Origin of the sequence: Bifidobacterium sp. B4111 (assembly GCF_026537235.1) — a bacterium.
Taxonomy (GTDB): Bacteria; Actinomycetota; Actinomycetes; order Actinomycetales; family Bifidobacteriaceae; genus Bombiscardovia.
Map to the genome: position 1 here is coordinate 115343 of NZ_JAFNMO010000004.1, position 57671 is coordinate 173013.

At 60.0% G+C, this 57671-nt stretch carries 50 protein-coding genes, 3 tRNA genes and 1 pseudogene (2 of these 54 running past the window's edge); 47 read left to right on the top strand and 7 right to left on the bottom strand.

All coding sequences use genetic code 11. The features are described from left to right. From J3T93_RS07595 to J3T93_RS07640, 10 genes are all read left to right on the top strand, one after another. Window positions 1-4, top strand: the 3' end of a protein-coding gene (locus J3T93_RS07595; protein ID WP_267400093.1) for an HRDC domain-containing protein. The gene continues 1283 nt to the left of window position 1, outside the view; 4 of the gene's 1287 nt are visible here — the last part of the coding sequence; the start codon falls outside the window, past its left edge; it ends in the stop codon at window positions 2-4. Between the two features lie 49 nt (window positions 5-53). Further along, window positions 54-1430 (top strand): trigger factor, encoded by a 1377-nt coding sequence (gene tig, locus J3T93_RS07600; protein WP_254477100.1) that lies wholly within the window; start codon window positions 54-56, stop codon window positions 1428-1430. Window positions 1431-1609: 179 nt separating this feature from the next. Beyond that, complete coding sequence (locus J3T93_RS07605) at window positions 1610-2197, top strand: ATP-dependent Clp protease proteolytic subunit (protein ID WP_029676324.1); 588 nt, start codon at window positions 1610-1612, stop codon at window positions 2195-2197. 9 nt (window positions 2198-2206) lie between these two features. Next, the gene (locus J3T93_RS07610) at window positions 2207-2875 is read left to right on the top strand and encodes an ATP-dependent Clp protease proteolytic subunit (RefSeq protein ID WP_121914578.1); all 669 of its coding nucleotides are present in this window, start codon (window positions 2207-2209) and stop codon (window positions 2873-2875) included. Between the two features lie 144 nt (window positions 2876-3019). Next, window positions 3020-4333 (top strand): ATP-dependent Clp protease ATP-binding subunit ClpX, encoded by a 1314-nt coding sequence (gene clpX / locus J3T93_RS07615; RefSeq protein ID WP_267400090.1) that lies wholly within the window; start codon window positions 3020-3022, stop codon window positions 4331-4333. Window positions 4334-4402: 69 nt separating this feature from the next. Next, window positions 4403-5341, top strand: a complete 939-nt coding sequence (locus J3T93_RS07620) for an NAD kinase (protein WP_267431170.1) — start codon at window positions 4403-4405, stop codon at window positions 5339-5341. Continuing rightward, window positions 5341-7113 (top strand): DNA repair protein RecN, encoded by a 1773-nt coding sequence (locus tag J3T93_RS07625; protein WP_267431171.1) that lies wholly within the window; start codon window positions 5341-5343, stop codon window positions 7111-7113. The genes J3T93_RS07620 and J3T93_RS07625 overlap by 1 nt, the downstream gene beginning before the upstream one ends. Window positions 7114-7555: 442 nt before the next feature. Then, a complete protein-coding gene (locus tag J3T93_RS07630) occupies window positions 7556-7963 on the top strand; it encodes a GntR family transcriptional regulator (RefSeq protein WP_267400086.1) in 408 nt (135 codons plus the stop codon). 22 nt (window positions 7964-7985) lie between these two features. Next, window positions 7986-8942 carry an ABC transporter ATP-binding protein gene (locus J3T93_RS07635; protein WP_416378841.1) on the top strand — a complete coding sequence of 319 codons (957 nt, stop codon included), beginning with the start codon at window positions 7986-7988 and terminating at the stop codon, window positions 8940-8942. Further along, on the top strand, window positions 8939-9655 hold the full coding sequence (locus J3T93_RS07640; RefSeq protein ID WP_267431173.1) for an ABC-2 transporter permease: 717 nt from the start codon (window positions 8939-8941) through the stop codon (window positions 9653-9655). Before J3T93_RS07635 ends, J3T93_RS07640 begins: the two co-directional genes overlap by 4 nt. A gap of 17 nt (window positions 9656-9672) precedes the next feature. Here J3T93_RS07640 and thrC read toward each other — a convergent pair whose 3' ends face one another. Beyond that, window positions 9673-11154 (bottom strand): threonine synthase, encoded by a 1482-nt coding sequence (thrC, locus tag J3T93_RS07645; protein ID WP_267431174.1) that lies wholly within the window; start codon window positions 11152-11154, stop codon window positions 9673-9675. Between the two features lie 202 nt (window positions 11155-11356). Between thrC and glyA the strand changes: the two genes are divergently transcribed. The 12 genes from glyA to J3T93_RS07705 all read left to right on the top strand — a co-directional run bounded on the left by glyA (window position 11357) and on the right by J3T93_RS07705 (window position 22353). Beyond that, entirely contained in the window at window positions 11357-12664 is a 1308-nt protein-coding gene (gene glyA / locus J3T93_RS07650; RefSeq protein WP_267431175.1) for a serine hydroxymethyltransferase, read from the top strand. 119 nt (window positions 12665-12783) lie between these two features. After that, the gene (locus J3T93_RS07655; RefSeq protein WP_416378840.1) at window positions 12784-14097 is read left to right on the top strand and encodes a glutamate-5-semialdehyde dehydrogenase; all 1314 of its coding nucleotides are present in this window, start codon (window positions 12784-12786) and stop codon (window positions 14095-14097) included. Next, window positions 14094-14651: a phosphoribosylglycinamide synthetase gene (locus J3T93_RS07660; protein ID WP_121914587.1), complete on the top strand. Its 558-nt coding sequence runs from the start codon at window positions 14094-14096 to the stop codon at window positions 14649-14651. The genes J3T93_RS07655 and J3T93_RS07660 overlap by 4 nt, the downstream gene beginning before the upstream one ends. Before the next feature lie 5 nt (window positions 14652-14656). Continuing rightward, window positions 14657-15337 (top strand): nicotinate-nucleotide adenylyltransferase, encoded by a 681-nt coding sequence (gene nadD / locus J3T93_RS07665; protein ID WP_229133146.1) that lies wholly within the window; start codon window positions 14657-14659, stop codon window positions 15335-15337. A gap of 103 nt (window positions 15338-15440) precedes the next feature. Further along, entirely contained in the window at window positions 15441-16457 is a 1017-nt protein-coding gene (locus J3T93_RS07670; RefSeq protein WP_029676331.1) for a ribose-phosphate diphosphokinase, read from the top strand. A gap of 82 nt (window positions 16458-16539) precedes the next feature. Continuing rightward, a tRNA-Gln gene (locus J3T93_RS07675) sits at window positions 16540-16610 on the top strand. A gap of 67 nt (window positions 16611-16677) precedes the next feature. Further along, a complete protein-coding gene (locus tag J3T93_RS07680) occupies window positions 16678-17475 on the top strand; it encodes an HAD-IIA family hydrolase (RefSeq protein WP_024627950.1) in 798 nt (265 codons plus the stop codon). 14 nt (window positions 17476-17489) lie between these two features. Then, a complete protein-coding gene (gene glmU / locus J3T93_RS07685) occupies window positions 17490-18866 on the top strand; it encodes a bifunctional UDP-N-acetylglucosamine diphosphorylase/glucosamine-1-phosphate N-acetyltransferase GlmU (RefSeq protein WP_267400263.1) in 1377 nt (458 codons plus the stop codon). 41 nt (window positions 18867-18907) lie between these two features. Beyond that, complete coding sequence (rsfS, locus tag J3T93_RS07690; protein WP_267431177.1) at window positions 18908-19384, top strand: ribosome silencing factor; 477 nt, start codon at window positions 18908-18910, stop codon at window positions 19382-19384. Beyond that, window positions 19377-20117, top strand: a complete 741-nt coding sequence (locus J3T93_RS07695; RefSeq protein ID WP_267431178.1) for a histidine phosphatase family protein — start codon at window positions 19377-19379, stop codon at window positions 20115-20117. Before rsfS ends, J3T93_RS07695 begins: the two co-directional genes overlap by 8 nt. 95 nt (window positions 20118-20212) lie before the next feature. After that, a complete protein-coding gene (locus tag J3T93_RS07700; RefSeq protein ID WP_267431179.1) occupies window positions 20213-21139 on the top strand; it encodes a hypothetical protein in 927 nt (308 codons plus the stop codon). Between the two features lie 128 nt (window positions 21140-21267). Continuing rightward, window positions 21268-22353 carry a glycerol dehydrogenase gene (locus tag J3T93_RS07705; protein ID WP_267400071.1) on the top strand — a complete coding sequence of 362 codons (1086 nt, stop codon included), beginning with the start codon at window positions 21268-21270 and terminating at the stop codon, window positions 22351-22353. An 89-nt stretch (window positions 22354-22442) separates the two neighbouring features. Here J3T93_RS07705 and J3T93_RS07710 read toward each other — a convergent pair whose 3' ends face one another. From J3T93_RS07710 to J3T93_RS07725, 4 genes are all read right to left on the bottom strand, one after another. Beyond that, complete coding sequence (locus tag J3T93_RS07710; RefSeq protein ID WP_267431180.1) at window positions 22443-23411, bottom strand: PfkB family carbohydrate kinase; 969 nt, start codon at window positions 23409-23411, stop codon at window positions 22443-22445. Further along, the gene (locus J3T93_RS07715) at window positions 23404-24870 is read right to left on the bottom strand and encodes a purine-cytosine permease family protein (RefSeq protein ID WP_267431181.1); all 1467 of its coding nucleotides are present in this window, start codon (window positions 24868-24870) and stop codon (window positions 23404-23406) included. Before J3T93_RS07715 ends, J3T93_RS07710 begins: the two co-directional genes overlap by 8 nt. A gap of 155 nt (window positions 24871-25025) precedes the next feature. Continuing rightward, on the bottom strand, window positions 25026-26021 hold the full coding sequence (locus J3T93_RS07720) for an ADP-ribosylglycohydrolase family protein (RefSeq protein WP_267431182.1): 996 nt from the start codon (window positions 26019-26021) through the stop codon (window positions 25026-25028). 375 nt (window positions 26022-26396) lie between these two features. Beyond that, window positions 26397-26469, bottom strand: a tRNA-Ala gene (locus J3T93_RS07725). Between the two features lie 213 nt (window positions 26470-26682). On the opposite strand from J3T93_RS07725, the pseudogene J3T93_RS07730 reads away from it, so the two are divergent. From J3T93_RS07730 to J3T93_RS07825, 20 genes and pseudogenes are all read left to right on the top strand, one after another. Then, window positions 26683-27709: pseudogene (locus tag J3T93_RS07730) on the top strand (D-2-hydroxyacid dehydrogenase). Between the two features lie 5 nt (window positions 27710-27714). Then, window positions 27715-28530, top strand: a complete 816-nt coding sequence (locus J3T93_RS07735; protein WP_267400066.1) for a DUF1287 domain-containing protein — start codon at window positions 27715-27717, stop codon at window positions 28528-28530. Window positions 28531-28636: 106 nt separating this feature from the next. Next, the gene (locus tag J3T93_RS07740; protein ID WP_024627661.1) at window positions 28637-29587 is read left to right on the top strand and encodes a magnesium transporter CorA family protein; all 951 of its coding nucleotides are present in this window, start codon (window positions 28637-28639) and stop codon (window positions 29585-29587) included. A 9-nt stretch (window positions 29588-29596) separates the two neighbouring features. After that, window positions 29597-30427, top strand: coding sequence for a glutamate ABC transporter substrate-binding protein (locus J3T93_RS07745; RefSeq protein ID WP_267400065.1), 831 nt, complete (start codon window positions 29597-29599; stop codon window positions 30425-30427). A 75-nt stretch (window positions 30428-30502) separates the two neighbouring features. Next, window positions 30503-33472, top strand: coding sequence for a leucine--tRNA ligase (gene leuS, locus J3T93_RS07750; RefSeq protein ID WP_267431184.1), 2970 nt, complete (start codon window positions 30503-30505; stop codon window positions 33470-33472). A gap of 100 nt (window positions 33473-33572) precedes the next feature. Continuing rightward, window positions 33573-34238, top strand: a complete 666-nt coding sequence (locus J3T93_RS07755; RefSeq protein ID WP_267400063.1) for a ComEA family DNA-binding protein — start codon at window positions 33573-33575, stop codon at window positions 34236-34238. A 425-nt stretch (window positions 34239-34663) separates the two neighbouring features. Further along, on the top strand, window positions 34664-36148 hold the full coding sequence (locus J3T93_RS07760) for a ComEC/Rec2 family competence protein (protein ID WP_267431185.1): 1485 nt from the start codon (window positions 34664-34666) through the stop codon (window positions 36146-36148). 28 nt (window positions 36149-36176) lie between these two features. Continuing rightward, complete coding sequence (holA, locus tag J3T93_RS07765) at window positions 36177-37154, top strand: DNA polymerase III subunit delta (RefSeq protein WP_267431186.1); 978 nt, start codon at window positions 36177-36179, stop codon at window positions 37152-37154. Next, entirely contained in the window at window positions 37151-37735 is a 585-nt protein-coding gene (gene tsaE, locus J3T93_RS07770) for a tRNA (adenosine(37)-N6)-threonylcarbamoyltransferase complex ATPase subunit type 1 TsaE (protein ID WP_267431188.1), read from the top strand. Before holA ends, tsaE begins: the two co-directional genes overlap by 4 nt. Continuing rightward, window positions 37732-38520 carry a tRNA (adenosine(37)-N6)-threonylcarbamoyltransferase complex dimerization subunit type 1 TsaB gene (tsaB, locus tag J3T93_RS07775; RefSeq protein WP_267431190.1) on the top strand — a complete coding sequence of 263 codons (789 nt, stop codon included), beginning with the start codon at window positions 37732-37734 and terminating at the stop codon, window positions 38518-38520. The genes tsaE and tsaB overlap by 4 nt, the downstream gene beginning before the upstream one ends. Continuing rightward, entirely contained in the window at window positions 38517-39029 is a 513-nt protein-coding gene (gene rimI, locus J3T93_RS07780; protein WP_267431192.1) for a ribosomal protein S18-alanine N-acetyltransferase, read from the top strand. Before tsaB ends, rimI begins: the two co-directional genes overlap by 4 nt. Beyond that, the gene (gene tsaD / locus J3T93_RS07785; RefSeq protein ID WP_267431193.1) at window positions 39022-40065 is read left to right on the top strand and encodes a tRNA (adenosine(37)-N6)-threonylcarbamoyltransferase complex transferase subunit TsaD; all 1044 of its coding nucleotides are present in this window, start codon (window positions 39022-39024) and stop codon (window positions 40063-40065) included. Before rimI ends, tsaD begins: the two co-directional genes overlap by 8 nt. A 78-nt stretch (window positions 40066-40143) precedes the next feature. After that, window positions 40144-40216: transfer RNA gene (locus J3T93_RS07790), tRNA-Asn, on the top strand. A 489-nt stretch (window positions 40217-40705) separates the two neighbouring features. Beyond that, window positions 40706-42241: an alpha-N-arabinofuranosidase gene (locus J3T93_RS07795; RefSeq protein WP_267431194.1), complete on the top strand. Its 1536-nt coding sequence runs from the start codon at window positions 40706-40708 to the stop codon at window positions 42239-42241. Between the two features lie 56 nt (window positions 42242-42297). Further along, entirely contained in the window at window positions 42298-43668 is a 1371-nt protein-coding gene (locus tag J3T93_RS07800) for an ABC transporter substrate-binding protein (protein ID WP_267431195.1), read from the top strand. A 61-nt stretch (window positions 43669-43729) separates the two neighbouring features. Continuing rightward, window positions 43730-44656 (top strand): carbohydrate ABC transporter permease, encoded by a 927-nt coding sequence (locus J3T93_RS07805; protein ID WP_267400053.1) that lies wholly within the window; start codon window positions 43730-43732, stop codon window positions 44654-44656. Between the two features lies 1 nt (window position 44657). After that, window positions 44658-45557, top strand: a complete 900-nt coding sequence (locus J3T93_RS07810; RefSeq protein WP_267431196.1) for a carbohydrate ABC transporter permease — start codon at window positions 44658-44660, stop codon at window positions 45555-45557. Window positions 45558-45710: 153 nt separating this feature from the next. Then, entirely contained in the window at window positions 45711-46790 is a 1080-nt protein-coding gene (locus J3T93_RS07815; protein ID WP_324123870.1) for a LacI family DNA-binding transcriptional regulator, read from the top strand. A gap of 774 nt (window positions 46791-47564) precedes the next feature. Continuing rightward, entirely contained in the window at window positions 47565-47930 is a 366-nt protein-coding gene (locus tag J3T93_RS07820; protein WP_267431198.1) for a M23 family metallopeptidase, read from the top strand. Between the two features lie 119 nt (window positions 47931-48049). Then, a complete protein-coding gene (locus J3T93_RS07825) occupies window positions 48050-49876 on the top strand; it encodes an AMP-dependent synthetase/ligase (protein ID WP_267431226.1) in 1827 nt (608 codons plus the stop codon). Here J3T93_RS07825 and J3T93_RS07830 read toward each other — a convergent pair. Both J3T93_RS07830 and J3T93_RS07835 read right to left on the bottom strand, forming a co-directional pair. Beyond that, the gene (locus J3T93_RS07830; protein WP_267431201.1) at window positions 49846-51429 is read right to left on the bottom strand and encodes a hypothetical protein; all 1584 of its coding nucleotides are present in this window, start codon (window positions 51427-51429) and stop codon (window positions 49846-49848) included. The genes J3T93_RS07825 and J3T93_RS07830 overlap by 31 nt on opposite strands. 207 nt (window positions 51430-51636) lie before the next feature. Then, window positions 51637-52896 carry an NADP-dependent isocitrate dehydrogenase gene (locus tag J3T93_RS07835; RefSeq protein WP_267400042.1) on the bottom strand — a complete coding sequence of 420 codons (1260 nt, stop codon included), beginning with the start codon at window positions 52894-52896 and terminating at the stop codon, window positions 51637-51639. Window positions 52897-53059: 163 nt separating this feature from the next. On the opposite strand from J3T93_RS07835, the gene J3T93_RS07840 reads away from it, so the two are divergent. From J3T93_RS07840 to rpsB, 5 genes are all read left to right on the top strand, one after another. After that, complete coding sequence (locus J3T93_RS07840) at window positions 53060-54184, top strand: GuaB3 family IMP dehydrogenase-related protein (protein ID WP_267431202.1); 1125 nt, start codon at window positions 53060-53062, stop codon at window positions 54182-54184. Between the two features lie 199 nt (window positions 54185-54383). Next, complete coding sequence (locus J3T93_RS07845; protein ID WP_034524942.1) at window positions 54384-54938, top strand: hypothetical protein; 555 nt, start codon at window positions 54384-54386, stop codon at window positions 54936-54938. A 38-nt stretch (window positions 54939-54976) separates the two neighbouring features. Next, on the top strand, window positions 54977-56929 hold the full coding sequence (locus J3T93_RS07850) for an AMP-dependent synthetase/ligase (protein ID WP_267431203.1): 1953 nt from the start codon (window positions 54977-54979) through the stop codon (window positions 56927-56929). A gap of 3 nt (window positions 56930-56932) precedes the next feature. Further along, window positions 56933-57415, top strand: coding sequence for a peptide deformylase (locus J3T93_RS07855; protein ID WP_267400039.1), 483 nt, complete (start codon window positions 56933-56935; stop codon window positions 57413-57415). A gap of 225 nt (window positions 57416-57640) precedes the next feature. Further along, window positions 57641-57671 carry the 5' portion of a 30S ribosomal protein S2 gene (rpsB, locus tag J3T93_RS07860; protein WP_267431204.1) on the top strand. Its footprint extends 839 nt past the window's final position, so 31 of the gene's 870 nt are visible here — the first part of the coding sequence; its start codon is at window positions 57641-57643; the stop codon falls past the right edge of the window.

The following is a 57671-nucleotide window of genomic DNA, read 5'->3' on the forward strand; positions in this document are numbered from 1 at the left end:
GTAACGGTTGCCTTACTGGCAGATCAAACGGTTTGGATGAATTGGAGCGCAGCGTGAAAATCAGCGTCAGAAACCTCGAGCCCACCAAGGTCAGGCTCACCATCACCGTCGATCCCGATGAGCTGAACCCCTACCTGGATCAGGCCCGTAAGGAGATCGGCAAGCAGGTGACCATCCCAGGCTTCCGCAAGGGGCATGTACCCGGACCCATCATCGATCAGCGCGTGGGCTTTGCCAGCGTGGCGGGCGAGGCCGTCAACGCCGGCGTGCCCGAGCTCTACTCCAATGCCCTGGAGGAGAAGCAGCTGCACGCCATGGCGCAGCCGCAGATCGACGTCAAGGACATCCCCTCCTCCGCCAAGGACGACACCAAGCTCAAGTTCACCGCCGAGGTGGAGATTCGTCCCAAGTTCGAGCTGCCCGACATCGAGGGCATGGAGATCGAGGTTCCCAAGCCCGCCGTCACCGACGAGGACGTGGACAAGCGCCTGGACAATCTGCGTCAGCGTTTCGGCACCCTGGTCAGTGTGGATCGTCCCGCTTCCAAAGGCGATTACGCCAACATCGACCTGGATGCCGTCATCGACGGCGAGTCCGTGGACTCCCAGCAGGGGGTCAGCTACGAGTTGGGCTCCAACACCATGCTGGATGGCCTAGATGAGGCCCTGGATGGGCTGTCCGCCGGAGAAGAGACCACCTTCGAGGGCACTCTGGAGGCCGGTGAGCACCAAGGCGAGAAGGCCCAGATCAAGGTCAAGGTCAACTCGGTCAAGGCTGAGGAGCTGCCCGACCTGGACGACGAGTTCGCCAAGGAGGCCTCGGAGTTCGAGACCCTGAAGGAGCTGCGCGAGGACGTGCGCAAGCAGTGCCAGGTGGATGCCGAGGGTCGGCAGGCCACTGACGCCCGCGACGCTTTCATTGCCAAGCTCCAGGACGGCCTGGACATCCCGGTGCCCAAGGGCATCAAGCAGTCCATGGTAACCGATCAGCTCAAGAACACCGGTAAGGATCCCGACAAGGCCAGCAAGGACGAGAAGGCCGAGGCCGAGAAGAGTGTGGAGAAGGAGTTGCGCGACCAGATGACCCTGGACGCTCTGGCTGAGAAGCTGGGTATCACGGTCAGCCAGGCCGACGTGACCAACTTCCTGGCCTCCATAGCCCAGCAGTATGGTATGGATCCCAGCGCCTTCATCAACGGCATCGTCCGCAACGGACAGCTGGGTTCTGCTGTGCAGGAGGTCGGCCGCTCCAAGGGCATGCTGGCCGGCATGCGGGCCGTCACCTTCAAGGATCCCGATGGCCAAGAGGTGGACCTGAGCCGCTTCCTGGGCGAGGATGAGCCCGAGGCCCATGAGGAGCAGGACGAGAGCGTCCAGGCTGCCTCCGCCGCAGCTGAAGTGGCTGACCAGCTCTCCCAGGATCAGGAGTAGCTTACAAAGTAGCGAACAGGGCCGCACCCAGTGGCGAAACAGCCTGGGTGCGGCCCTGTCGTAGCGGTTGCGCAAAGAGCGGAAAGGCTGTGGCTGCGTCGATTGCGGGGGCTACTCTCAATACAGATACGTTTATCGAAGGAGACAGGGTGAACAACTCATTGGCAACCAGTCCCGTGATGGAGGAGGGGGAGGCCCCTGCGCCGACCGATCCCATCTTCAACCGACTGCTCAAGGACAGGATCATCTGGCTGGGGGACGAGGTCAAGGACGCCAACGCCAACGTCATCTGCGCACAGATGCTGATGCTGGCGGCCGAGGATCCAAAGAAGGATATCTGGCTCTATATCAACTCGCCTGGCGGCTCCATTACGGCCGGCATGGCCATCTACGACACCATGCAGCTGATCGAGCCTGACGTGGCCACGGTTGCGGTTGGCATGGCGGCCTCCATGGGCCAGTTCCTGCTTTCCAGCGGGGCCAAGGGCAAGCGCTTCGTCACCTCTCATGCGCGGGTGCTTATGCATCAGCCCTCGGGCGGCGTCGGAGGCACGGCCACTGATGTCAGGATCAACGCCGAGCTGATCATGGACATGAAGCGCACGCTCTCCCAGCTGACGGCCGAGCAGACCGGCCACACCCTGGAAGAGATCTACCGGGACAACGAATACGATCACTGGTTCACGGCCCAGCAGGCCCTGGAGTACGGCTTCGTCGACCGGATCGTGACCACCCACGGCACTATGACCGCGGATCAAGGGAAGTGAGCACTCCACATGGCATCTGAAGAAGCGCAATTCGTAGCACGGGCCCGTCGACTGGCCGGCCCTCGTGGCCTGGCCGCCATGCCCACCGACCGCTATGTGCTGCCGCAGTTCGAGGAGCGCACCCCATACGGCTACAAGCGTCAGGACCCCTACACCAGGCTCTTCGACGACAGGATCATCTTCATGGGCGTCCAGGTGGATGACACCTCCTCGGACGACATCATGGCCCAGCTCCTGGTTCTGGAGAGCCAGGATCCCAACCGCGATGTGATCATCTACATCAATTCGCCGGGGGGATCCATGACGGCCATGACCGCCATCTATGACACCATGCAGTACATCAAGCCCGATGTGCAGACCGTCTGCCTGGGCCAGGCCGCCTCGGCTGCTGCCGTTCTTCTGGCCGCTGGGACCAAGGGCAAGCGTCTGATCCTGCCCAACGCCCGTGTGCTGATTCACCAGCCGGCCATGGAGCAGGACTTCGGCAAGGCCACCGAGATCGAGATCCAGGCCAAGGAGATGCTTCGCATGCGCACCTGGCTGGAGGAGACCCTGGCCAAGCACACCGGCCAGGATGTGGAGAAGATCCGCAAGGACATCGAGGTGGACACCATTCTGACCGCCCAGCAGGCCAAGGAATACGGGATGGTGGACGAGGTCCTGGAGCACCGCAATTAGCTCTGGTGACTGCACGCATGATTGATCGTCCGGATGGCGGCGGGCCCCTGGGACCCACGGCCTCCGGACGTTTTTGGCATCATGGACGATGCCGGTCATATATGATTTCGCCGATCCTTGCGGATGCTCCGGGAAGGGAGAGCCATGGGCCGTGTGGTCAGCTACAATGACGGACTGAATCGCTGCGAGTTCTGCGGCAAGGACGAGCATCAGGTGCGCCGCCTGGTCAAGGGGCCTTCCTGCGCCATCTGCGACGAATGCATACGTCTCTGCGCCCAGATCATCCAGGAGGATATGGCCAAGGATGCTGCCGACCAGCGGGTGACCCTGCCTGCACCCTCGAAGATATTCGCCTATCTGAACAGGTATGTCATAGGCCAGGAGGCCGCCAAGCGCACCCTGTCGGTGGCGGTCTATAACCACTACAAGCGCGTCAATATGGACCTGGGCGACCGTGGCCGTGCTGCTGACATCGCATTGGAAGGCAAGGATGCGGTCCCACGCGTCCAGGTGGACAAGTCCAACATCCTGCTCATGGGGCCCACCGGCGTGGGCAAGACCTACCTGGCGAGAACCCTGTCCACCATCATGAACGTCCCCTTCGTCATTATGGATGCCACCAGCCTGACCGAGGCGGGGTATGTGGGCGAGGATGTGGAGTCCGTCCTGCAGGGGCTGCTCCAGGCTGCCGACGGCAACATGGACCTGGCCCAGCGGGGGATCATCTACATCGACGAGATCGATAAGATCGCCAGGAAGTCTGGCGAGAACACCTCCATTACCCGGGACGTGTCCGGCGAGGGGGTCCAGCAGGCTCTGCTCAAGATCATCGAGGGCACCCAGGCCCGAGTGCCGGTCCAGGGTTCCCGGCGGCATGGGGATGTCCGCACGGTCGTCATGGACACAGCCAACATCCTCTTCATCTGCGGTGGCGCCTTTGTCGGTCTTGAGGAGATCGTCCGTCGGCGGCTGGGCCTGCGGGAGAGCGGATTCTCGGCTACTCAAGGGAATGACAAAGTGCCCGACGACCGGGTCATGAGCCAGGTCAGGGCCGAGGATCTGGAACAGTTTGGCCTGCTTCCTGAGTTCGTGGGGCGTCTGCCGGTCATATCCACTCTGGAGCCGCTGGGTGCCGATGAGCTGCGGCGGGTGCTGACCGAACCGGACAATGCCCTGGTTAACCAGTACCGGCGCATGTTCCTGGATGACGGGGCCGATCTGGTCTTCACTGATGCCGCTCTGGACCGTGTTGCTGCCATCGCCCTGGAGCGTAAGGTGGGCGCCCGCGGGCTGCGCGGAATCATCGAGCACACCCTTGAGGCGACCATGTTTGAGCTGCCCGACAGGACGGATGTCTCCCGTGTCGTGGTGGATGCCGACGCCGTGGACGGAACGGGATCGCCCCGGTATGAGACCGGGCAGGGGATGGCCGCAGCCGCTGGTCGCCGTTTGGCCTGACCCCGCCACGATGAGCGCCGCTGTTGGCCGCGCCCGATAGGATGATCATTGATGCCGGAAGGAGGGCCCATGGGTGCTCGTAGCGCTGTCGTGGTCACGCACAGCCGGGTCCGGGCAAGCGGCCACCTGGTGGATGAGGTCGAGGAGCAGCTGCGCCGGGACGGATTCCGTGTCTCGATTGTCGACAACATCGCCGCCCCGGAATTTGGCAGTCCCAGCCAGCAGGTGGCTGACGACACCGAGATCGTCATCGTCCTAGGCGGCGATGGAACCATTCTGCGGGCTGCAGAGTTGGTCAAGGGCACCGAGGTCCCCATCCTGGGGGTCAATCTGGGTCATGTGGGGTTCCTGGCGGAGTTCGAGAGCTTCCAGATAGGGGAGGCCATTCGCCGGGTGGCTGATCATGACTACTCCATCGACGAGCGCATGGTGGCCCATGTGGACTTGTGGATACCCGGGGCCGATCGACCGCTGAGCGACTGGGCCCTCAACGACATGACCCTGGAACGATATGATCGGGGCAAGATGATCGAGGTATCGGTCCGAGTGGACGATGTGGAGATGAGCTCCTTCGGCTGCGACGGCATGATTGTGGCCACCCCGACCGGATCGACGGCCTATGCCTTTTCGGTGGGCGGGCCCATCGTCTGGCCGGATGCGCAGTCGCTGCAGATGGTGCCCATAGCTGCCCATGCCCTCTTCGCCCGATCTCTGATCATCGGTCCAAAGTCGCAGTTCACCCTGGATATTCTGGGTGATTCCCAGTCGGCCGGCTGGATCTGCAATGACGGGCGCCGTCAGCGGCCAGTGCCCAAGCGGTCCCGCATCGTGGTGCGGCAGTCCCACGATATTCTGCGGCTGGCCAGGCTGTCCGGGGTGCCCTTCACCAGACGGCTGGTTTCCAAGTTCGATCTGCCGGTGGTCGGCTGGAGGGAGCAGCATCGCCCCTCGGCAGCTGCGAATGGACAGGGCCAGGGGGAGTCGCAGGAGTTGAACAAGGAGCACTGATGCTGGAAGAGCTGGAAGTACGAGACTTGGGTCCCATCCATCATGCCCTGCTGCGGCCTGCTGCTGGCATGACGGCCATCACGGGGGAGACCGGGGCTGGCAAGTCCATGCTGCTCAACGCCATCAGGCTGATCTCGGGGTCCACTGCCCGCCCCCAACTGGTGTCACCTGGAGCCCGTGAGTCCTGGGTGCAGGGGATTTTTGATGCCGGAACAGCGGGGGCTGAGAATCCAGTGACCGCTGCCATCACCGAGGCTGGTCTGCCCTTGGAGGATGAGGGGCAGATCTTTCTGGCGAGGACCATGCCTGTCAAGGGGCGTTCCCGTGCCGCCCTGAACGGCAGGACGGCACCTCGTGGTCTGCTGGAGGAGGTGGCTGGCATGCTGGTCACCGTCCATGGCCAGGCGGATCAGATGCGTATGGCCAGTCCGGCCCGGCAGCGCGAATTTTTGGATGCCTATGCCGGTGACGGCCCGCAGCTGGAGGCCTTTTCCAAGGCCTTCCGGCAGTACCGACAGGCCCAGGACCATCTGGAGGAGCTGCGCAATCAGCAGTCCGGTGCTATGGCTCAGGCTGATTATCTTCGCGAATCCATCGCCCGGATCGACCGGGTCGACCCCCATTCCGGCGAGGATCGTGAACTCAAGGCTCAGCGGGACAGGATCGAGCACGCTGCCCAGATCAGTCAGGGCGTCATGGCTGCACTGTCTGCCCTGGACTCCGGCCAGATCGACCCTGACGCCGACGCGCCATCGGCCACGGCTCTGGTTGAGCGGGCCATTGCTGCCCTGGAGGGCATCGGTGTGGAGGGGGTCTTTCAGGAGTCGGCCCAGCGGCTGCGCGCGCTCAATGCCGACCTGTCTGACCTGGTCTTCACCCTGAGCAGTCAGCTGGACGACGAAGGCCAGGAGAGCGATCTGGACAAGATCAATGCTCGCATTCACGATCTGGATGAGCTGACCCGACGCTGGGGACCGGACATCGACGATGTTCTGGCCTGGCGCAAGAAGGCTGCATTTGAGCTTGAGGACATGGATGCCTCACCCGAGAAGCTGGATGAGCTCCAAGGTCAGGTTGAGCAGCTTCGCGGAACCGCCTTGAAGGCTGCCCGGGCTCTGTCTGCGTCACGGGCCATGGCTGCACGAAGGCTGAGCGATCTTGTCGACGGCGAATTGCGCTCCCTGGCCATGGCGGGCGCTGGGCTGGAGATCCGTGTCAGACCACGCCAGGACCAGGCTATGGACGCGCATGGTCTGGATCAGATCGACTTTCTCTTCAGACCATATCCAGGTTCGGACCTTCTGCCCATGGGCAAGAGCGCCTCGGGCGGCGAACTCAGCCGACTCATGCTGGCCCTGGAGCTGGTGGCCGCTGAAAGTCGGACATCACCGGGACCTGACAGACCTGGCGATGGGCGTACTGGCCTTGATACCCAGGTCGTCGAGCCGGCGATGACCTTCATCTTCGACGAGGTGGACGCCGGAGTCGGTGGTCGGGCTGCCGTCGAGCTGGGTCGCCGTCTGTCCCGGTTGGCGGTCACTGCCCAGGTGATCGTGGTCACCCACCTGCCGCAGGTGGCTTCCTGGGCCGATCGCCAGTTCGTCGTAGCCAAGGGCCGGGAGGGTGGCGATGCCGTAGAGACCCTGGTCCACCAGGTAGAAGGCAAAGACCGAGAGCGGGAGATCGCCCGGATGCTGGCCGGCAGCGAGTCCGCAACCTCCTTAAAGCACGCCCGAGAGCTTCTGTCCTCCAGCAGACTCCAGCACCGATAAGTCTGGTTGCCACCTGCACTTTGTCGTGCCAAAGTCCGTCGATTTGACGGCTGTGACAAGTTTCAGCGACTTTGTTGTCTGTTGCAACCGTTCTGCTGTGTGCTCCATATCCATCATTCCTTTGCTTTTCATCCTGATGCCATAGCTGTAGGCAATCGGCAGCTGATGGCCGTGCGGCAACGATTATGCTGGATTTTCGTTGATGACACCGTATCCGCCCTCGGTATGAGCAATACGGCGTTGACCTGTTCAAAATGGATTTTGTTCGAAGTTGTGGTCGGCCGGGATTTCTGTACCACAGCGCTGTTCCACCGAATCTGTGAATCATGACCTCAGCAGATCATTGGAGCGTTTGTCTTCATGGCTAAACTGTTATAGTGTATATATGAACACCGACACAGCTCAGCCAGGGTCGTGCTGACAATCAATGAAAGGGGCTTGGATGAAGCTGATCATCTCATCCCTGTCCGGACAGCCGATTTATCGGCAGATCGAGGACCAGATACGTTCGGCCATCCTGACCGGAGACCTGAAAGCGGGGGAGGGACTGCCTTCTCTGCGACATCTCTCGCAGGAGCTCAGGGTGTCCGTGCTGACCGTGACCCGCGCCTATACCGAACTCGCCCAAGAGGGCTTGGTGGAGAACATCCAAGGCAAGGGGACCTTCGTGGCCGACAGCGGCGACAAGGTCATGCGGCAGCATCTGGAGAACCGAGTGCAGTCCCTGCTGGGGGAGGCAGTCGATACGGCTCGTCGGGCCGGCATGGAGCCGGACCGGATTCGCGGCCTGCTCGACGGCCTACTCGGCAACAGGGGTTCTGCACCCGCGTCCGAAGAAGGAAAGGAATAGGAGTATGCGTGCATCACCGCCGATGACAACTTCCGGTGAAGAGGTCGACTATGCCCTGCGCGTCAGTGACCTGGGGAAAAGCTACGTCAAGGCTGACGGCACGGGATTCCGCCTGCAGCAGGTCACCATGGACCTGCCCATGGGCTACATCATGGGATTGATAGGCCCCAATGGTGCAGGCAAATCCACCCTGATCCGGCTCTTGCTGAACATGACCCGCCGAGACAGCGGAGCAATCAGCATTCTGGGCCGCGATCCCTCGAGTCAGGAGGAGGAGGTCAAAGCGGATCTGGGCGTGGTCTTCGATTCCATCTATTTCCTTGAGGCGTGGAAGGTCAAGGCCGTCGAGCCAGTGATGGCACCCATGTATCCATCTTGGAACAGTGATCGCTATCAGGACTATCTGCGTCGGTTCGGTCTGCAAGAAAACCGCAAAATCGGCAAGCTCTCCCGCGGCATGCAGATGAAACTGATGCTGGCTGTCGCCCTCAGCCACGACGCAAGGCTCTTGATTCTGGATGAGCCCACCAGTGGTCTGGATGTCCTGGCCAGGGACGAGCTTATGGATATTCTGCTGGACTACATCGGTGACGGTCGTCATTCCGTGCTGTTCTCCACGCACATCACTGCGGATCTTGAACGGGTGGCTGATTTCGTTACCTACATCAATCGAGGGTCTGTCTTCTACACCGGCCCCAAGGACGAGTTGATGGAGGCTTTCCAGATAGTGAGAGGAGGGCCGGACGATTTGGCTAGAGCACAAATGCCGCATCTGATGGGCTTGCAGTGTTCCGCCACGGGTTTCGAGGCTTTGGTTCCTACTGAACGCTTGAAGGATTTTCTGGCATCGGCTTCTCCTGCCGCCGTGGAGCCTTCGGATGGCCGCTACCTGGTAGAGCGGGCCGACTTCGACAACATCATCAGACTGACCGCGGGCTCACCTTCCGCGACCGACAGGAATAAGGAGATGGAGTCATGAAGGCGATAGCCAAGCAGATCAGGTTGGACATGCAACGTTTCTCAGGAACAGGGAGACCTTGGGTTGGTGTGCTGATTTACATGTCCGTGCCCTGCATCGGAATCCTGCTGAACCTAGTCATGGCCCTGACAGGCAATGATGGGGAAGATGCAAGGACCGCCTTGACGGGAGCAGTGGCCGGCATGGGAATCGGACTGATTGTGGGCCAAGTATTCGGCTTGTTCGCCGATTTCAACAATATGGCAATTCGGTTGAACGGTCTGCTGCCCATAACACGTGATCACCAGGTATTCGGACGCTATGCCGCTGTAATTCTGCTGGTTCTGGTTCAGTCTTGCGGCTATGCAGTATTCTTCTTCTACACTACTGATTCATTTTTGCATGGTCGGGACCATTGGCACGATACTGTCTTGTTTGCTCTGGGGTTGTTCCTGTTGGAATCTTTGCTCTTTGCAGTAGCTACGCCCTTGTTTTATTGGCTGGAACCAGTTAAGGCAATGATAGTCTTCCTGGCGCTTCTTGGTTTGGTACCCATCATGGTCCTTATCGGCAGTTTGCTGCCCGTGGACTGGGGGACCTTCTGGAATTCAATCATGCAATTTTTGACATCCGACCTGTGGCGGCCAGTGCTCCTCGGGCTGGCCTTGATTCTGGCGGTTGAAATGGTTTCGATAGTCTTATCTCGCAAGGTCTATGTCAGGAAGGAGATCTGAGCCGATTCGCTCAGGCTTCAGGACTGCATGACCGCGTGGCGGACGTAGTCGGACATGTCCCCTGGATCGATGCAGTCCTGGAAGCGCACAGGTGCGTTTTCCAGGGTGCGCAGAGCCTTGGGGGGCCTGGTGTTGGTGGCCTCGGCCAGGATGTCCATGCAGTCGAAATCGCTGTCCGGGGTCTCCAGACCCAGGGATTGACAGACCACCCTGGGGAACTTGTAAGGACTGGCCGTGGACAGCAGTACCCGGGGCACGGCAGAATCCCGGTCGGTCTGCCCGGTCATGACCTGGTAACCGCAGGCCGTGTGCGGATCGATCAGGTATCCCCGGTTCTCCCAGCAGTTGCCGATGGCTGATGCCACCTGGTCCTCGTCGGCCCAGCCGCAGGAGAAGAGCCCGCGGATTCTGGTCATCAGGGCATCAGGCACCTGGTAGCGTCCCGTAGATTCCAAATCGCTCATAAGCGAGGCAATCAGTTTGGTGTCGCCGTCGGCCATGTAGTAGAGCATCCGTTCCAGGTTGGAGGATATCAGAATGTCCATGCTGGGGGAGGTGGTGGTGTAGAAGGGGCGGTTGCGGTCATAGACGCCTGTGGTCAGGAAGTCGTTGAGGACACGGTTGCGGTCCGAGGCCACGGTCAGGCGAGCCACTGGAAGGCCCATCATCTTGGCATAGTATCCAGCCAGCACATCGCCGAAGTTGCCGGTGGGCACGCAGAACTCGCACGGATCCCCAGGTCTGATCACTCCCCGTTCCATCAGCGACCCGTAGGCCCGGAAGTAGTAGACGACCTGCGGGGCCAGGCGGCCTACGTTGATGGAGTTGGCCGATGAGAGAACGGTCGAGGCCTTCTCGTCCAGCTCGCGAGCCAGGTCAGCGTCGGCAAAGATGGACTTGACTGTGGACTGGGCATCGTCGAAATTGCCCCGAACCGCACAGACCCGCAGGTTGCCGCCCTGCTGGGTGACCATCTGCAGACGCTGAATCTGGCTCACCTTGCCTTGCGGGTAGAAGACGGTGATGCCTGTGCCCGGCGCATCTGCGAATCCGGCCAGCGCCGCCTTGCCCGTATCACCGGAGGTGGCGGTGAGCACCATGATCCGCTCGCCATCGTCCCCGGCCAATGCCATCAGTCTTGGCAGAAGCTGCAGGGCCACGTCCTTGAAGGCCGATGTGGGTCCGCAGAAGAGCTCCAGTACGAAGTCGTTGCCGCCCAGATCCACCAGAGGGGTGATTGCCGGATCGGACCACTGTTCTCCGTAGGCTGCGTCCAGGCAGGAGTCCAGTTCTGGGGAAGAGTAATCACTCAGCAGACTCGAAAGGACCAGTTTGGCCGTGCTCTTGTAGTCCAGGCCGGCTACCGAGGCAGGGTCGATGATCTCGGCGTCCAGTTCATCGCTAACGTAGAGTCCGCCGTCAGGAGCCAGGCCTCGTCTGATGGCCTGCTTGGACGGCAGCTGCTCCTTGCCGCCTCGGGTGCTGTGGTATGTGCTCATGGTTGCCTGCCCCTCCGCCATGTCGCTGAACAGATCATTACCAGGGCATTCTACCCCGTGCAGGGGTCCGAACCATGGCCTTGCTCGGCTCGCGGAGGAAACCGTCTATGGACGTCAGGGCCTGCCAGGGGCCGGCATAGCGTACAGTATTGCCCACCAGCCCTGTATCCGAGGCTGGACCTTATAGACAAAGGAGTGACCCATGGTCGAAGAGAACCCGGTACAGCAATCCTACGATGTCCTGAACTCTTCGATCTCGCAGGTGGATCCGGAGATCGCTGCACTGCTGGATGGAGAGTTGGAGCGTCAACGCGGTGGTCTGGAGATGATCGCCTCAGAGAACTTCGTGCCCAAAGCCGTCCTGCAGGCTCAGGGATCCGTACTGACCAACAAGTACGCCGAGGGCTATCCTGGCAGACGCTACTACGGGGGTTGCGAGTGGGTGGATCAGGTCGAGAACCTGGCCCGGGACCGCGCCAAGGCCCTGTTCGGCGCCGAGTACGCCAACGTCCAGCCACATTCGGGCGCCCAGGCCAACGCCGCCGTTTACCAGGCACTGATCAAGCCCGGCGACACCGTGCTGGGTCTGGCCCTGGATCATGGCGGTCACCTGACCCACGGCATGAAGATCAACTTTTCCGGGCGCTTTTACCATGCCGAATCCTACGGGGTCGATCCGGACACCTTCCGCATTGAGCCCGAGATCATCCGCCAGCGGGCTCTGGAGACCCATCCAGCCCTGATCATCGGCGGGTGGAGCGCATATCCGCGCATCGAGGACTTCGCAGCCATGAAGGAAATCGCCGATGAGGTGGGAGCCAAGTTCTGGGTGGATATGGCGCACTTCGCGGGTATGGTGGCAGCCGGCCTGCACCCCAGCCCGGTGCCCTATGCCGATGTGGTCTCCTCCACGGCCCACAAGACCCTGGGAGGACCCCGATCCGGATTCATCTTGGCCCGTAAGGAGTATGCCAAGAAGCTCAACTCCTCGGTCTTCCCCGGCAACCAGGGCGGCCCGCTCATGCATGTGGTCGCCGCCAAGGCTGTGGCCTTCAAGCTGGCCGGCACGCCTGAATTCAAGGAGCGGATGGAGCGCACACTGGAGGGCGCCAAGATCCTGGCTGAGCGCCTGATGGCCAAGGATGTGGCCGACAACGGCATCACCGTGCTCACTGGAGGGACGGACGTCCACCTGGTCATGGTGGATCTGCGCAACAGCGAGATGGACGGCCGCCAGGGGGAGGATCTGCTGGCCAAGATCGGCATCACCGTCAACCGCAATACGGTGCCCTTCGATCCCCGCCCGGCATCCGTGGCCTCCGGTCTGCGCATCGGAACCTCCGCCCTGGCCACGCGTGGATTCGGCCCGGCCCAGTACGAGGAGGTGGCCGACGTGATCGGCACTGCGTTGGCCCAGGGTCCCCAGGCTGATCTGGATGCCCTCAAGGCCCGGGTGGACCGGTTGGTCGAGGCCTTCCCGCTCTATCCCGAGCTGGATCAGACCCACTGATCGGCACTTGGAGGAGGGAGGTGCAGCAATGCCTTCCCTCCTCCTGTCGTCATTGCCTCCGCTGAGGGTTACAATCGGTACAGAATATGGGTCTGGCAGGCCCGTGAGGGCGAAAGGATCTGACGAACATGAGTGAAAACGACGACTCCGATCGCCAGGATGTGTTTGATCGGGTCTGCGCCATGGCCGATGCTGCGGCGGCTGCACAGGCAGGTCTGGCAGGTATGACCGGCCAGGCAAGGAACGCCCTCTTGCTGGCCTTGGCCGATGCGCTGATCGATCAGGCTGAGCAGATTGCCGCAGTCAATGAGCAGGACTGCGCTCAGGCTTTCGAAGAAGGAATGAGCGCCGGTCTGATTGACCGTCTGCGCTTGGATAAGGTTCGTATTGCGGACGCCGCCCGTGGCGTGCGCATGGTGGCGGGACTGACCGATCCGCTTGGCGAGGTGGTTCGCGGCCATGACATGCCCAACGGCATGCGGCTCAATCAGGTGCGGGTTCCCCTCGGCGTGGTGGCCATAATCTACGAGGCCCGGCCCAATGTCACCATCGATGTGGTGGCCCTCTGCCTCAAGTCCGGCAATGCGGCCCTCCTGCGAGGGGGGCACGCGGCCCAGCGCACCAATCGCGCGCTGGTGGAGCTGATAGGCGGGGTGCTTCGTGAGCAGGGGTTGGATCCGGCTCTGGTGGCTTCCGTGGATCGATACGGTCGCGAGGGGGCCCAGGCTCTGATGAAGGCGCGCGGTCATATTGATCTGTTGGTGCCCAGGGGTGGCCGGGGGCTGATCCGCAGCGTAATTGAGCAGGCCACTGTGCCCACCATCGAGACCGGGGCTGGCAATGTCCATATTTACGTGGACCGTTCGGTGGATATGGATCAGGCCATCCCCATCATCGTCAACGCCAAGACCCAGCGGGTGGGCGTCTGCAACGCTGCTGAGAAGCTGATCGTCCACAGGGATGTGGCCGCTGAATTCCTGCCCCGCGTGGCCCAAGCGCTGACGCAGGCCCAGGTCGAGCTGCACCTGGATGCGGTCTCCATGGACATCCTCGCCGGGCATGGTTTGCCTGAAGAACTGCTGGTCCGCGCAGAGGAAGCCGACTGGGATCGTGAGTATCTGGATCTGAAGATGGGGGTGCGTGTGGTCGACTCCCTGGATCAGGCCATCGAACACATCAACCGTCACTCCACCGGACATACCGAGGCCATCCTGGCCCGGGACTATGAGGCTGTGGAGGAGTTCTCCCGTCGTGTGGATTCGGCCGTGATCATGGTCAATGCCTCAACGAGATTCACCGATGGCGGCATGTTCGGCATGGGCGCCGAGCTGGGCATCTCCACCCAAAAGCTGCATGCCCGAGGACCCATGGGTCTGCAGGAGCTGACGACCACCAAGTGGATCGGCTACGGCAGGGGACAGGTACGGCCGTGAATGAGAAGATCGAAGAGCTCTTCCAGCGCGAGCACGACAATCCCCGCATCTGGCTAAGGGTGGCTTCCGAACGGCTGAGCCTGCTGCGGTACGTCTTTCTGGTGCAAATCGAGGATGGCATCCCGGATGCAGACCAGCGCTCCTGCCTGGAGTACGCCGACGCTGTCCTGATTGGCTGGCCTGACGAGCATGCCGATGATGTATACGACCTGGACCAGGACCAGCTCAATCAGGTCAGGCATAACATCACCGTCATGGAGGAGCGGGTGCCGGTCTTCCGCAAGCAGGAGCAGGAGGGGCGCATCGCTGACCTGTCCGATTCATTGGTAGCTATCACCGGATGCGTGGCTCAGGTTCGTCGGGCCTACCAGCCGGGCTTCCCCCTGCCCACCTATTCCGAGATCCGCCGGGTGGTCCAGGAGGAGTGGAATGCCGATATGGAGCGGATCGATCCTGACCGGGTCAACCCCAGCGCCGAGCAGATGCGTCAGGAGGCCAAGTCGGAGAACGAGGAGAACGCCTCGGAAGCCAGACGGGAGGGCGAGCAGGCGTGAACCGGATGATGTCTGAGCTGTCCAAGGAGGGGGAATCCGGGCAGGAGCCATCAGATATTGATCGGACCGCTGGGTCGGCCCACCATAACCATCGTCCCCGTGTGGGGATTATGGGCGGCACATTCGACCCCATTCATAATGGCCACTTGGTGGCTGCCTCGGAGGTGGCCTGGGTCTACGACCTGGATGAGGTCATCTTTGTGCCCACCGGCCGCCCGGCTTTCAAGCTGAACAAGACGGTGACCAATGCTGAGGATCGCTATCTGATGACCGTGATAGCCACGGCCTCCAACCCCAAGTTCACGGTCTCCCGGGTGGATATTGAGCGTCCTGGCATCACCTACACGGTGGACACTCTGCGCGACATCAAGCGAATGCGCCCCGACAGTGACCTCTTCTTCATCACCGGGGCGGACGCCGTGGCCGAGATCATGCGCTGGAAGGATGCCAACCGGATGTGGGATCTGGCCAAGTTCGTGGCTGTCTCCCGGCCCGGCTATTCCTCAAGCCTGGACGACCTTCAGGTGCCTGCCCAGCGGGTGGATACGTTGGAGATTCCGGCCCTGTCCATCTCGTCCACGGATGTGCGCCGTCGCTCGGCCCGGGGCATGCCCGTCTGGTACCTGGTTCCGGACGGGGTGGTGCAGTACATCAACAAGCACGGGCTCTACCGCTCAGCTTCCTGAGCTTTGCATTCCGCCTGACTCGTCAACACGGACTGCTCGGCTGTGTCAGCGCGCGCCATTATTATGGAGGCTGTCCGCTTCAGCGAAAACAACGTTTGGAGATATGGTGAGCGCGATACTCAAAGGCAGACCAGGGAAAAATCTCATACTTGTCACAGGCCGGACCCATCCCAGACTCGCGGCGGACGTGGCCGATCAGCTCGGCATCGACGTCCTGGAGACGACAGCCTACGACTTTGCCAACGGCGAGATGTATGTGCGTTATACGGAGTCGGTGCGTGGTGCGGATGTCTTCGTCCTGCAGACCCATTCCGACCCGGTCAACAAGTCCATCATGGAGCAGCTGATCATGATCGATGCCCTCAAGAGGGCCTCGGCGCGATCCATCACCGCAGTCTGCCCGCTCCTGGGTTACTCCCGTCAGGATAAGAAGCACCTGGGGCGCGAGCCCATTTCCTGCAGGCTCATGTTCGACCTGCTCAAGGCGGCCGGTGCGGATCGAATCATGTCGGTCGACCTGCACGCTGCCCAGTCACAGGGCTTCTTCGACGGGCCTGTGGATCACCTGATTGCCATGCCTGTGCTGGTGGACTATGTGCGCGACCGGATGGATCTGTCCAAGGTGGCCGTGGTCTCGCCAGATGCCGGCCGCATCCGGGTGGCCGAGCAGTGGGCCCAACGCCTGGGTGGCGTGCCCCTGGCCTTCATCCACAAGACCCGTGACATCACCCAGCCCAACAAGGCTGTGGCCCATCGGGTGGTGGGCGACGTGCGCGGCTTGGACTGCGTGCTGGTGGACGACCTGATCGACACCGGCGGCACCATCGCTGAGGCCTGCAATGTGCTGGATGAGGCTGGCGCCAATTCCATCACCATCGTGGCCACCCATGGCGTCATGTCCGGACCCGCCGTGGAACGTCTCAAGTCCTGCCAGGCCAAGGAGGTCATTCTGACCGACACGGTTCCCATCCCCCAGGAGAAGCGTTGGGATGGGTTGACTGTGCTGTCCATCGCCCCCCTGCTGGCTTCGGCCATCAAGGCGGTCTTTGAGGATGGCTCAGTGGCCCGGCTCTTCGATACGTATCCAGCTCATCACGGCCAGGGCTTCCTCTTCGCTTAAAGCCTTGCCTGCCCGGCATGGCGTGGCGTAATCGTCCGGCTGTGGCATAATAAGCCTGGCGGGGCCTCAAGAGTTCCGCCCTTCCCCCATGGTGTAAAGGCAGCACACGGGTCTTTGGAACCCTTAGTCTTGGTTCGAATCCAGGTGGGGGAGCTTACGCTCGCCGATTCCGGTCGGAGACGGCCTCCTTGGGGTCGGTGACCAACCGAAAGGAACTGTCTTGGCAGTCAAGAAGATCGAAACCTGGCTCACCGACATGGACGGCGTGCTGGTGCACGAGAACACGGCCCTGCCCGGAGCTGCCGAATTCATCGACACCCTCAAGCGCAACAACCGCCAATATCTGGTGCTGACCAACAATCCCATCTACACCCCACGTGACCTTTCGGCCCGCCTTGGTCGTTCGGGCATCGACGTGCCCGAGGATCGGATCTGGACTTCAGCCTTGGCCACCGCCGACTTCGTGTCTCGGACCATGCCGCAGGGATCGGCCTATGTGATTGGCGAGGCTGGGCTGACTACGGCCCTGCACGAGGCCGGGTTCATTCTTTCCGACATCAATCCGGACTATGTAATCCTGGGCGAGACCCGGACATACTCCTTTGAGTCCATCACCACAGCAATCCGTCTGATCCTGGGCGGCGCCCGCTTCATCTGCACCAACCCTGACGCCACCGGCCCCAGTGAGAACGGCGTTCTGCCGGCAGCCGGCGCTGTGGCGGCCCTGGTGACTAAGGCCACCAACCGGGAGCCCTACTTCGTGGGCAAGCCCAATCCCATCATGTTCCGCACGGCCCTGAACAGGGTTGGCGGCCACTCAGAGACCACGGCCATGATCGGTGACCGAATGGACACCGACGTGGTGGCCGGAGTCGAGGCTGGCCTGAACACCTTCCTGGTGCTGACTGGCATCACCACACGATCCGAGGTGGAGACCTTTCCCTACCGCCCTGACCAGGTGGTGGATTCCATTCAGGATTTGATCGACATCGCCGAGAGCGGGGTGGTGGAGTTTTGAGCGGCGGGCAGACGCTGACCGCTGGCATCATCCTGGCCGCAGGCGAGGGCACTCGCATGCACTCGGCCCACCCCAAGGTTCTGCATACCTTGGCTGGCAAGACCTTCCTGCAGAGAGTCATGACTTCGGTGACCGCCCTGAATCCGGAGCTGACTGCCGTGGTGGTTCATCATCAGGCCGACCTGGTGGCGCAGGCCGCACGGTCCTACGATCCCCAGGTGCGTATCGTCCGTCAAGACAGCAGACCGGGTACAGGGCGTGCGGTTCAGTGCGCCGTAGACCAGCTGGATGGGGAGCTTCGGCATGACGGTCAGGTGCTGATCGTGGCCTCGGACATGCCCCTGCTGGACGCGGACACGCTGCAAAGCCTGCTCGACTATCATGTCAATTCCGGTGATGGGGCCACCGTGCTGACGGTCAATCTGGACGACCCTACCGGTTACGGTCGCATCATTCGTGACCAGGATGGACGGGTCCTGCGCATCGTCGAACAACGGGATGCCACCGGCACCGAGCTGGCCGTCAAGGAGGTCAACACTTCCGTTTACGTCTTCGAGGCTGATCTGCTTCGACAGGCGGTCCGTGGCCTGGACGACAGCAACGCCCAGGGGGAGTTCTATCTGACCGATGCCCTGGAGACAGCCCGTCGCTTGGGCCGGGTGGGAGCCTTCGCCGCTCCTGATCCGCTCAAGGTCGAAGGCGTCAACGACAGAATCCAGTTGGCTGATCTGGCCAAGGCCCATAACCTGCGGGTCTGCCACAAGTTCATGCGCCAGGGGGTGACAATCCTGGATCCATCCACCACCTGGATCGAGGACGACGTGGTCGTCCAGCAGGATGCCGTCATTCTGCCCGGATGCTTCCTGCAGGGTCATACCGAGATCGCCTCGGACGCGGTCATCGGGCCCTATACCACCCTGATCGATGCCATCGTCGAGCCGCAGGCCAGGGTGGAGCGTTCCCGCGTGCAGGAGACCCGGATTGGGGCCAGGGCCAACATCGGCCCATGGACCTATTTGAGGGCCGGCAACGTCCTTGCCGAGGACACCAAGGCCGGGGCCTTCGTGGAGATGAAGAAGGCCACCATCGACCACGGGACCAAGGTGCCCCACCTTTCCTATGTGGGCGATGCCCACATAGGCCACGACAGCAATGTGGGCGGTGGGTCCATCACGGCCAATTACGACGGCGTGCACAAGAACCGCACCGAGATCGGGTCGGAGGTGCATGTGGGCGCAGGAAACCTCTTCGTGGCACCCGTCCAGGTGGGCGACGGGGTCACGACCGGGGCCGGATCGGTCATCCGCCATCCGGTCGAGGACGGAGCCATGGTCTACTCCACCAATGACCAGCATCAGGTTCCGGACTGGAAGCCTGCCTGGGAGCGGTAACCATGAGAGCATCGGCTTCACAACAAGGAAAGGCGTGACAAGTGCCAGCATTGCAGGAATCCATCGACGCGGTCCGGGTGGCCGCTCGGGCTGCCAACGATGTCAAGGCCATGGACATCGTGGCCTTCGACGTCTCCCGGCCCATCGCCATCACCGATATCTTCATGGTGGCCACCGGCAGCAACGAACGTCAGGTCCTGGCCATCGCCGAGGAGGTGGAGAAGCAGCTCCATCTGCAGAAGAACCTGGATCCCCGCTCGCGGGAGGGCGTCCAGGAGGCCCAGTGGGTTCTGCTGGACTACGGTGATTTCGTCATCCACATCATGCACAAGCAGGCCCGGGCCTACTACGATCTGGAACGGCTTTGGAAGGACTGCCCACAGGTGGACCTGCAGCTGGAGCACCCCTTCACCCTCGCCGATGATGACCCGGATAGCCAGCTGGCCTCCAAGGCGGACGATCTGAATGGGGATGATCTGCGCAGCCGTTTCGTCGATCCGCAGGAAAGCCATGACTGACTCGGTTGCCACCGTCGAGGATGGACGGCATGTGCGCTCCATGACCGTGGTCCGTCATGGGCAGACCTCATATAATGCAAAGCACCGGATGCAGGGCCAGATCGACATTCCCCTTAACAGCGTTGGCCGCTGGCAGGTGGAGAGGGCTGCCGAGGAGCTCCGGGCTGAGTACGTGGATGGCGCTCCTCAAGACCGTCACCTGCTGGTGGTCTCCTCTGACCTGGGTCGGGCTGCCGCCACCGCTCATGCCTTTGCCGACCCCTTGGGCCAGACGGTCCATCTTGATCCCGGGTTGCGCGAGCGCAGCTTTGGCGAGTGGGAGGGGGCCAGCGCTGAGGAGGTTCGTCAACGTTGGCCCGAGGACTATGAATCCTGGTCCCGGGGTGCCGGGGGAGAGCTGCTGCACGGTGCCGAGACCAAGGCCCAGGTAGGTAAGCGCGGTCTGGAAACCCTGAACCGTTGGATCCACCGGGCTGGTCCAGACACGGATCTCATGGTCTTCTCCCATGGGTCCTTCATAGCCCAGGCCCTCCAGGCTCTGCTGGGCATGGCCAGTGAATATCCCGAATACCTGGGTCTGGTCACCATGCGCAATGCCCACTGGGCGCGATTGATGCCACGAGACCTGCCGGACGGCGGTCTGCGCTGGTCCATGATCGACTACAATCGCGGTCCTTCCATCGCCATGCGTGGGGACTGGGACAATCCCCGAGGGCTGGTCCAGACCGATTGAGGTGCTTGGGCGGTCGGCCGACCATCACAGGATCGCCATGACCACCAGCTACCATAAGAGCGCAGCAACCAGCCGTTGGATCAAAAGGGGTCGGAGTGAAGCAGTTCTTTCATGACATTTCCTGGGCGCAGATCGTCGCCGGCGCTCTTGCAGCCATGACCTCCTTCTGGCTGGCAGCCAAGATCGGCGTGGCGGGATCCATCATTGGTGTAGCAATCGGTTCCATCGTTTCTGCTGTGGCCTCGCAGATCTACAAGAATGTCTTGGAAGCCTCCGGTCAGAAGCTGCAGGAGTCCGTGGTTGGCAGTGCTGACCAGGATGATGACAATTCCAAGACGGATTCGAATTCCGATTCAACCGCGGATGGACAGACCACGGTCTTGCCGGCACAGGGGAAGGGCGCTTCGGACGATTCCAGCGGTGCTGCAGACGGATCCACCCAGGTCATGGCCCCGGTTGATGGGTCCACCCAGGTCATGCCTCCTGTCGGTGATGAACAGTCGGCGGCCAAGACGGGTCGGACCGTTTCGTCCAGCAACGGTCCTCGGGCCCATGCGGCTCCCACTGCGGCAAACAGCAAGAAGAAGCTGGATCAGCGACGCCGTAACGTCATCATTGTCTCTGTGGTCAGCGCTCTGGTGGCCGTGCTGCTGTCTGCTCTGGCCATCAATGCCCTGACCAAAGGCGAAGGCACCGACAAGGTGGTTCGTAACGTGGTCAGCCCTTCTACCAGCCAGGTAACCCCCAGCCATGAGGAAGAGACCCCTTCTAAGCCTGCACAGCGTACTGAGCAGCCAGAGGATCAGTCAACCTCGGGTGTCCCCCAGAATCAGCCATCGGGAGCGAATCAAAACCCAGGCACTGAACAGGGAACGGGACAGGGTCAGCAGCAGGGAGGAAACTCCATGAGCTCGCCATCGCCGTCTGCGGATGCGACCGGCTCCACGCCCAGTCCCTCAAATACGGCTTCCACACCTCAGTCGTCACCGACGAGTACGACCAATTCCTTGCCTCATAACTGACCTGCCTGTCGGCGCGGCACACCCATCCCACCATATAATGTGACTAGGGTCACTTTCAGGCGGGCCAAGAGGCCCGTCCTTAAGGACCTGGTCCCGAAGGCGGGATCAGCGATGAGAAAGGTGTATATATGCGCAAGGTTCTGTGCTCTCCCGGCTCCTATGTTCAGCAGGAGGGCGCCATGGGAAAGCTGGCTGGAGAATACGCGGCTCTGGGCACCAAGGGCGCCCATCTGATCGTCGATCCGGTCATCGACGGGCTCTACCACGACGACATTGTCGCCTCCTTTGAGCACGATGGGATCCCCTACGAACTGATGAAATTCGGCGGCGAGTGCTCCATGGAGGAGATCGACCGTCATCGTGCTCATTTGGGCAGCAGCGACGCGGTGATCGGCATCGGCGGCGGCAAGACCTTGGATACCGCCAAGGCTGTGGCCCACTTCGCCCACCTGCCGGTCATGATTGTTCCCACGGCGGCCTCCTCGGATGCGCCCTGCTCAAGGCTGTCCGTGCTCTACACGCCCGAGGGCGTCTTTGACCGTTACCTGCCCCTGCCTGCCAACCCCAACGTGGTCCTGATGGATACCGACGTCATTGCCAAGGCTCCGGTGCGTTTCCTGGTGTCAGGACTGGGCGATGCCTTCGCCACCTATTACGAGGCAGCCGCCTGTGTGCAGTCGAACGCGGTGACCATGACCGGGGGACACGCCACCATGGCTGCCTTCGCCCTGGCCCGTCTCTGCCGCGACACCCTGCTGGAGGATGGGGTCAAGGCCGTGGCCGCTGCCAAGGCCGGTGTCCGCACAGCCGCCTTGGAGAAGATCATCGAGGCCAATACGCTGCTGAGCGGTCTGGGCTTCGAGAGCTCCGGCCTGGCTGCAGCCCACGCCATCCATGATGGGATGACCGCCCTGGAGGGCACCCACTCCATGCTGCACGGCGAAAAGGTGGCCTTCGGCACCTTGGCCCAGCTGGTCCTTGAGGATTGGCCCCTGAAGGAGACCCGCGGGGTCTATGACTTCTTCCGCAGTGTGGGTCTGCCCACCTCCCTGGAGCAGATCGGCATCGGCCAGGCCAGCGAGGAGGATCTGCTCAAGGTCGGCGAGCATGCCTGCGGCCCTGACGAGACCATGGGCAACATGCCATTCGAGGTCACCCCCACCGATGTGGCCCACGCCCTGCGCGCAGCCGATCAGCTGGGAAAGCAGCTCTGATACGTCATTCCCTGGTCCCTCGTTGAGAGACCAAGCGGCCGTCGGCATGAAGTCGGCGGCCGCCTTTGTTTCCTCCGGTTTTGCTCCGGTCACCATTGCAGGGAGCTGGCGGCCTTTCGTATGGCTTCTTCACTTGGGCATGTGGCTGGACCCCGCTGGGTAGTGGAAAGTGCTCCTGCACAGTTGGCCAGCACCAGGGCCTCCTCAATGGGCAGACCTTGGAAGATGCCCGCGCAGAGGACGCCCGAGTGTGCATCGCCTGCACCGTTGGTGTCTATGGCATGGACCTGCGGGGTGGGAATGTACTGGCTCTGCATTGCATCCTTGGGCTGGCAGTACCAGGCACCGCGGGCGCCGGCCCTGAGAACCACAGGACTGTCCAGTCTCAACGAAAGCGAGCGGCAGAGGGATTCCAACTCAGTAACGTCGCCAGTTTCGGGTTGGCACCCTAGACGTTTCGCCAGGATTGGTCCCTCGCGTTCGTTGAGGGACCAGATAGGATGCAGACTGTTGACCGCATCAAGCACATCCAATGCAATATCGGCCACCATGGGTCCCAGATCGAAGAGCACCGGAAATCCTTCGCCCTGGTGTTTCTCAGCAAAACCGAGCAGGCTTCGGGTGTTGTCCTTGTGGCAGAAGGAATACCCGCTCAGGTAGATGACATCACCGGGAACCAGATTCATGCTTTCGTAGGTGCCCTTCGGTACCTGGGTCTCAGCGCCCCTCGCCGATACAAAGGTGCGTTCACCCGAGGGCTCGATCATGGCTACCGAATATCCGGTATCACAGTCATCCAGCACAGGCCCTTGTGCGGGAACCTGCAGGGCGGCAAGGGCTCCACGGACCATGTCCGCCATCGGACCTGTGCCGATCGCCCCCATGTAGGCTACGGGCGCTCCCATCCGCCTGGCTGCCTGGATCACGTTGTATCCGCCGCCGACCTTTATGGCAGTTTGCCTGGCGAAAATGTCCCCTCCGCGTTCCGGGAGGTGGTCGATGTCCATGCTGAGGTCAATCACCACCTGACCGAGATGAAGGATGCTGGGTTCAGTCATTACTGCTGCTCCTCACCGCCACTGAGTCCTTGGAGAGGAGGTGCAAAATGGCATAGAGGATTCCTCCCAAGAGGAGGGATACCAGCCATGCCAGACCGTTCCTGCCCAGGAAGCTGCCGGCCAGCGGTCCTGAGAACCAGACCTCGTTTTTGGAGATTTGGGCCGTCACGAACAGGAAGCCGACGACTATCCCCACCAACCAGCTGACGATGGCCGGGAGGTTGATGCCGTGCCAGTACCAGTATGGGGAGTCGGCTCGCAAATTCAGAAGGCCGTCCGAATCGTAGCGCTTGCGGAAGATCATATCTGACAGGAAGATGCCTGCCCAGGTGCTCAGCGGTACTGCCAAGAGGGAGATGAAGGTGACGAAGGGGCCGTAGAATCCGTCGGAGCCCAGCGTGAAGTACAGGGCTCCGCAGGTGGTCACCACCACATCGACGACGACCGCATAGACGCGGGGAATTCTGATGCCCAGGGTGATGGTGGTCAGGCCGGCCGAATATACGGACAGGTTGTTTGACATGAGCAACCCAGCGAAGGCGGCAATCAGATAGGGGATCGAAACCCAGGCGGGCAGGGCGCTTCGAACCGCGGCGACCGGATCAGCGGCGGAGGCAATGGTGGAGTTGCCTGCTGTCAGGACCGATCCCAGACCGATAACCACGACCAGGGGGATGCCGGCGCCGGCTGCTGCAGTCAGGATCAGAGAGCCCGATTTCACCGAGGTCTTCTGGTAGCGGGCCATGTCTGCGCCGGAGTTGACCCAGCCGATGCCCGTCCCCGCGGCTATGGTGCCGACGCCGATCAGGAAGGCGCTGGCTGGTCCGGGTGCATTGCCGATGAAGGAAGACCAGTCGACGGTCGTGGCCAGATAGATGGCCACCAGTAGAGTGAGGGCTCCGAATATCCAGGTGGCCCATTTCTGCACAGTGAGAATGAAGGCGTGGCCGGCGGCCGAGACCACCACGGTCAAGGCTACGAAGACGGCAATGCAGACAAAAGTCAGGAAGGGGGAGCGCTTGGCATCGGCTGAGGTGCCGAAGATGATGGCGATCAGGGAAAGTAGTGCAAAGGCGCCGGTCATCGTGTTCACCGTCTCCCAGCCCAATCTGGACAGCAGAGCCACCAGTGTGGGGCCTGCATTGCCTCTGACGCCGAAAATAGCCCTGGACAGGGTCAGCGTGGGGGCGCCGCCTCTTCTACCGGCTATGGAAATGATGCCGACCAGTGCGAAGGATCCGAAGGCTCCGATGGTCGTGGCGAGCACGGCCTGCCAGAGGTTGAGGCCCTGGGCAATCAGGGTTGCTCCCAGAGGGATTCCCAGAATCGAGATGTTGGCGGCGAACCAGACCCAGAAGAGCTGACCGGGCGACCCGTTCCTCTGATCCTCGGGCACGGGTTCGATGCCCCTTTGCTCAACTCTGGAGAGGATGGTGCCCTCTTTTGGTGCAGTTGACATGGATTGTCTCCTTTGACTCACGATGTACTGAATGCAGCGATGGATTGTCTGGTCAGGCCTGTGGTGTGGCCGGGTGGACCCCATGATCTCGGGGTTGATTGGATTTTACATTGTCGTATTCCTGAAGAATTCTGCCGTATCCGTTTTGCCCTTTGCTACCTTAGGGCAATCAGGCCACGGGCAGTTTTCTGCAGGTCAAGGTGAGATACCGAAGCCACCTGGGAGCAGAGTGCAGGGTCGAAGACCTCGGGGCCGGTGCATGCGCCGGTCATTGCGCCGGTCATGGCAGCGATGGTGTCCGTATCGCCGCCCAGGTTGACTGCGACGAATAGAGCCGATTGGGGATCGTCGGCGAATCTCCAGGCCAGGGCAAAGGCGACTGCCACAGACTCATTGGCCTCCACCGAAGTGCCGCAGTCTTCGATGAGGTGGCGTTCGAAGTCGTCCTCATCGCTGAATTCTTCGGACACTTGTATTGCCTGGCGAGCGCGTGCGGGAACCGAAGCCTTAGGGGTCCAGGCTCCGGAGGTTTCCATGGCGGGTACCAGGCGCAAGGACTCGTCCAGTGCCTGGCGAAGGCTCATTCCTTCAAGCCCCAGACTGACTGTCGTAGCGATCAGCGCTGCGCTTTGAAAGCCTGCGACCGTGTCGTGGGTGACCTGACAGGACTCGTAGATGCGATTGGCCAGCCGTCTGGTGTCTTCAGGCCTGTTGGCTATCCCTACCGGGGTGACTCGCATGGCTGCCCCATTGGTGGTGCCGGTCCTTCCCGTGGTCATGATGTCCGCGCCCTGGCGAACCTGTTCCAGAGCCAGCTTGGTGGATGGCCCGAGCAGGTCGAGTGATCCGCGTGACTTCACGTCGTCCTCCCAGGCCAGAAGGCGCTTAGCGAACTCTTTCGGATCGATGTGTCCTCTGCCCTCGATGACCAGTTCTGCGACAATCAGTGCCTGCTCGGTGTCATCGGTCACAGATCCCGCAGGCATACTGGGAGCGATCGGTTGATCCGCAACAGCATCACGAAGGGTGTCAACCCTGCCGTAGGCCTCATGGATGGCTGCTGGACTCATGCTCTGCGTGGGCATGCCCAATGCATCTCCCAAGGACAGCCCAGTAAGTGCGCCAAGTGCGCCCTTTTCAGTTCTGGTCATTGTTGTGCAAGCCTCCGGAGTTGTTGTGATGAGCCCATGAATCTGTTTGCAGATAGACTGCGACATTTTTAATCAGAATAATTGTAAGGCCCTTGGAGGTTTGTCGGCACAAGGGTTGTGGCAGGCATGATTCACAATGAAGAATGGGAATCCGAAGGAGCTCCACCGTGCTAGGTGGGAGATAAAAACAATGCACGTTAGTCGAGGTTAAAGATTTGATCGAGGTATGGGTTCTATAGATTGCTGACAGCGATTGGCGAAGATTATCCCTTGATGCCGTAACGGAGTTTGTAAGGGTGTCCTAATCTGGGCTTCGGCATGGATCAGCATCCTGATATGAAAAAGGATCCCGAGGTGACCTCGGGATCCTATCTGTGGAGCTAGGGGGATTCGAACCCCCGACCTTCTCCATGCCATGGAGACGCGCTACCAGCTGCGCCATAGCCCCGTGCTTGCCTTGCTTGGTGAAGCCTTGCCTATAGTACACCGGGATTGGTGAATGGAGCAACTCAGTGTGTTGCCCTGGAATTGCAGGGATTGTGAGCTAATTGATGGATTTTATCCTCGAATGGTCTTGAGTCATTCCTGAGCTTGCAAGTGCGCTAGCATGATGAACAAGGGGCGACCAAGGGGGTCGGCAGCAACGGAAAGGCGGCGGACCATGACCGGTAAAAACGATGCCGAAGTGCGGGTTGAAAATCGGAACGAGAACCATCCTGGGGACCAGCTCATCATCAACTGCCTGCCCTTGGACCAGAGTGAACGACAGGAATTCCTTCAGGCGGCTCCAGGCGTTCGTCAGGAGTTCATTGTCGACACGGACATGCGGCAGAGCATGCATTGGCTCATCGATGTCCCTCAATCCCTCCGATCGGAGGCCACGATCATTTTGGGTAATCCGCCGGCCGAGCAGGTGGTTGCCTGCCATAACCTGGTCTGGCTGCAGACCAGCAGCGCGGGTGTGGATGCCTACCTGAAACCGGGGGTTCTGCCTCCGGACGCCATGTTAACCAGTGCCTCAGGGCGCTTACGGGCAGTCGGTCTCCGAGCACATGTTCGCCATGATGTGGGCTCTGATGAAGGACCTGCCGGCCTACCGGGACAATCAGCGTTTGGGCCGTTGGGAGCCTCGCGGGGCCGTCCTTTCGCCGTGTGGCTGCCAGGTCCTGGTTTTAGGCACAGGGGATATCGGAGCCTCCTTCGCTCGTCTGGCCAAGGCCGTAGGCGCTCGGACCATCGGTATCAGGCGCCATCCCGACCAGCCGGTGGAGGGGTTCGACCGTCTGGCTGGTTTTGACGACCTGGATGCCCTGCTGCCTGAGGTGGACGTAGTGGCTCTTGCCCTGCCTTCAACGCCGCTGACCCGGCACATCATCGATGACCATCGTCTTGCATTGATGAAGTCCACCGCCGTGCTGATCAACGCGGGCAGGGGAGATGCCGTGGACTGCATGGCTCTGGCCCAAGCCCTGGATAAGGATGGCATTTTCGGTGCAGGTCTGGATGTGACCGAACCGGAGCCCCTGCCTGAAGATCACCCACTCTGGAGGCAACCACGCTGCCTGCTCACCCCGCATGTGGCCGGGGGAGCCCATCTACCCTCCAACATGGACAAGGTTCGGGAAATCTGCCTGGATAACCTTCATCGATTCATGGATGGCAGGCCCCTGCGCAACCGGATGAGGTGACCACTGTGCCTACAGAGCGAAACCGCAGCGGCCGCAGCCATCGGCGGACAATGGTTCTGCGGTGGGCGGCTGTCCTGCTGGCGCTCGCGTTGGTTGTGGCGGGCTCCTTGGCCCTGGCTGGCAGGCTGGTGGGCGTCGGGCCTGCTCGCCATTCAGACAATCAAAACTCCTCCGCAAACGGCCCCAGGACCGCTTCTCACGGCCCGCCCGGGTATTCTCCAGAGCAGACCGCGGCCCATTCGCCTCTGACCTCGCCTGTGGACTACAACCATGACGGCGTGGATGACTACACGGCCATGGTGCGTGGAGCCCATCAGGAGGCCCGCCGCCATCCTCATTACGACAGCGGCTACTACCAGGGCGGCTATCCGCCCGATGACCGCGGCGCCTGCACCGACGAGATCTGGAGGGCCTTCCGGCAGGCCGGCTACGATCTGAAGACCATGGTCGACGCCGACATCGCCTCGTCTCCTGGGGCCTACGCCGGCGTGATCAACAGCCCGGATCCGAACATCGACTTCAGGCGCACCAACGTCCTCGGCGTATTCCTGTCCCGGCATGCCCAGCGTCTGACCAACGACACTGCGGCCACCGACCAGTGGCAGCAGGGCGACATCGTCATCTTCGACACCTCCTGGCACATCGGCATGGCCTCCGATAGAAGGGACAGCCGGGGTATTCCCCTGCTTCTGCACAACATGGGCCAGCGCGACAGGGAGAACGACTACCTGGGCTCGCCGGGCCACCGTCCCATCACCGGGCATTTTCGCTTCGACGCTTCCAAAATCCAACCCGCCGTCCTGAAGCCATGGCGGGGATGACCGGGGACTATCCTGCGGAATTGGACACGGCGGTAACTGGTTGTCTGCTACTATCGGTTCGGCCAGGCACGTCGGCCGGGTTCGAGCACGAGAGGTGGTGATGGCGATGATGAGAGTATTCAGCACCATGAACGGGCAGATCGAGCAGATCGGCAAGGCTTCCAAGGGCTCATGGATATGCTTATCGGCGCCTACCGATGTCGAGCTGGCCAACGTCTCCCAGACCACTGGCATAGACCTGGCTGATCTGCGCGCCCCCTTGGACGATGAGGAGCGCTCGCGTGTGGATGTGGAGGACGAGTACACCATGGTCATCGTCGACATTCCCCGGGCCGAGGAGCGCGACGGCCGGGACTACTACGAGACCATCCCTTTGTCCATCATCGTCACCGAGGATCTGATCGTCACCGTCTGCATGCAGGACACCGTCCTGCTCCACCCCTTTATGGAAGGCACCATCCGGGGTTTCAACACTTTCATGAAGTCCCGCTTCATCCTGCAGATCCTCTACCGCAACGCTACCCTCTACTTGCGCTACCTGCGCATCATTGACCGCGAGTCGGACCGGCTGGAGCTCAAGCTGCGTCACTCCATGCAGAACCGAGAGATCCTCATGCTGCTGGAGCTCAACAAGACCTTGGTCTACTTCGCCACCAGCCTCAAGTCCAACGAGATCGTCCTGGAGAAGCTGACCGGGCTGGAGCGGATCAAGCGCTACCCGGACGACGAGGATCTTCTGGGCGACGTGATCACCGAGAACAAGCAGGCCATTGAGATGGCCAACATCTACTCAAGCGTGCTTTCGAACATGACCGACGCCTTCGCCTCCATCGTCTCCAACAACGTCAACAACGTCATGAGGATCTTCACCATCATCTCCATCAGCCTGTCGGTGCCTACGCTGATCTTCTCCATGTATGGCATGAACTTCAACCAGGGAATGTTCGGCATGCCCTTCACTGACAAGCCTTGGGGATTCGCGGTTGTGGTGATTCTTTCAGGTCTGGTCACCGCCCTGGTGACTTGGTTCCTGACGCGTTCGAGAATGTTCAAGTAGGGGCCGATCATGTTTGCACGCAGGATTGCGGCGGCTCTGTTGGCGCTGGTTCTGGCGGTGCCCCTAAGCGGGTGCGGCCGCCAGGAGGATCGCTACCGGGCGGGTTCCATCGGGCCCAAGATCAGCGTGGGCATCTCCTTCGACCAGCCCGGGCTTGGATTCGCCCAGTCCGGCCAGTACCGGGGTCTGGATGTGGATGTGGCCCAGTACGTGGTCCACGAGCTGGGATACGCCGAGTCGCAGATCGTCTTCCGCCAGGTGAAGCCTGCGGACCGCGAGCGCATGCTCGAACAGGGCCAGGTGGACATGGTCGTGGCCGGCTACTCCATCACCCAGGATCGTCAGAAGCTGGTGGATTTCGCCGGGCCTTACCTGGCTGCGGGGCAGGACCTGCTGGTTCGCCGCACTCAGAGCGACATCGCCGGGGTGGAGGACCTGGCCCAAAAGCGGGTTTGTGTGGCAGCGGGATCCACCTCCGGGGCTCTGGTGCGTTCGCTGGCACCCCAGGCCCAGGTCCAGGAGCGGGAGGAGTTCCCCGAGTGCATCACGGCCCTGCTCAGCGGGGATACGGATGCCGCCAGCGGTGACGACTTTGCCCTGGCCGGACTGGCTCATGTTCGTGGCGGTGGCCAACTGCGCCTGGTCGGCAAGCCCTTCTCCAACGAACATTACGGTATCGGCGTGCCCCACGGTGATCCGGAGTTGGTGGACGTCATCGACCAGGCCTTGAAGAGGATGATGCGGGACGGGTCCTTCAAGGCCGCCCTGGGCCGGGCCTCCAAGTCCATCGGCTATTCCATTGATGCCGCCGCCCGCACTCTGCGGCCCGGCGATCGCTGAGCAAGGCTTCCGCCAGGATGACGGATGCTGGACATTGGCTCGGCCGTGTCCATGTGAATGGCGATAATTCACCATATGAACGCGAATGAAGACAGGGATCATCAGCAGACCCAGGAATCCGATCAGCCCAAGTTCCGCTACGATGCCGCCATGGCGCAGACCATCGAGGAGCACTGGCAGAAGCGCTGGGACAAGGAGGGCACCTTCTGGGCAGCCAACACCAAGGGTGATTTGACCGATGCCCAGGGAGATCACGCCGGAGGCCGCAGTCCCTACTTCGTCATCGACATGTTCCCCTACCCCTCGGGCAAGGGCCTGCATGTGGGCCACCCCTTGGGCTACATCGCCACCGACGTGGTCAGTCGCTACCACCGGATGAAGGGCGAAAACGTCCTGCACGCCATGGGCTACGATGCCTTCGGCCTGCCCGCCGAGCAGTATGCAGTCCAGACCGGCCAGCATCCCCGGGCCACTACCGAACAGAACATCGACAACATGCGCTGGCAGCTGCACAGGCTGGGGCTCAGCTTCGACGACCGCCGCTCCTTCGCCACCATCGATACGGACTACGTGCGCTGGACCCAGTGGATCTTCTCGCGCATCTACGAGTCCTGGTACGACCCCGACTACCGCCGTGCCGACGGGGGGACGGGCTCGGCCAGGCCTATCAGCGAACTGGTCGAGGCTTTCAAGTCCGGAAGCAGGCCCATCCCCGGTCATCCCGATACCTCCTGGGAGGACCTGGACGAGGCCGAGCGCTCCGAGGTGCTCAACGACTTCCGTCTGGCCTACATCTCGCGCTCGCCGGTCAACTGGTGCCCCGGACTGGGCACGGTCCTGGCCAACGAGGAAGTGACCGCTGAGGGCCGCTCCGAGCGCGGCAACTACCCGGTCTACCAGCGCGAACTCAAGCAGTGGTCCATGCGCATCACCGCCTACGGTCACCGGCTTCTGGAGGATCTGGACATTCTGGACTGGCCCGAAAAGGTCAAGCTCATGCAGCGCAACTGGATCGGGGAGTCGCACGGGGCTTCGGTGGACTTCACCGTGCCCAGCCCTGACGGCGATCAGACCATGGAGGTCTACACCACCCGTCCCGATACGCTTTTCGGTGCCACCTTTGCCGTGGTCTCTCCTGAGCACGACCTGCTGCAACACCTGCCCCAGGAGTGGCCTGAGGATGTGCCTGAACAGTGGAAGGGCGGTTATGCCAATCCCACGGAGGGCGTTCAGGCCTATCGACGGGCCGCCGAGGCCAAGACCGCCAAGGATCGCGTGGACGAAGGCGGGGCCAAGACCGGCCTGTTTACCGGGCTGTATGCTCTCAACCCCATCACCGGGGCCAAGCTGCCCATTTTCACCGCCGATTACGTGCTGATGGACTACGGCACTGGAGCCATCATGGCTGTGCCAGGCGGTGATCAGCGCGATTACGATTTCGCTGTCAAGTATGGTCTGCCCGTTGTCTACACGGTCAGCCCGCTGGATGATTCCGGACAGACCTTGGACGATTACCGGGGCAAGGCACCTTTCATATCCCACGACGGGATTGTGGTCAACTCTTCGGTCCAGGCCACCCAGGCCGTTGGCGATTCGCTCAGCCTGGACGGTATGCGTGTTGACCAGGCCATCGAGAAAGTGACCGCATGGCTGGAGTCGGCCGGGGTGGGCCATGGAACGGTCTCCTACCGGCTGCGCGACTGGCTCTTCTCCCGTCAGCGCTACTGGGGCGAGCCTTTCCCGGTGGTCTATGACGACCAGGGCCTGCCCCACCTGCTGCCCGACGACCAGCTGCCGGTGGCCCTGCCTGACGTGCCCGACTATTCGCCCAAGGCCTTCGACCCCGAGGATGCCCAATCCAGCCCCGAGGCACCGCTGAGCCGCAACCAGGACTGGGTGAACGTGACCTTGGATCTGGGCGACGGCCCCAAGGTCTACCACAGGGACACCAACACCATGCCCAACTGGGCCGGCTCCTGCTGGTACTACATGCGCTACATCGACCCCAAGGACGACCAGCACATGGTTGATCCGGAGGAGTACGACTACTGGCTGGGTCCCAAGCACAATGCCACTGCCGGGGAGTCGGGCGGCGTCGATCTCTACGTGGGCGGTGTGGAGCATGCGGTGCTGCACCTGCTCTATGCCCGCTTCTGGCACAAGGTCCTCTACGATTTGGGATACGTCTCGTCCAAGGAGCCCTTCCACAAGCTCTTCAACCAAGGAATGATCCAGGCCTACGCCTACACGGACCAACGCGGACAGTACGTGCCTGCCGCCGAGGTGGAGGAGCATGATGAGGGCGGCAAGGTCAGCTACACCTGGCAGGGACAGCCGGTCAACCGCGAGTTCGGTAAGATGGGCAAGAGCCTTAAGAACATCATCACCCCGGACGATATGTACAGCACCTACGGGGCCGACACCTTCCGCCTCTACGAGATGAGCATGGGCCCCCTGGATGAGTCCAGGCCCTGGAACACGCGCAATGTGGTGGGCGGCATGCGCTTCCTGCAGCGGCTCTGGCGCAACGTGGTGAACGAGCAGACCGGCGAGGTGGTCCTGGACGAGGGAGAGCCCGACCAGAAGACCCTGAAGCTGCTCAACACCACCATCCACGACGTGACGGTGGAGATGGAGGCCATGCGGCCCAACACGGCCATCGCCAGGATGATCGTGCTCAACAACCATCTGACCGGCCTGAATCCGACACCCAGGGCAGCCATCGAGCCCCTGGTGCTCATGCTCTCGCCCATCGCCCCCCACATCTGCGAGGAGCTTTGGAGCCGGCTGGGTCACAAGGAGTCCCTGGCGCATGCCCAGTGGCCGACCTGGGATGATCGCTATCTCGGCGAGGACACGGTCACCGCCGTGGTCCAAGTCAAGGGCAAGGTCCGTGGCAAGCTGCAGGTCAGCCCCGACATCGCGCCTGATCAACTCGAGGCCATGGCCCTGGCACTGCCCGCCGTCCAGGAGCGGCTGGGTGGCAAGGAGCCGCGTAAGGTCATCGTCAAGGCACCCAAGATCGTTTCGGTCGTGCCGGCCTGATCCTGCACTGCCCGCAGCCAGGCTGTGGACAGGCGATGACCTTCGACCACATAGCCTCCCGACCTCATATCGGGGGGCTTTTTCATGTCAGGCTGGGTCCATGAGCATCAACATCACCCAGCCGCCGGCGCCGCCTCTGCAGGCTCTGGCTCTGAATCAATCCGCCAGGTCAAGGGGGTCGGCCGAAGATATGGCCGAATCCCAGACTCGGCGTGATCGGCCTGTCTGGTCGTTTACGCCGCTTCAGGCCTTGATAGCCATTCTTATTTTGGTGGTTGCCCTTGCGATCAGTCTGACCCTGCTGGCCCAGCAGGAACGGGCGCTGGCCGCAGGAGTGGCAGTCGACGGGTCCGGGGGCAAGTCATCGGTCCTGGCAAAGGGCGATGCCAACGGTGCTGCACACCGAAGCAAGCATGTTTCAGGAAGCGATGGTAGACGGAACACCCATGGTGACGAAGGCAGCGGGCATACCGAATCGGCCTCGGATTCCGCTCAACATGGTGAAGGGGCAGGCAATGCCTCTGCTGCTCCGGCCTCCAGTGCCTCCGCGGGAACAGCGGATCAGACCGGACGGGTGAATCTCAATAGTGCCAGTCAAAAGGATCTGGAGAATGTCAAGGGGATCGGTCCGGTCACGGCAGCAAAAATACTGGAGCATCGGCGTGCTCTCGGCGGTCGTTACGCCTCGGTCGATCAGCTTCTGGATGTTCCCGGCATCGGTGCCAAGACACTGGCCCGATTACGCCCATATCTGGTGGCGCAATGATGGTCTGCCGGGCAGAAGATCGTCTTGCTGCTGATCGAGACAATGGCAATCGCAATCTTCGCATGCTTCCCGCTGCTTGTCTGGCCTGGGCTATCGCCCTGCTGGTCCCATGGCTTCTGGGCCGGAGCGTGGGCGGATCCGTGGCCGGAACATCCAAGAGCGGCGACTGGTCCAAGACGGCAGGGGAGTCCAGAGGCGGCATGGGTATGTCGGTCTGGTTGATGCCGCTTGTCTTGGCGCTTCCATTGCTGATAGCCATGGTCCTGCTTGCCTTCAAACTCGTTTGCTTGCTTGTTGCAGGGGACGCTGATTGCAAGGGTCAGGTATCGCGCCCACCCTATCGCCCATGCCGGCGGATCCGGCTGCACCAAGTTTGTCAGTCTCCGTGTATTTCCACCTGGCTTGGTCCTCGGAAGCTGCCGACATTGGCTGTCTTGGCTGCTGTGGCTCTGACTGTGGCATTGGCCGCCGCAGTCGGTCATGAGTCAGTGCGCAGCGGGCCGGCAGCTCGGCAGATTCGTCAGGGAAAAGCGCTGGCTGAGGTTCGTGGCTGGGCTGTGGACCCCATGAGTGCATCCTCTCGGCGAGGCTGGGACTGTCAGGCGGAGGTCAGGCTGGCATGGGTTACTGTGGCCGGGGTGCGCATGCCTTCCGATGAACGGATCATCCTCTTCGCCCGAAGCCGGTCATGCCTGCTGCAACAGGGCGGGCAGTATCGTGCGCGAGGCCTCTTGGAGCCCTCTGCTTACGGCCGTCCTATTCCCTGGCTGGCTGTGGAAGACGGGGCGAAAGAGGTCGAGCCGCCAGGCCCCTGTAGACGATTGATCGCCCGTATGCAAAGGGCCTTTCTCGAGCAGACCAGCAGACTGGACGATCAGGGACGGATCCTGGTGCCGGGTTTGACCATGGGCATTCTGGGCAATCAGGCCCTGCCCGGGTCGGATGGCTCCCTGGGCAGGCCGGCAGTGGAGCCTGCCTATGCCACCCGTCTGACCCAGGACTTCCGGACATCGGGCATCCTGCACCTGATGGCGGTCTCTGGCGGGCACTTCATGATTCTGGCCTCGCTGTTGGTCAGGATTATGCGAGCCCTGCGCTCGCCGCCTTTGCTGATGGCCTTGGTTTTGTCTACCGCCTATCTGGGTTTGGGTATGCTGATGGTCCCAGGTGATTCAGTTCTGCGAGCTCAGGCCATGGGGCTTCTTTCGGCCTTGGCTCTGGCTGCCTGCCGGCCTGCCCAGTCATTGAACACGCTGTCCTGGTGTGTCCTGCTGGTGCTGATCCTGCGACCTTCCATGGCTGCAAGCTTCGGCTTCGCACTCTCCTGTGGAGCCGTGCTGGGCATCGGCCTGGGTAACCGGCGGTTGGCGGCCCTCCTTGAAGATCATCTACCGACATTTTTGGCACGTCCATTGGCCACGACCCTGTGCGCCCAGGCCGGAACCCTGCCCGTGCAGGTGTTGATGTGTCCCGGGTTGCCTCTACTGGCTCCACTGGCCAACCTGCTGGTCACTCCTGTGGTCGACGCTGCAACAGTGACTGGCCTGCTGGCTCTGCTCACCTCCTGGCTCTGGCCTCCAGTGGGTCTGTTCCTGGCCCGACTGACCTCCCTGGGTACCGGAGTCATGGCTTTTGCCGCCAGGTGGCTGGGCGAAGCGGCTGCTCCGGCGGCCTGGCCACCGGGACCGGTCGGTAGCGCCTGCCTGGTTGGTCTGGGTCTCATGGCCGTGATCGATCATCGGCTGATTCGATTCATCCGTGCTCGTGGGCTCGATCACTCATGGCCGGCTGTGACAGGGGTGAATTCCGGGGTTCCCTTCCGGCCGTCGGCTTGGGTGTCAATCAAGGGCTGGCTACAGCAGACCTATGGCCTTCTAGCCCAACTGGTCTTCAAAGATGACCGAGGGTAATGTCCAGCGATGAAGGGAGATTTGAGTCATGACCGAAGCTCAGCAGGAGAACCCTTCCGTCCATCTGGTGGTCGGCGGCGATCCCTTCCTCAACGCTCAGCGTTTCAAGGAGCTGTGCGCGCAGGCGTGTGCCGCTCATCCGGACAGCGAATACATTGAGTTGGACGCGGCGGACTGCGACGCTTACGCCTTTCAGGAGGGGGTCGGACCCTCCCTGCTCAGTCAGACGGCTGTGGTTTGTCTGGATGATCTGCAGGCGGCTGATGAAGCCCTGAGCCAGGCCTTGATTGATTTCTGCCGCGAGAGCGCAGGGGACGAATCCAGTATCGTCATCGCACGTCATGACGGGGGCAACCGGGGCCGCAGGCTCCTGGACCAAATGACACGGGTCGGAGCTGTCACGGAGCGGATGCCGGATCTGAAGAAGTTCGACGACAAGGTCGACTTCGTCTATGGGCGTTTCAAAGCCCATCAGCGCCGTATCCAGCCACGGGCTGCCCAGCGCTTGGTGGATGTTCTGGGCGAGCGCACTCCGGAACTGGCTGCCATGTGCTCCCAGCTCTGCTTCGATTTTGCCCAGGATCCCATGACCTTGGAGATCGTCAACTGTTATCTGACCGACAACCCGGCTGTATCCGGATTCGCGGTGGCGGACAGGGCCCTTGCTGGCAGGCCGGCCCAGGCCGTCGTCGCTCTGCGTACGGCTCTGGAGCAGGGCAACGAACCAGTCTCCTTGATTGGCGTACTGGCCCTGAAGCTGCGGACGCTAGCCAAGGAGGCGGCCATCGAGTCGGGATCCATTACCACAGCTGAGGCCAAGGCCGCCTACTGGCAGTTGCGGGAGGCCAAGAGACAGCTGCATGGATGGACCTCCTCCGGCCTGGCGGCCTGCATCGAGGCCTTGGCCCAGGCTGATGAGATCAGCAAGACCAGCAGCGGCGACGCCCGCTATGCTCTGGAACGGGCAGTGGAGCTGATCGCCGCCAAGGGAAGGACAATGGCATGAGCCAGCAGGATGGATTGGAACTGGCGGTGCCTACAGGCGAGGACATGCAACGCCTGGGCAGAAACCTGGCCTCGTGTCTGCAAGGCGGGGACGTGATCCTCCTGTCCGGGCCTCTGGGGGCGGGTAAGACCACCCTGGCCCAGGGGCTGGGCCACGGACTTGGAGTAGACGGCCCTGTGGTTTCGCCCACGTTCACCATCGCAAGGGAGCTGCATGGCCGCCTGTCAGACGGCTCGCCGGTTACCCTGATCCACGTGGATGCCTACCGGCTGGGTGGACAGGGCTATCTGCCTGGCGAGGATGCCGTGGATCGGCTCCTGGACGAGCTGGAGTCCCTTGGTCTGGATGAGGAATTGGAAGACCCGGGCCAAAGGACCATCATTCTGATGGAATGGGGCGAGCAGATGGCCTCTGCTCTGGCCGATCAACGTCTGGAAGTGAGCATCGCCCGACCCGTGGGTCCCCGGGAAGATCCTGAGGCGCCACCCAGCTCCCAGGGTCAGCGTATGGTACGTCTGCGTGGAGTGGGTCCGTCTTGGGCCAATAGAATGGATCAGCTGAGAAAGGCGATGACGGCATGAGCGGGACCGACACGTCCCTTTTGGTGATCGATACCTCATATGGCTCGACTGTGGGGCTGCCGGGGTGGGAGCCGTGCATCGAGACCGACTCGCGCTCGCACGTAGAACGCCTCCAGGTCAATATCGCCAAGGTCATGGATCAGGCTGGGCTGTCTGCAGACGATCTGCGGACCATCGTGGTGGGACTGGGGCCTGCACCCTTCACCGGTCTGCGGGCAGGCATCGTCACCGCCAAAGCCTTGGCGTTTGCCACGGGTGCCCGTCTGCTGGGACAGGACATCCTGGAGCCGCAGGCCCGCTATGCCTACAGCCGGTTCAAGCGGCAGGGTCAGGACCATTCACGGCTTCTGGTCCTGGCTGTCAACGATGCACGTCGGCGGCAGCTCTACTACCGTCTTTTTGACGACTTCGATGGCGCGGAGGCCCCGGCCCAGCCGCTGACCGACATGAGTATCGACTATCCAACGGTGATCTGTGAGAAGATCGCGGCCATTGTGGAAGAGCGGGAGTCTGTGGACCAGGGTCCTGTCACTCTGGTCATTAGCGGTCATGGAGCCGGCCGCTATGCCGACCAATGGGAGCGTCTGGATAAGCATTCCGATATACGGGTGGTGCTGGATGAAGGATCCTTCCTGGCGGATCGGACACGGGGGACAGGCCTGATGGCTGCTTGCGCTAGCAGACGTGCCCAGCATGGGCTGATCGACCCGGTGGAGCCCCTCTATCTTCGCCGACCTGACGTCTCCGTGCCCAATCCGCTTAAGCACGTGGCAATCCAATCATGATTCGCAGGGCGGTCTTTAAGGACCTGGACCGGCTGGTCGATCTGGAGTCGCGCGTCTTCGGTGACCAGGCCTGGAGCCGGCAGGAGCTGCGGTTCGAGTTGTCTGCGCCTTCACGCACCTACTTGGTCTGGGAAGACCAGGGTGCCATCCTGGGCTACGGAGGTTATTGGTCAGGCGAAAGGGATGCCGAGCTGATGATCCTCGGGGTCTTGCCGGAAGCCCGGCATCGGGGTATTGCAGGATCTCTGCTGGCCAGGATAATTACGGGAGCCGATCGCGAGGGTCTGCAACGCATGAATCTGAAGGTCCGCGTAGATAACCCTGTGGCCATTGACCTCTACAAGAACTTTGGCTTCTCACAGGCCGGTCTATGCAAGGGTTACTATCAGCCTGAAGACGTGGATGCCTGGGCTATGACCAGACCTTTGAGCTCGATTGGACCGGGACCGGTGGGTTTTGTCAGCAACAAGCCTTCGGAAGGACAGGAAAGGATCATTGACCATGAGTGAGCCACTGGTGCTTGGCATCGAATCCACCTGCGACGAGACCGCTGCCGCCCTGGTTCAGGGCAACCGGCTGCTGTCCAACGTGGTGGCATCCTCCATGAACGAGCATGCCCGCTATGGTGGCGTCATCCCCGAGATCGCCTCGCGGGCACATGCTGAGTCCTTTGTGCCGGTCGTCTCCAAGGCCCTGAAGGATGCGGATATGGACCTGTCCCAAGTGGATGCCATAGCGGTCTCGGCTGGTCCTGGATTGGCTGGATGCCTGGCTGTAGGCGTTTCCGGTGCCAAGGCGTTGGCTTGGGCGGCGAAGAAGCCCTTGTATGGCATCAACCATGTCATCGGACACATAGCGGTCACCCAGCTCCAATTCGGACCCTTCCCTCGGAATGCCCTGGCCCTGATAGTCTCCGGCGGTCACACCTCGTTGCTGCATGTGGATGATCTGGCGCGATCGGTCCAGGTGGTGGGCACCACCCTGGACGACGCGGCAGGGGAGTGCTTCGACAAGATCGCACGCCTGCTTGGCTTCCCCTATCCGGGCGGCCCCCACATCGACCGCCATGCCCGTCTGGGCGACCCCCACGCCATCGCCGTGCCCCAGGGATTGACCAAGGGCCGGGCCGGGGCCGAGCATCCTTATGACTTCAGCTTTTCGGGGGTCAAGACCGCCGTGGCTCGATGGGTCGAACGCAGACAGCAGGCCGGGCTCGACATTCCCGTGGACGATGTCTGTGCCTCCCTGGCTGATTCCGTGGCCACCGTCCTGTCCCGCAAGGCTATGGCCGCATGCCACAGGTTCGACACGGATACTCTGATTGTCGGCGGCGGGTTTTCGGCCAACTCGCAGCTGCGTGGCAAGCTTCAGGAATTCGGCGAGCAGGAGGGCATCAAGGTCCGCATTCCCAAGATCAACCTGTGCACGGACAATGGTGCCATGGTGGCCATGCTGGGCGTCAATCTGGTCCAGGCCGGACTGTCCCCCTCCGCTCCTGACTTCTCCATCGATTCGGCCATGCCCATGGACAGGATTCTCATGTAATCGACACGCCAAGTTGTCGGATGCGAGGGTCCTGACTATAGTATGGTAATTGTGTTCAGCGAGAGTTGAACGGGATATTCCCGCATAGCTCAGTTGGCAGAGCGTTCGACTGTTAATCGAAATGTCGCTGGTTCAAGCCCAGCTGCGGGAGCTCTCAACCGCCGGTTCCCCGGCGGTTTTTTTTTTTTATGTGAGCCATATTGGTTTGGTTCTAGCTGCAATGAACTGGCCTGTCATTGCAATGGGCTAGCTTATTGTTTTCTACTTAGTGACTGATGGGAAATTGTCAAGGCTCTGCCTCTCTGCGTGTTTCCTTTAACCCAATGTGTAGATAGTCGGCTTTGAGATTTACCTATAGATATAGCAGTCAAAAGACCCAACAGACCCTTAGGCATCGTGTTGCATCGGATGGCGTGTCGCGTGTATTCTCAGGCGAATTAGAACAACGTTGTATGTCTTGTTGGTTCTGCACTTTCTTTTTGTTGTATAGTGTATTTAGTGATGTGCAGGGTTGCACTGAGAAAAGCGAGGCAAAGAAATGATTCTTCTGCATATTTCGTAGTAAAACAACGTTGTACTCAAAAGAGAGAACCCTGCACTGTTGATGGACATAAAAGGCAGGGGAAAGGAGACCAGATCCATGGAAGAACGGCAACAATCAAAGCCTGGAAAAGCGCATCTGATTCTGGACACGCAGACAAGGTCCATCCCCATCAATGAACGCGTTTTCGGCTCGTTTGTTGAGCATTTGGGTCGTGGTATCTATACAGGCATCTACGAACCAGATCATCCGACTGCAAACAAGGCGGGATTTAGACAGGACGTCATTGATTTGGTAAAGGAGCTTGGCGTCACTGCTATCCGCTATCCCGGCGGGAACTTTGTATCCGGCTATCGCTGGGAGGATGGTGTCGGGCCGCGCTCTGAACGTCCAAAGCGCATCGATCTGGCCTGGCATTCGGGCGAAAGCAATGAATTCGGTCTTCATGAGATGGCGGATTGGCTGGATGAATTGGGCGGCAACGAACTCATGGAAGCTGTCAATCTCGGTACACGGGGTATTCAAGAGGCCCTTGATCTACTTGAATACGCCAATATTCCTTCTGGTACGGCTTTGTCTGACATGCGCCGACGCAATGGTCGTGAGCAGCCGTTCGGAATTCGAATGTGGTGCTTAGGCAATGAGATGGATGGTACTTGGCAGATCGGTCACAAGACCGCCCATGAATACGCCAGACTGGTCACTCAGACTGCAACGGCGATGCGTATGGTCGACCCCGATCTAGAGTTGGTGGCCTGCGGCTCTTCTTCGCACAGCATGCCTACTTTCGGTGAATGGGAACGTACTGTACTGGAGGAAGCCTACGATCAGATTAATTTCATTTCCTGCCACGCGTATTATGAACCGCACAATCGCGATATGGCCAGCTTCTTGGCTTCCGGTGTCGATATGGATGGGTTCATCAGCGATGTGGCATCAGTCATAGCGGCGGTTCGTGGCAGACTCAAGAGTAAGCACAAGGTCTATATATCTTTCGATGAATGGAATGTCTGGTATCAGGATGCAGAGCCGAGTAAGCCTCCAGTAGGTATAGGTAACTGGCCTCAGGGTTCGAGACTTCTGGAAGATATCTATTCGGTTGCTGACGCAGTGGTGTTTGGCGATCTGCTCATCACCCTGCTCAGAAATGCTGATGTCGTGCATTCCGCCAGCCTGGCTCAATTGGTCAATGTCATTGCTCCAATCATGACAGAACCTGGTGGTCCTGCTTGGAGACAAACCATTTTCTTCCCGTTTGCTCTGATTGCCAAATATGCCAAGGGTGGCAGTGTGCTGCCCTCTCAGGAAGATGCCGACAGATGCGAAACCAGCCAATATGGCGATGTGCCGATGACGGACTCTGTTGTGGTAAGAGGAGCCGATGGCTCGCTGACTGTTTTCGTTGTCAACCGCAGCCTTGATCGGAGTGTAGAGTATCGTTCCGATCTTTCCGGACTCTACAGAACTGGCAAAGTGGTTGTTCGGAGCCTCCATGACGAAGATATTGCTGCTCGTAATACGCTTGAGGATCCAGAGCGTGTCAGTTTGCAGACGCGTAAGGACTTTACCTTTGAGAACGGCAAATTGAGTATCATGCTTCCTCCGGTTTCGTGGACGGCTATCCACATAGATTGATAATTACAAATTGTTGGTTTCCACATATATTCAAAGGAGAAATAATGAGGAGAACTGTGAGAATCATTGCAGCGGCACTCTCGGGAGTCTTAGCAATTTCCATGGCTGCCTGTGGCGGCGGTGGAGGCGCCAAGAGTGAAAGTCAGGCTGAGCACAGTGATAAAACTGCGAATGCCAATGCACAATGCCAGAACAAGGTTAAAAAGCCGAATGCGGAAAAGGTCACCGTGTGGGCCTGGTATCCAGCCATTCAGAAAGTAGTCGATGAGTACAACGAGAACCATGATGACATCCAGGTGTGCTGGACGAACGCTGGTCAGGGAAGTCCTGAATACACCAAATTCAATAATGCTATAAAAGCCAAGTCCGGCGGTCCTGACATCATCCAGCTTGAGTATGAAGCGATGCCGCAATTCGTCGCGGGGGCTCAGAAGCATCTGGTTGACCTTAGCAAGTACGGAATGAATGATCACAAGCAGGAGTACACGGAAGGCGCCTGGAAGAGCGTCAGCATGGGCGGCGGCAACTCCGTTTATGGCGTTCCTGTCGATCTTGGTCCTTTCGTCATGTACGTGCGTCAGGACATCTTCGATAAATACCATGTCAAGGTTCCAACCACTTGGAAGGAATTCGAGCAGGCAGGCAAGGAACTTAAAGCTGCCGGCTTCGACGGGTTCCTGAGCGATTGGGCTCCTAACGGCACCGCTGTCAATCCTGCGCTCTTTGCTCAGGCGGGAGAGAAAGTCTACAAGTATTCGTCAAAGATGCCTGACAAGGTAGGCATTAAGTTGGATACCCCAGGTGTGCAGAAGGTTCTAGAGTACTGGCAGAACCTGGTCAAGGAAGGCCTGGTCGACACGACGGACGCCAATACGACTGACTGGAACAACAATATGATTTCCGGCAAGTATGCTGCCTATGTTCAGGCTTCCTGGCTGACTGGTTACATCAAGGGCTTGGACAATTCTTCAAGCGGCAATTTCAGGATCTATAAGGCACCGGTTTGGGATGACTCCACGCCTCAGGTCAACCAGGGAGGATCCGCTTGGGCTGTAACTGATCAAGCAAAAGACACCAAAGCAGCGGCCAGCGTTGCTCACGATCTGTTCGATTCAGATACAGCACAGCATATCGGTGTCACCGATGGTGCATTGTTCCCATCTTGGAAGAAGCAGCTCGCATCGGACGCTTTCAAGAACATGCAAGAGCCATTTTTGGGCAACCAAAAGCCTAATGAAGTCACCATTCCAGTGGCTAATGCTTGGAAAGGTGACGAGTTCCTGCCCTTCCAGACTTATGCCTATGACGAACAGACCAAGTCCTTCTCTGCAATTGTCAAGAAAGGTAATGATTGCAAGGAGACCCTGAAAGCTCTGGAAACCAAGCTGAACAATTATGCCAAGCAGCAAGGTTTCACTATAGAGTGACTGCTCATTTTAATTGGAGGGATGTCGTGATCGGTATCCCTCCTTTTTAGGAGGTTCTGAAATGGCTTCGAACGCAATAGTTAAGCCGAGAAAGACGAAAGCCAATGTCGGCAGCAGTCGTAGAGCAATGTGGGGATGGTTCTTCACGGCTCCTTTTGGGGTCATCTTTCTGCTGTTTCTTGTGATACCGCTTGCTTACGCATTCTATGTATCGTTGTTTACTTATACTCAAGTCAAAGGGGAGTCCTTCTCGGGGTTCGCCAATTATCAGCGCGTTTTTACTGACTCGATATTTCTGGTCGGCATGGGGCGCGTCATTCTCTACACCGTCGTCATGGTTCCGATCCAATTGGGTCTGGCCCTGATATTCGCTCTGCTCCTGGACTCTTTTAAAAACAAGTTTGCCTCGGTCTCTCGCCTGGTTATTTTCCTGCCCTATGCAATTCCTGGTGTTATCGGTGCCTTGATGTGGGGATTTATGTACTCCAAGAATATGGGTCCGTTCACTACAATATTTGGGCTGTTTGGAATGCAGACTCCCGGTTTCCTCACCGCCAACGGCATCTTCGGTTCATTGGTCAATGTCGTGACTTGGCAATGGACGGGGTACTACATGGTGATTTTGTATTCGGCCTTGCAGTCCATTCCGCATGAACTCTACGAGTCAGCCAGAATAGATGGGGCTTCAGAACTGAAGATTGCTACAAGAATCAAGGTGCCGATGGTGTCAGGATCATTGGTCATGGTGACCATCTTCTCCCTTATCGGAACTCTGCAGTTCTATACAGAACCCACCATTTTGCGCAATCAGGCGCCAACGGTCATACCGCCCGAGTATACGCCCAATATGTATGCGCAAGCTCTCGCTTTCAACTACAACCAGACCAACTACTCTGCCACGGTTTCGTTTGCTCTGGGATTGGTCGTGGTGATATTCAGCGTTTTGTTCATGAGACTGACTCGTCATCAGTCTGGATTGGAGGACTGACATGTCAGCCACAAGAACAAGTGGTACTCGCAGAAGTGTCAAGCGCATCCAGGGTAATACCAGCGTTTTCGTGTATGTAGTACTGATATTGGCCATGGTCTATTTCCTCCTGCCTGTATGGTGGTTGATTGTTGCCTCCACAAAGTCGAATTCGGGATTGTTCTTCGGCGCCCACGGCTCTATGTGGTTCGATAAGGATTTCGACCTGTGGAAGAACATCGGTCAACTTACGACCTATCAGGATGGCATTTACTGGCGCTGGATTTTCAACTCCTTCCTTTACGCTCTTGTAGGAGGATTTGGTGCCACAGTAGTGGCGGTTATGGCCGGGTATGGTTTTTCCAAGTTCAGATTCCGTGGACGAAATCTATATTTCAACATTGTTCTCGGCGCTTTGATGATTCCTTCGACGGCCTTGGTGATACCCACGTTCCTGCTGATGTCTGACATCGGTATGACCAACACCATTTGGGCTGTGCTTTTGCCATCTCTGCTTAATCCAATGGGTGTTTACTTGATGAGAATTTACTGCATGCAATCCCTACCCGATGAGATGATCGAGGCGGCTCGAGTTGATGGGGCAGGTGAGTTGAGAACTTTCACACAAGTTTCTCTGCCAATTATGACCCCAGCAATTACTACAGTCTTTCTGCTTTCCGTGGTCGGTGCTTGGAACAACTTCTTCCTGCCTCAGGTTGTTCTCACTAATCCAAAGTTGTTCCCGATTACGGTCGGGCTGACCCAATGGCAGACAAAATCCCAGGCCGGAGCAGCATCAGAACAGGTCTGGAATCTGGTGACTTCAGGAGCCTTCATCTCAATTATCCCCATGGTCTTGGCTTTCCTCTTCCTGCAAAGGTACTGGGTAGGAGGATTGACGGCCGGATCTGTTAAATCATGATTCAAGGAAGGACCTGGTATTTAGGCTGTATGTTCTTTGTTGAGATAAACTGAAAACAGAATTGTTGTTACATATTCCGAATTCGCATAAGTCCACTATGTGGAGTTGCGCGAATTCGGAATATATGTAATTACCGATTGGTAAGGGGCTCTATTGACAACCAGAGTGACTATCAAGGATGTAGCCAGGCATTCTGGTGTTTCCATCAAAACAGTGTCCAATGTTATCAACGGTACTGGCAGTATGCGTGATTCCACCAGACAACGCGTGCAGAACTCTATTCGTGAACTTGGATACATGGTCAATGTATCGGCCCGTTCATTAAAAACGGGTGCCACCAAGCTCATAGGTCTGGGAATTTTTGATTTTTCGCAGCCATTCGCCCCTTATTTGGCAGATAAAGTCATAGACATATCACGAAAACACGGTTATGGAACAGTGATTAGCACTTACGGGTCGGACAGATCAGGTCTGCCTGTCATCATGGACGAAATTACAAAGCTGTCAGCAGATGGGTGGCTGCTTTTTTCGGACCAACCTTTAAAGAACGAAGGCATCATCCTTGATCAGCCCTATCCGATTGTTCTAGCCGGTGACTACAACTCCTATGATCGTGTTGACTGGGTGACTATGCCTAATACGAGAGCCATTCGGTATGTCACAGGCAGGTTGCTCGATATGGGATGTCGTCATATAGCAGTCTTCGGTGCACCGGAAAAGCCAAAGACGCGCAATGAATACATGTGCGCTACCGAAGGCCTGCAAGAACTGAGAATTAGGGGATATATCGAGGCCTTCGAAGAGCGGGGGCTATCGGTGGATTGGCAGATGCTTCTGCCCAAGGATTGGATGGAAGGAGTTAGCGGCGTACAGGCTGTGACACAAATGTTGTCCAAAGGTATACGCCCGGATGCGATTATTTGCCTGACTGATGCCATGGCGCTGGGTGCCTTGCATGGTTTGCAGAACGAGGGAATTCGCATTCCCGAAGATGTTCAAGTCGTGGGATTCGACGATGTACCGGAGTCGTCCTACTCGACTCCATCACTGACTACCATCGATCCATACCTAAATGATTACGTTGAGCATGCTATTGATATGTTGATTGAGCGCATTAATGGGTACAAGGGCAAATCTAGGACTTTTGTGACTGATTTCCGACTCGTTGAGAGAGATTCAACCCTGGCTTTCCCCACAGAAAAACATACTAAAGCAATATCCGCAACAAACTAGGCAGAAGCGGCTTGACCTTTAATTATGGTTCAACAATTGCAAGAAATGTGATTGTTTGTTGAAGTAATTTCTGATGAATTCGTTTTGGGCCTGGTCGTCTGTGAGCTTTGCTGATTCTAGTTCTCCAACTTTTTAATAGCTTGGCACTAGTTTCTTATTCGCATATTTACATTAGACGAGATATATGTAAGAACCCATCTGCATTCAATAGCAGTTAGTGTAACCTTTACCTAATTATGTTAGAAGGTTTCTCAGTTTACAAAGTATAAGTTCGGTCAACACTTTTGACGAGTCTTTTCCTCATTCCTTGCGCTCTTGTAGGAACAATTACCATTAGGTTTTCGCCGGACGAGCTGTGGAAGACTACATATTTGACCACATGCCTCTTTCTGGTTCACATGGCTTTGGCATCCAGTCCATCATGATGGTGGGCGCCCAATCGGGTACCCACGATGACGGAATGAAGGTGCGACTATGGCCTGTGCGCGTGACCATAAGAACAAGGGTATCCGGAGGGTTACCGGCCGGATGCCTGACATGCCTTCCGGCTGTCGGCCCCCCTGGTTTCCCAGGACCCTGCTGGCACTGACGCTGGCACTGGTCCTGTCGACCGCGGGGCCTACGGCAACCGTCGCGTCTCAGCCTGCGCCGACCCTGCCTTCGGCTGCAGCTCCGGCGCAGAATGGTCGAGTTACCTCATCGACCTCAGCCTGTCGCCGGGGCTGGCTGTGGCCCCTTGAACCTTTGCCTGGTGATAAGGCCGACCCAGAGATTATGCGTCCCTTCGATCCTCCGGATCATCCATGGCTGAGCGGTCATCGCGGGATCGATCTGGCAGTGCAACAAGGCAGGCACATCCGGGCCCCGGCAGATGGTGTCATCAATTTTGTCGGTTCTGTAGCAGGCAAGGACGTGGTCTCCATTCGTCACGGCAAACTGACCTCCACCTATGAGCCGGCGAAGAGCTCATTGCCGGAGGGAACCCGGCTGCAGGCCGGCACAGTCTGGGGAGAAGTAGAGGGGGTCTCTGACCACTGTGATCAAGATTGTCTGCACTGGGGGCTGAAAGATGGTCATGATCACTATCTGGATCCAGGCGCTAAAGTCGGACGGCACCGCATTCGTCTCAAGCCTCTATAGGAGTGCGCGGTCCGCCTGCGAGACTCGCGCGTCTGCAGACCAGGTATATCGCCGGCCCGGGGGAGCGGTTAGAATCGTAAAGCATAACGCCGTTTCAGCAGGGAGTGGTCATGCAGAACATGCAGGAAGAATTTACGCGTCCGCTTGAGAAGCCCATAGACGCCGATGCCGGTGTCTTCTCCCTGCTTGAGGACAGGGTGGAGCGCCTGGGTGACGATCCTTTGATCGAATACCGGAGCGGACGCGAGTGGAGCACGATAACGGCCCGTGAGTTTCGCGACCGTGTGATCGCGCTGGCCAAAGGGCTTATGGCCCGGGGGGTAGGCCGGGGAGATTCGGTGGCTATCGTCTCGCACACCCGATGGGAATGGACTGCCCTGGACATGGCCATCCTGTCCATCGGAGCCGTGACGGTGCCGGTCTACGAGACCGACTCTCCCGATCAGATTCGGCGCATCTTCAACGATTCCCATGTCGGCATGGCCTTTCTGGAGGATGACGACATGAGGGCCCGAGTGGATGCGGTTCGCTCCCAGTGTGCCTATCTGAACGACTTGTATGTGATTACCAGGGGAGCGCTGACCACCATGACCGCCTATGGGCGGGCGGTGGACCAGGCAGACTTCCAAGCCCGTGCCGACTCGGTGCAGGGTTCCGACTTGGCCACCATCGTCTATACCTCAGGCTCCACGGGTAAGCCCAAGGGTATAGAACTCAGCCATAGCAACATCGTCTTCACTGTCCGTTCAGGTACTCAGGCAGTCCCTGACATCTGCCTGGGTGAGGGCAAGCGGCTTCTGCTCTGCCTGCCCCTGGCCCACGCTTTCGCCCGCTGCCTGCAGTTCTTCGCCATTGCCACGGATCTCACCCTGGGGCTTACCGGGTCCATCCGCAATCTGTTGCAGGACATGCAGACCTTCAAGCCCACTTTCATCCTGGCTGTGCCGCGAATCTTCGAGAAGATTTACAACGCTGCCTCCCAGCGGGCCGGAACAGGCGCCAGGGGCAGGATTTTCCTGGATGCTGCAGGAGTGGCCAGGCAGTGGTCTCGTCATCAGCAGACCGGAAGCCGGGTTCCCATGTCGCTGAAGACCAAGCATCTCATGTACACAGGCACCGTTTACGACCCCATCCTGGAGGCCTTGGGCGGCCGGGTCCGGTATGCCATTTCGGGCGGAGCTCCCTTGGACAGGGACATTGCGGACTTCTTCAACGGCATAGGTTTGCCTCTGCTGGAGGGCTACGGTATGACCGAGACCATGGGTCCAGTGACGGTCAACCCCACCGAAGGCTACAGACTGGGCACCATCGGCTTGCCCATGCCCGGCATCACCGTGGGCATCGACCAGGAGGGCCAGCTGTGTGTCAAGGGCCCCGATGTCTGCATGGGCTACCATAACCATCCGGAAATCACCACCAGGCAGATTCGCGACGGTTGGCTGCTGACCGGTGATCTGGGCAGTCTGGACGAAGACGGGTTCGTTCGGTTGACCGGTCGGCGCAAGGAGATCATCATCACTGCAGGGGGTAAGAACATCTCGCCTTCGCTGCTGGAAACAGCCGTTGAGCGTTCGCCCATCATCAGCCATTGCATGGTCATCGGAGACCGCAGGCCTTTCATTTCGGCCCTGATCACCCTCAATCTCGAGGAGGTCAACAAGTGGTTGCGGGACCAGGGCGCTGAACCCTTGGACGATGCCGCTTCGGCTGGGGAGAACCCTATCATCCGCACGGAGATCGATCGTGCGGTAGATGCGGCCAATGCGCAGGTCTCCCGGGCCGAGGGAATCCGCCGCTATCTAGTTCTGGACCAGGACTTCACTCGTGAAAATGGACTGCTCACCGCATCATACAAGCCCCGTCGCCAGGAGGTTCTCAAGCGGTATGAAGACCACATCGAGCAGAAGATCTATGCTCAGAGACCTGCGTCGGCTGGCTTGATGTAGCCTGTATCAATCAGAGCCGCCTTGAGGTTGGAGGCCGAAACCGCAACCAAGGGTCTTGACAGGCGGCGCTGTTGCTTGCCGTCCTGGTTGACGGTGTGGATCGTATCCATGGCTGGCACCTTGCCCTGGCTGTTGAGCCCGACACAGGCCTTGGCCATATCAGCCGCAAGACCCAGTCTGTCCTCCAGACCAGTCATCCACTGCCGTCCGTCCACGATTTGAGGGATGTTGTCCACATAGGCGCCGTATCCACTGATGACGGGCCAGGCAGCGTGGTCGTCCGAGGGCGTGGAATCCTGAGTCCTGCCCGTGGTCTGTGAAGGATCAGCCTGCGACGCCGTCGGATTCTGGGCTGCAGGGCTCTGAGCTGGCTTGGGCACGCGCTGCCGGTGCAGATCCTGATGACCGACCATGGATCCCACAATGCCTGATATTGAGATCTCCGGGTTGACGTCCGCCGAAGAACCCCGATAACCCAGATCTCCGAGCTCAGAGACCACGCCGGAAACAATGAAGTCGTTCATGGCCAGAATGCCGTCCACCTCGATATGGGTCTTGGCATCATCGTTTGTGGCCAGGCGGGTCGCCAGCTCTTTGCCCGTAGCCGAAGCGTCCTTGCCTGGATCAAAGGCGATCGCCTGCCAGTCCTTCTCGGTGCTGTCTGTCTTCAGGAGCCCAGAGGGGCTGATAGCCCGTCCATCCTTGAAGTAGGGCCCCAACACCTGCCAGATTCCTGCGAAAGCCTGGGCGGGGAAGGAATTCTGCTCAGCCTGGACGGTTTCAACACCCTTGTCAGCAGGGGATGCATCAGATGATGCGTCAGCTGTCCGGTTCGGCAGCAGAATTTCGATGCGGCAGGGGTTGTCCTTGCTGGCCTTGTCCAGTTCCAGTTTGCTGGCCAGCTTGTCCGCCTGCATCTGACCGATGGCCCGTGCATCAGATAATTGCACGAACAGATCCGGTTGGATGCCCGGCACCTGGTTGGCCAGCAGGACCACATGCATGCCCGCGCCCGCAGCAAGACGCAGAGAAGAGACCAGACGTGCGCGCGCCTTGTCTTTGGCATCGGCATCCAATGACTGGCTGATATAGTCGCCATACTGGCGGGTAATGGAATCTGGCGAGGTCATGGGTGCCACCACCAGTGTGGTCGGCTCTGAAGTCTTCCCGGCCTTGCGCTCCGAAAGGCGGTTGACCAGGTAATCCTGCAGCTCCTTGCTTTGATCCTCCAGGTTCCCGCTGGTGTAGGCATCGATGTGTTTATTGGGAAGATGCTCCTTGGCCAGTGCTGCCTTGAGCTCAGGAACCAGCGCGGCCCACTTGTTGATGGGCGTGTGCTGGGAGAGGGTGATGCCGTCGGAGGGAGTGAAAATAGCCACCCGACCGGGGACCTCAGCGGCCGCAGTAGCCCCTTGGCTCTGTGGGGCGCTCGGAGACTGTTGTGCACTGCCCAAGGCCGGACCACCGCAAGCACCAGCCGATGCCACCATGACCAAACTCGCCAGCAGGGCCAGCAAGCCGGACAAATGCCGTGCAAAGCCGGTCTTCTTCACGTTCGCTCCTTCGTTCCGACAGAGCCCGACTCTGGCCGGGTCCCGAGCAACCATTCTATGGGCTCTCGGGCAGGAGCGTATGAAAGGCCGATGTTTCGCGTAGACGGTCCTCGCCGGTGGAACTGATAGTGAAGGCTGTTCTGCGGAGAGTAACCGCCTGCAATAACCGTCTGCAATGGCAAGAAGAGGGTGCTGGTGTCTTATCTGCTAGTCTGCCTTGGCCGCCTTGCGTTCGGTGGCTTCTGCAGCACCTGAAGACATACGCTCGGCAAGAGCATGGTCCAAGGCGTCCATGAACCCTTCGGTGTCCAGCCAAGGCTGATCAGGACCCACCAGGCTGGCAAGATCCTTGGTCATGCGACCGGAGCGTACGGTCTCGATGACCACGGATTCCAGTGTTTGCGCGAACTCGGCCACCTTGGGGGTGTCATCCAGCCGCGCCCGCTGCTTGAGCCCGCCGGTCCAGGCGAAAATGGAGGCGATTGGGTTGGTGGAAGTGGTTTCCCCCTTGAGCCAGCGCCGGTAATGCCTGGTCACGGTCCCATGGGCGGCCTCGGCCTCTACGGTCTGTCCATCGGCCGTCATCAGCATGGAGGTCATGAGACCAAGGGATCCGAACCCCTGAGCAATTGCATCGGACTGGACGTCGCCGTCGTAGTTCTTGCAGGCCCAGACATAGCCGCCCTGCCATTTGAGCGAGGAGGCCACCATGTCGTCGATCAGCCGATGCTGGTAGGTCAGCCCCTCTTGTTCGAACCGACTCTGGTACTCCTGCTCGTAGACTTGGGCGAAAATGTCCTTGAACCGGCCGTCGTAGGCCTTGAGGATGGTGTTCTTGGTGCTCAGGTAGACCGGATAGTGCCTCTGCAGGGCGTAGTTGAAGCAGGAACGCGCGAAGTCGCGGATGGAGTCGTCCAGGTTGAACTGTACCTGTGCCACACCCGGACCTGGGTAGACGGTCACCTCTCGGGTCACCGGGTCGCTCCCGTCTTCAGGAGTGAAGACGACGCTGAGCTTTCCCGGCCCGGGCACAGTGAAATCAGTTGCCTGGTATTGGTCGCCGAAGGCATGGCGGGCCACCACGATGGGCTTGGACCATCCGGGAACCAGCCGGGGAATGTTGTCGATGACGATGGGCTCGCGGAAGATGGTTCCGCCAAGAATGTTGCGGATGGTACCGTTGGGCGACTTCCACATGCGCTTGAGACCGAATTCCTTTACCCGGGCCTCGTCCGGGGTAATGGTGGCGCACTTGACGCCCACGTGCTCGCGCTGAATGGCCTGTGCCGCCTGCACGGTGACCTTGTCGTCGGTGGCGTCCCTGTTGCGGATGCCCAGGTCGTAATAGTCCAGGTCCACGTCCAGGTAGGGCAGAATCAGCCGTTCCTTGATCATTTTCCAGATGACCCGGGTCATTTCGTCACCGTCGAGCTCGACGATACGTCCTTTCACGGCGATCTTGTCCATGGCGGCCTCCTATCGATCGGCGGGTCGGGGGCCGGATCCTGCTCCCGATGCCTCAGTTGCGCTCGCGAACTGTTTTATCCCAAGTTTGTTACCCTCTGTTCCCATGCTCGTAACCCGTTCGTAGCACGTCGGAGCGTCATTGTGAGGCGCTAGGCTGGCAGACATGACACAGGAAATCGAAATCGGTCTCGGCAAGAAGGCCACGGTGGCCTACATGCTCGATGATGTCTCCATACTCCCCTCAAGAAGGACCCGGGATCCCCAGGATGTCTCCACGGCCTGGCAGGTGGATGCCTACGAGTTCAACCTGCCACTTTTGGCAGCGCCCATGGATTCGGTCACCAGCCCGGAGACGGCCATCGCCCTGGGACGGATGGGCGGACTGGGCGTGCTGGACCTGGAGGGACTGTGGACCCGGTATGAGGATCCGCGTCCGCAGCTGGACCGGATAGCCCATGCTTCGCCGGAGCAGGCGACCGGGGTCATTCAGGAAGCCTACCGGGAGCCGGTCAAGGCGGAGCTGATCACCCGCCGTCTGCAGGAGATTCGCAAGGCCGGGGTCACGGTGGCCGGAGCCCTGTCCCCTCAGCGCGCCCAGGAGTTCTATGCCACGGTGGTCGATGCGGGCGTGGACCTCTTCGTGATCCGAGGAACAGCGGTCTCGGCCGAACACGTCTCCACCAGCCATGAGCCCCTGAATTTAAAGAAGTTCATCTATGACCTGGACGTTCCGGTCATCGTCGGCGGGGCCGCCACCTATCAGGCTGCCCTGCATCTGATGCGCACCGGAGCCGCCGGGGTGCTGGTCGGGTTCGGCGGGGGAGCGTCATCCACTGATTCCGCCACCGTCGGAATCCAAGCGCCTATGGCCACGGCCATCTCGGATGTGGCCGAGGCGCGTCGCGACTACCTGGACGAGTCGGGCGGACGTTACGTTCAGGTTATCGCTGATGGGGAGACCGGTACCTCGGGTTCCTTTGTCAAGGCCTTGGCCATGGGGGCCGACGCGGTCATGCTGGGCACGCCCTTAGCCAAGGCTACGGAGGCTCCCGGCCAGGGCATGCACTGGGGGGCCGAAGCTCATCATCCTGAACTGCCGAGGGGCCGCAGGGTCCAGGTCGGGCAGGTGGGCAGCCTGGAGCGCATACTCTTCGGTCCCAGCGATCGCACCGACGGCAGTCTGAATCTGATCGGGGCCCTGCGCCGGGCCATGGCTTCCACCGGTTATGTGGATGTCAAAAACTTCCAGAAGTGCCGTGTGGCAGTGACCCCCGCCCCCCGCTGCTGAGTAGAACAGGACATTCACGGTCCATTTATCCACAATCTGTCTAAAGGCCGGTCCAGGTTGACCACATTCCTGAACCGGCCTTTACAATCCCTCAGTGCATTCTTACTCTGGACGTATTCGCTGTCGTTGCGTCGGTTGCCCAGTGCACCTCGCCGGCATGGGAGGGAGAACAAGCACATAGTAGTGCGAGGGGAGAAGTATGACGGAGTATATGGATCTGGCACCGGTCTGGGACCAAGATCAAGCAACCGAGGAGTCGACAGGACAGGAGGTCGGCGGCTGGTGGCCGTCTACCTGTACGCAGGTCCCCTTGGGATTTGGCGACATCAACCTGACAGTGCGAACGGTCAACTTCATCCGGCCGGGGGATGCTGCCGGGCATGAGGGCCTGTCTGCGGATCTCAAGCGTATTCTTGTCAATCTGTGCGCCTTGGCATCCAGGGTCTTCGATGTGTTGCGGGGTCGTTTACCTATGAAGAGCCTGGATCGTGTGCTCAACCGCGTCTGCATGGAACGATTGGCCCTGCTGGCCCAGTTGCTACGGGATCGGCATCTGGGCATGGTCCGAACAGCGGACCACGCCGGCATGACTTATCTGCCGCTGATCCCTAAACTGGTTGAGATCTACCGTGTAGACCGTGACCGGTACGAAACCACCATCGGATTTCTGGTCGGTGAGCGCACTGTGCTGACCAACCTGATCGTCGCCAGAAGCGGTTCGCGCTGGGTCTGTGTGCGCTTCGACATGGGCTAGGCGGCGGCTTTGGCGGGTTGACCCATATGATGGTGGGTATGTTGCGTGAATATACGGTCGAGCTTCAACACCCGACGACGGACAAGGACACCATCTATTCACTCCTGGCAAAACGCACCGCCCGTGACCCTGAAGAGCTGGTTGCCCAGTGGCAGGATCCCATGACCAGAAACTGGCACAATGTCAAGGCCGGGCAGATGTCCGCACGGGTCCGCGCCGTGGCCAAGGGCATGATGGCTTTGGGCGTGGAAAAGGGCAGCACTGTGGTCATCTACGCCTCCACCAGTTATGACTGGGGGGTTACGGACTTTGCCTGCGCTGCCATCGGGGCGGTCTCTGTGCCCATCTACGAGACCGACTCGCCCAGCCAGGCCCAGAAGATCGTTCAGGATGTGGACTGCATCCTGGCCTTTGCCGGTGACTCAGAGCATGCACAGATCCTGGAGCAGGTCCGGGGATCCTCGCCCAAGCTCAAGTACGTCTTCAATTTCGAAGCCGGGGGCCTGAACGCAGTCAGCGAATTCGGCCAGGGGATCGAAGATGAGCGCCTGGATCAGGCCATTGCCCAAGTCAAGGCCGACGATCTGGCCACCATCGTCTACACTTCGGGCTCAACTGGGGAGCCCAAGGGCGCCATGCTCTCCAACCGGAACTTCGTCCACATCGTCTTTGTGGGCTGGGATGTGCTCTACCACATGCTGGCAGCGCCCTCCCGCCTGATGCTCTTCCTGCCCCTTGCCCACTGCTTCGCCCGCTACATCCAGTATGTGGCTATCGGCGCCCAGGGCGTGGTCGGATACGTCTCCAACGCCAAGCACCTGCTGACCGATCTGCGCACCTTCCGGCCCACATATCTGCTGGGCGTGCCACGCGTCTTCGAGAAGGTCTACAACGCTGCCTCGCAAAAGGCCGGCACCGGCATGGCCGGCAAGGTCTTCGCTAAGGCCACCAAGCACTTCATCAAGTGGTCCAAGGACGAGCAGGAGGGGAACGGTCATTCGCTGTTTACCCGCCTCGCCCACGCCTTCTACACCAAGACCGTCGGCAATACGATCGAGTCCGCCCTGGGCTCCAACCTGAGTTACCTGGCCTGCGGCGGCGCGCCCATGAACGCCGACCTGGCCCATTTCTTCAACGGGATCGACGGGATCACCTTCATTCAGGGCTACGGGATGACCGAGACGGCAGCGCCCTGCATCGTCAACTTCGAGGATGCCAACGAGGTGGGATCTGTCGGCCGCCCTGGCTCGGGCATCACGGTCAGGCTGAGCGACGACGATGAGCTCCTGGTCAAGGGTCCCAGCGTCTTCATGGGCTACTACCACCAGCCTGAGCTTGATTCCACCGTGCTCGATAAGGATGGCTGGCTCCACACCGGTGATCTGGCCCAGATCGACGACCAGGGCTTCGTCTTCATCACCGGCCGCAAAAAGGACGTCATCATCACCGCCGGCGGCAAGAACGTGAGCCCGGCTCCCCTGGAGGATGTCATCAGCACCTGCCCCGTAGTCTCCCAGGCCGTGGTCGTGGGCGACGGCAGGCCCTTCGTAGGTGCCCTGGTCACCCTGGACGCCGGGATGCTGAAGTCCTGGCTGACCTCCCAGGGTCTGGACGCTGACATGAGCATGGAGCAGGCCAGCCACAACGAGGCCATCCATGCCTTCATCCAGCAGTATGTGGACAAGGCCAACTGCAACGTCTCGCGGGCCGAGTCGGTGCGTAAGTTCCTGGTGCTGGACAAGGACTTCAGTCAGGAGGACGGCACCCTGACCCCCAGCCTGAAGGTGGTGCGCCCCGAGGTGCTCCGCCAGTACGCTGAACTCGTGGATAAGGTCCTCTATGCGCCTAGGACGCCAGCCAAGCCTGCTGCCAAGGAGAACGACATTGTCAGCAGGGCACGGACCACCATGAGCGATTCCCTGGCAAGCATGACCGGACGCAAGCGTGATGGCCGCCAGGAGGAGGAAGCGGCCCCGGAGGACGAGGAGTAAGCAGTGGCGATTCGTACAATCAGAGTGGTTCCCGATCCGGTTTTGCGAACCCCCTGCGATCCAGTGACCAGCATCACCCCGGCTGTGCGCAGTCTGGTCCGTGACCTGGTGGACACCGTGGACGACCCGGGCAGGGCAGGCCTGTCGGCCAATCAGATCGGGGTGGGCCTGCGCGTCTTCTCCTACAACATTGGTGGCAAGGTGGGCTACATCATCAATCCGGTCATCGACAAGGCCTCCGGCGAGCAGTATGGCGAGGAGGGATGCCTGTCCCTGCCCAACCTCTGGTATCCGACCAGGCGTGCCGACTACGCCCGAGCACACGGCATCGACCTGGATGGCAAGACGGTGACTCTTGAGGGCCATGGCATCATGGGGCGGATGATCCAGCACGAGTGCGATCACCTGGACGGCCATGTCTATGTGGATCGGCTGGAGAGCGACGTCCGTCGCAAGGCCATGCAGCAGCTGAGATCAGCTAGGTAGGCAGAGGGCGAACATGATACCCGAGGTCATTGGCCTCGGGTATCATGGTAATTCGGCGTGTCACTGCGCAGGTCTGCTGTCACGGGCGGGCAGGCGCGCCAAGCGTATTCCCGAACACACGCCGCAAATTCGCGCCATGTCCGCGACGTCCTGTGTCGGTCGGCTCCTCGGAGTTGCACGCAGGTGCACATGGCCAGGCAATAACCGACAATGAAAGGTATAGACATGGCACAGATCACCATGAGCGAAATGCTGA

Bases quoted from the DNA above. Each gene is read 5' to 3' on its own strand.
- J3T93_RS07695 (WP_267431178.1), top strand. From the start codon at position 19,377: ATGACTGACTCGGTTGCCACCGTCGAGGATGGACGGCATGTGCGCTCC.
- J3T93_RS07670 (WP_029676331.1), top strand. From the start codon at position 15,441: ATGGTGAGCGCGATACTCAAAGGCAGACCAGGGAAAAATCTCATACTT.
- clpX (WP_267400090.1), top strand. From the start codon at position 3,020: ATGGGCCGTGTGGTCAGCTACAATGACGGACTGAATCGCTGCGAGTTC.
- J3T93_RS07810 (WP_267431196.1), top strand. From the start codon at position 44,658: ATGTCAGCCACAAGAACAAGTGGTACTCGCAGAAGTGTCAAGCGCATC.
- J3T93_RS07620 (WP_267431170.1), top strand. From the start codon at position 4,403: ATGGGTGCTCGTAGCGCTGTCGTGGTCACGCACAGCCGGGTCCGGGCA.
- holA (WP_267431186.1), top strand. From the start codon at position 36,177: ATGACCGAAGCTCAGCAGGAGAACCCTTCCGTCCATCTGGTGGTCGGC.
- nadD (WP_229133146.1), top strand. From the start codon at position 14,657: ATGATGTCTGAGCTGTCCAAGGAGGGGGAATCCGGGCAGGAGCCATCA.
- J3T93_RS07745 (WP_267400065.1), top strand. From the start codon at position 29,597: ATGTTTGCACGCAGGATTGCGGCGGCTCTGTTGGCGCTGGTTCTGGCG.
- J3T93_RS07630 (WP_267400086.1), top strand. From the start codon at position 7,556: ATGAAGCTGATCATCTCATCCCTGTCCGGACAGCCGATTTATCGGCAG.
- J3T93_RS07635 (WP_416378841.1), top strand. From the start codon at position 7,986: ATGACAACTTCCGGTGAAGAGGTCGACTATGCCCTGCGCGTCAGTGAC.
- rimI (WP_267431192.1), top strand. From the start codon at position 38,517: ATGATTCGCAGGGCGGTCTTTAAGGACCTGGACCGGCTGGTCGATCTG.
- J3T93_RS07715 (WP_267431181.1), bottom strand. From the start codon at position 24,870: ATGTCAACTGCACCAAAAGAGGGCACCATCCTCTCCAGAGTTGAGCAA.
- J3T93_RS07710 (WP_267431180.1), bottom strand. From the start codon at position 23,411: ATGACTGAACCCAGCATCCTTCATCTCGGTCAGGTGGTGATTGACCTC.
- J3T93_RS07605 (WP_029676324.1), top strand. From the start codon at position 1,610: ATGGAGGAGGGGGAGGCCCCTGCGCCGACCGATCCCATCTTCAACCGA.
- tsaD (WP_267431193.1), top strand. From the start codon at position 39,022: ATGAGTGAGCCACTGGTGCTTGGCATCGAATCCACCTGCGACGAGACC.
- J3T93_RS07805 (WP_267400053.1), top strand. From the start codon at position 43,730: ATGGCTTCGAACGCAATAGTTAAGCCGAGAAAGACGAAAGCCAATGTC.
- J3T93_RS07820 (WP_267431198.1), top strand. From the start codon at position 47,565: ATGCGTCCCTTCGATCCTCCGGATCATCCATGGCTGAGCGGTCATCGC.
- J3T93_RS07795 (WP_267431194.1), top strand. From the start codon at position 40,706: ATGGAAGAACGGCAACAATCAAAGCCTGGAAAAGCGCATCTGATTCTG.
- J3T93_RS07850 (WP_267431203.1), top strand. From the start codon at position 54,977: ATGTTGCGTGAATATACGGTCGAGCTTCAACACCCGACGACGGACAAG.
- J3T93_RS07845 (WP_034524942.1), top strand. From the start codon at position 54,384: ATGACGGAGTATATGGATCTGGCACCGGTCTGGGACCAAGATCAAGCA.
- J3T93_RS07640 (WP_267431173.1), top strand. From the start codon at position 8,939: ATGAAGGCGATAGCCAAGCAGATCAGGTTGGACATGCAACGTTTCTCA.
- J3T93_RS07835 (WP_267400042.1), bottom strand. From the start codon at position 52,896: ATGGACAAGATCGCCGTGAAAGGACGTATCGTCGAGCTCGACGGTGAC.
- J3T93_RS07825 (WP_267431226.1), top strand. From the start codon at position 48,050: ATGCAGGAAGAATTTACGCGTCCGCTTGAGAAGCCCATAGACGCCGAT.
- glyA (WP_267431175.1), top strand. From the start codon at position 11,357: ATGGTCGAAGAGAACCCGGTACAGCAATCCTACGATGTCCTGAACTCT.
- tsaE (WP_267431188.1), top strand. From the start codon at position 37,151: ATGAGCCAGCAGGATGGATTGGAACTGGCGGTGCCTACAGGCGAGGAC.
- J3T93_RS07740 (WP_024627661.1), top strand. From the start codon at position 28,637: ATGATGAGAGTATTCAGCACCATGAACGGGCAGATCGAGCAGATCGGC.
- leuS (WP_267431184.1), top strand. From the start codon at position 30,503: ATGAACGCGAATGAAGACAGGGATCATCAGCAGACCCAGGAATCCGAT.
- J3T93_RS07705 (WP_267400071.1), top strand. From the start codon at position 21,268: ATGCGCAAGGTTCTGTGCTCTCCCGGCTCCTATGTTCAGCAGGAGGGC.
- J3T93_RS07720 (WP_267431182.1), bottom strand. From the start codon at position 26,021: ATGACCAGAACTGAAAAGGGCGCACTTGGCGCACTTACTGGGCTGTCC.
- J3T93_RS07625 (WP_267431171.1), top strand. From the start codon at position 5,341: ATGCTGGAAGAGCTGGAAGTACGAGACTTGGGTCCCATCCATCATGCC.
- tsaB (WP_267431190.1), top strand. From the start codon at position 37,732: ATGAGCGGGACCGACACGTCCCTTTTGGTGATCGATACCTCATATGGC.
- thrC (WP_267431174.1), bottom strand. From the start codon at position 11,154: ATGAGCACATACCACAGCACCCGAGGCGGCAAGGAGCAGCTGCCGTCC.
- J3T93_RS07755 (WP_267400063.1), top strand. From the start codon at position 33,573: ATGAGCATCAACATCACCCAGCCGCCGGCGCCGCCTCTGCAGGCTCTG.
- J3T93_RS07840 (WP_267431202.1), top strand. From the start codon at position 53,060: ATGACACAGGAAATCGAAATCGGTCTCGGCAAGAAGGCCACGGTGGCC.
- J3T93_RS07610 (WP_121914578.1), top strand. From the start codon at position 2,207: ATGGCATCTGAAGAAGCGCAATTCGTAGCACGGGCCCGTCGACTGGCC.